General features: G+C 64.2%; 59 protein-coding genes and 4 tRNA genes (1 of these 63 running past the window's edge). 27 read left to right on the forward strand and 36 right to left on the reverse strand.

Annotation, left to right across the window (positions count from 1 at the left end):
- Positions 1–21 precede the first annotated feature (21 nt).
- From SPO_RS05630 to SPO_RS05660, 7 genes are all read left to right on the forward strand, one after another.
- The gene (locus tag SPO_RS05630) at positions 22–405 is read left to right on the forward strand and encodes a hypothetical protein (RefSeq protein ID WP_044027990.1); all 384 of its coding nucleotides are present in this window, start codon (positions 22–24) and stop codon (positions 403–405) included.
- Between the two features lie 102 nt (positions 406–507).
- Entirely contained in the window at positions 508–1,410 is a 903-nt protein-coding gene (locus SPO_RS05635; protein ID WP_011046857.1) for a LysR family transcriptional regulator, read from the forward strand.
- 77 nt (positions 1,411–1,487) lie between these two features.
- Entirely contained in the window at positions 1,488–2,315 is an 828-nt protein-coding gene (locus SPO_RS05640; RefSeq protein WP_011046858.1) for a putative hydro-lyase, read from the forward strand.
- 21 nt (positions 2,316–2,336) lie between these two features.
- Positions 2,337–3,374: a TRAP transporter substrate-binding protein gene (locus SPO_RS05645; protein ID WP_011046859.1), complete on the forward strand. Its 1,038-nt coding sequence runs from the start codon at positions 2,337–2,339 to the stop codon at positions 3,372–3,374.
- Between the two features lie 38 nt (positions 3,375–3,412).
- Entirely contained in the window at positions 3,413–3,946 is a 534-nt protein-coding gene (locus SPO_RS05650) for a TRAP transporter small permease subunit (RefSeq protein ID WP_011046860.1), read from the forward strand.
- Positions 3,943–5,229, forward strand: coding sequence for a TRAP transporter large permease (locus SPO_RS05655; protein ID WP_011046861.1), 1,287 nt, complete (start codon positions 3,943–3,945; stop codon positions 5,227–5,229). The genes SPO_RS05650 and SPO_RS05655 overlap by 4 nt, the downstream gene beginning before the upstream one ends.
- Before the next feature lie 3 nt (positions 5,230–5,232).
- Complete coding sequence (locus tag SPO_RS05660; RefSeq protein WP_011046862.1) at positions 5,233–5,886, forward strand: DUF2848 domain-containing protein; 654 nt, start codon at positions 5,233–5,235, stop codon at positions 5,884–5,886.
- Positions 5,887–6,043: 157 nt separating this feature from the next.
- Here SPO_RS05660 and SPO_RS05665 read toward each other — a convergent pair whose 3' ends face one another.
- From SPO_RS05665 to SPO_RS05680, 4 genes are all read right to left on the reverse strand, one after another.
- Positions 6,044–7,969, reverse strand: coding sequence for a peptidoglycan-binding domain-containing protein (locus SPO_RS05665; RefSeq protein ID WP_011046863.1), 1,926 nt, complete (start codon positions 7,967–7,969; stop codon positions 6,044–6,046).
- A gap of 560 nt (positions 7,970–8,529) precedes the next feature.
- Positions 8,530–10,074: a Ppx/GppA family phosphatase gene (locus tag SPO_RS05670; RefSeq protein ID WP_011046864.1), complete on the reverse strand. Its 1,545-nt coding sequence runs from the start codon at positions 10,072–10,074 to the stop codon at positions 8,530–8,532.
- Positions 10,075–10,135: 61 nt separating this feature from the next.
- Positions 10,136–10,813 carry a hypothetical protein gene (locus SPO_RS05675; RefSeq protein ID WP_011046865.1) on the reverse strand — a complete coding sequence of 226 codons (678 nt, stop codon included), beginning with the start codon at positions 10,811–10,813 and terminating at the stop codon, positions 10,136–10,138.
- Positions 10,814–11,881 carry an AI-2E family transporter gene (locus tag SPO_RS05680; RefSeq protein ID WP_011046866.1) on the reverse strand — a complete coding sequence of 356 codons (1,068 nt, stop codon included), beginning with the start codon at positions 11,879–11,881 and terminating at the stop codon, positions 10,814–10,816.
- 191 nt (positions 11,882–12,072) lie between these two features.
- Here SPO_RS05680 and SPO_RS05685 point away from each other — a divergent pair, with 191 nt between their 5' ends.
- Positions 12,073–12,876 carry a helix-turn-helix transcriptional regulator gene (locus SPO_RS05685; protein WP_051420322.1) on the forward strand — a complete coding sequence of 268 codons (804 nt, stop codon included), beginning with the start codon at positions 12,073–12,075 and terminating at the stop codon, positions 12,874–12,876.
- 316 nt (positions 12,877–13,192) lie between these two features.
- Complete coding sequence (proS, locus tag SPO_RS05690; protein WP_011046868.1) at positions 13,193–14,587, forward strand: proline--tRNA ligase; 1,395 nt, start codon at positions 13,193–13,195, stop codon at positions 14,585–14,587.
- Positions 14,588–14,591: 4 nt separating this feature from the next.
- Here the strand turns inward: proS and SPO_RS05695 are convergent, their stop codons facing one another.
- On the reverse strand, positions 14,592–14,933 hold the full coding sequence (locus tag SPO_RS05695) for a hypothetical protein (protein ID WP_044027992.1): 342 nt from the start codon (positions 14,931–14,933) through the stop codon (positions 14,592–14,594).
- A gap of 286 nt (positions 14,934–15,219) precedes the next feature.
- Between SPO_RS05695 and SPO_RS05700 the strand changes: the two genes are divergently transcribed.
- From SPO_RS05700 to SPO_RS05720, 5 genes are read left to right on the forward strand one after another with little or no spacing between them, the layout of a single operon-like run.
- Complete coding sequence (locus SPO_RS05700; RefSeq protein WP_044027993.1) at positions 15,220–16,506, forward strand: lipoprotein-releasing ABC transporter permease subunit; 1,287 nt, start codon at positions 15,220–15,222, stop codon at positions 16,504–16,506.
- Positions 16,499–17,185 (forward strand): ABC transporter ATP-binding protein, encoded by a 687-nt coding sequence (locus SPO_RS05705; protein ID WP_011046871.1) that lies wholly within the window; start codon positions 16,499–16,501, stop codon positions 17,183–17,185. The genes SPO_RS05700 and SPO_RS05705 overlap by 8 nt, the downstream gene beginning before the upstream one ends.
- Positions 17,186–17,211: 26 nt before the next feature.
- Positions 17,212–17,655: a c-type cytochrome gene (locus tag SPO_RS05710; protein WP_230981777.1), complete on the forward strand. Its 444-nt coding sequence runs from the start codon at positions 17,212–17,214 to the stop codon at positions 17,653–17,655.
- Positions 17,656–17,680: 25 nt separating this feature from the next.
- Positions 17,681–18,073, forward strand: coding sequence for a c-type cytochrome (locus SPO_RS05715; RefSeq protein ID WP_011046873.1), 393 nt, complete (start codon positions 17,681–17,683; stop codon positions 18,071–18,073).
- A 24-nt stretch (positions 18,074–18,097) separates the two neighbouring features.
- Entirely contained in the window at positions 18,098–18,496 is a 399-nt protein-coding gene (locus tag SPO_RS05720; RefSeq protein ID WP_051420424.1) for a c-type cytochrome, read from the forward strand.
- A gap of 67 nt (positions 18,497–18,563) precedes the next feature.
- On the opposite strand, the gene SPO_RS05725 is transcribed toward SPO_RS05720, so the two are convergent.
- The 3 genes from SPO_RS05725 to SPO_RS05735 all read right to left on the reverse strand — a co-directional run bounded on the left by SPO_RS05725 (position 18,564) and on the right by SPO_RS05735 (position 20,537).
- Complete coding sequence (locus tag SPO_RS05725; RefSeq protein ID WP_044027994.1) at positions 18,564–19,247, reverse strand: hypothetical protein; 684 nt, start codon at positions 19,245–19,247, stop codon at positions 18,564–18,566.
- A gap of 157 nt (positions 19,248–19,404) precedes the next feature.
- Positions 19,405–20,067 carry a DNA-3-methyladenine glycosylase I gene (locus SPO_RS05730; protein ID WP_011046876.1) on the reverse strand — a complete coding sequence of 221 codons (663 nt, stop codon included), beginning with the start codon at positions 20,065–20,067 and terminating at the stop codon, positions 19,405–19,407.
- Between the two features lie 62 nt (positions 20,068–20,129).
- Positions 20,130–20,537 carry a PaaI family thioesterase gene (locus SPO_RS05735; protein WP_011046877.1) on the reverse strand — a complete coding sequence of 136 codons (408 nt, stop codon included), beginning with the start codon at positions 20,535–20,537 and terminating at the stop codon, positions 20,130–20,132.
- A 255-nt stretch (positions 20,538–20,792) separates the two neighbouring features.
- On the opposite strand from SPO_RS05735, the gene SPO_RS05740 reads away from it, so the two are divergent.
- The 5 genes from SPO_RS05740 to SPO_RS05760 all read left to right on the forward strand — a co-directional run bounded on the left by SPO_RS05740 (position 20,793) and on the right by SPO_RS05760 (position 26,201).
- On the forward strand, positions 20,793–21,743 hold the full coding sequence (locus SPO_RS05740; RefSeq protein ID WP_044027995.1) for an ABC transporter substrate-binding protein: 951 nt from the start codon (positions 20,793–20,795) through the stop codon (positions 21,741–21,743).
- Between the two features lie 9 nt (positions 21,744–21,752).
- Positions 21,753–22,805, forward strand: a complete 1,053-nt coding sequence (locus SPO_RS05745) for a quaternary amine ABC transporter ATP-binding protein (protein WP_011046879.1) — start codon at positions 21,753–21,755, stop codon at positions 22,803–22,805.
- Entirely contained in the window at positions 22,802–24,865 is a 2,064-nt protein-coding gene (locus SPO_RS05750) for an ABC transporter permease (RefSeq protein ID WP_011046880.1), read from the forward strand. The genes SPO_RS05745 and SPO_RS05750 overlap by 4 nt, the downstream gene beginning before the upstream one ends.
- 87 nt (positions 24,866–24,952) lie before the next feature.
- Positions 24,953–25,618: an NnrU family protein gene (locus tag SPO_RS05755; RefSeq protein ID WP_044027997.1), complete on the forward strand. Its 666-nt coding sequence runs from the start codon at positions 24,953–24,955 to the stop codon at positions 25,616–25,618.
- A 61-nt stretch (positions 25,619–25,679) separates the two neighbouring features.
- Positions 25,680–26,201 (forward strand): DUF2478 domain-containing protein, encoded by a 522-nt coding sequence (locus tag SPO_RS05760; protein WP_044027998.1) that lies wholly within the window; start codon positions 25,680–25,682, stop codon positions 26,199–26,201.
- Between the two features lie 281 nt (positions 26,202–26,482).
- Here the strand turns inward: SPO_RS05760 and SPO_RS05765 are convergent, their stop codons facing one another.
- From SPO_RS05765 to SPO_RS23045, 14 genes are all read right to left on the reverse strand, one after another.
- Positions 26,483–27,856 carry an aspartate aminotransferase family protein gene (locus tag SPO_RS05765; protein WP_011046883.1) on the reverse strand — a complete coding sequence of 458 codons (1,374 nt, stop codon included), beginning with the start codon at positions 27,854–27,856 and terminating at the stop codon, positions 26,483–26,485.
- Positions 27,857–28,010: 154 nt separating this feature from the next.
- Positions 28,011–29,486 (reverse strand): NAD-dependent succinate-semialdehyde dehydrogenase, encoded by a 1,476-nt coding sequence (locus SPO_RS05770; protein ID WP_011046884.1) that lies wholly within the window; start codon positions 29,484–29,486, stop codon positions 28,011–28,013.
- Between the two features lie 127 nt (positions 29,487–29,613).
- Positions 29,614–30,093, reverse strand: a complete 480-nt coding sequence (locus tag SPO_RS05775) for an Lrp/AsnC family transcriptional regulator (RefSeq protein WP_011046885.1) — start codon at positions 30,091–30,093, stop codon at positions 29,614–29,616.
- Between the two features lie 11 nt (positions 30,094–30,104).
- Entirely contained in the window at positions 30,105–31,097 is a 993-nt protein-coding gene (gene doeB, locus SPO_RS05780; RefSeq protein WP_011046886.1) for a N(2)-acetyl-L-2,4-diaminobutanoate deacetylase DoeB, read from the reverse strand.
- A 3-nt stretch (positions 31,098–31,100) separates the two neighbouring features.
- Complete coding sequence (doeA, locus tag SPO_RS05785; RefSeq protein ID WP_011046887.1) at positions 31,101–32,288, reverse strand: ectoine hydrolase DoeA; 1,188 nt, start codon at positions 32,286–32,288, stop codon at positions 31,101–31,103.
- 19 nt (positions 32,289–32,307) lie between these two features.
- Positions 32,308–33,300, reverse strand: a complete 993-nt coding sequence (gene eutC, locus SPO_RS05790; RefSeq protein ID WP_044028000.1) for an ectoine utilization protein EutC — start codon at positions 33,298–33,300, stop codon at positions 32,308–32,310.
- Positions 33,293–34,300 carry a hydroxyectoine utilization dehydratase EutB gene (gene eutB / locus SPO_RS05795; RefSeq protein ID WP_011046889.1) on the reverse strand — a complete coding sequence of 336 codons (1,008 nt, stop codon included), beginning with the start codon at positions 34,298–34,300 and terminating at the stop codon, positions 33,293–33,295. The genes eutC and eutB overlap by 8 nt, the downstream gene beginning before the upstream one ends.
- 17 nt (positions 34,301–34,317) lie before the next feature.
- Complete coding sequence (eutA, locus tag SPO_RS05800; protein ID WP_011046890.1) at positions 34,318–35,082, reverse strand: ectoine utilization protein EutA; 765 nt, start codon at positions 35,080–35,082, stop codon at positions 34,318–34,320.
- An 8-nt stretch (positions 35,083–35,090) separates the two neighbouring features.
- A complete protein-coding gene (locus SPO_RS05805) occupies positions 35,091–35,528 on the reverse strand; it encodes a universal stress protein (protein WP_011046891.1) in 438 nt (145 codons plus the stop codon).
- A 12-nt stretch (positions 35,529–35,540) separates the two neighbouring features.
- Positions 35,541–36,827: a TRAP transporter large permease gene (locus SPO_RS05810; RefSeq protein ID WP_011046892.1), complete on the reverse strand. Its 1,287-nt coding sequence runs from the start codon at positions 36,825–36,827 to the stop codon at positions 35,541–35,543.
- A 10-nt stretch (positions 36,828–36,837) separates the two neighbouring features.
- A complete protein-coding gene (locus SPO_RS05815; protein ID WP_011046893.1) occupies positions 36,838–37,404 on the reverse strand; it encodes a TRAP transporter small permease in 567 nt (188 codons plus the stop codon).
- Positions 37,405–37,473: 69 nt separating this feature from the next.
- Entirely contained in the window at positions 37,474–38,493 is a 1,020-nt protein-coding gene (gene dctP / locus SPO_RS05820) for a TRAP transporter substrate-binding protein DctP (protein ID WP_011046894.1), read from the reverse strand.
- A gap of 97 nt (positions 38,494–38,590) precedes the next feature.
- Positions 38,591–39,985: a PLP-dependent aminotransferase family protein gene (locus tag SPO_RS05825; protein WP_011046895.1), complete on the reverse strand. Its 1,395-nt coding sequence runs from the start codon at positions 39,983–39,985 to the stop codon at positions 38,591–38,593.
- 891 nt (positions 39,986–40,876) lie between these two features.
- Positions 40,877–40,960: transfer RNA gene (locus SPO_RS23045), tRNA-Tyr, on the reverse strand.
- Between the two features lie 116 nt (positions 40,961–41,076).
- Between SPO_RS23045 and rlmB the strand changes: the two genes are divergently transcribed.
- From rlmB to SPO_RS05845, 4 genes are all read left to right on the forward strand, one after another.
- Positions 41,077–41,850, forward strand: a complete 774-nt coding sequence (gene rlmB / locus SPO_RS05830) for a 23S rRNA (guanosine(2251)-2'-O)-methyltransferase RlmB (protein ID WP_011046896.1) — start codon at positions 41,077–41,079, stop codon at positions 41,848–41,850.
- 14 nt (positions 41,851–41,864) lie between these two features.
- Positions 41,865–42,170 carry a hypothetical protein gene (locus tag SPO_RS05835; RefSeq protein WP_011046897.1) on the forward strand — a complete coding sequence of 102 codons (306 nt, stop codon included), beginning with the start codon at positions 41,865–41,867 and terminating at the stop codon, positions 42,168–42,170.
- Positions 42,171–42,266: 96 nt separating this feature from the next.
- On the forward strand, positions 42,267–42,719 hold the full coding sequence (locus tag SPO_RS05840) for a YHS domain-containing (seleno)protein (protein WP_044028001.1): 453 nt from the start codon (positions 42,267–42,269) through the stop codon (positions 42,717–42,719).
- Positions 42,720–42,920: 201 nt separating this feature from the next.
- Positions 42,921–43,391: a CoA-binding protein gene (locus tag SPO_RS05845; RefSeq protein WP_044028002.1), complete on the forward strand. Its 471-nt coding sequence runs from the start codon at positions 42,921–42,923 to the stop codon at positions 43,389–43,391.
- On the opposite strand, the gene SPO_RS05850 is transcribed toward SPO_RS05845, so the two are convergent.
- The 5 genes from SPO_RS05850 to hisA form a co-directional block, all read right to left on the reverse strand.
- Positions 43,388–43,948 (reverse strand): hypothetical protein, encoded by a 561-nt coding sequence (locus SPO_RS05850; protein ID WP_011046900.1) that lies wholly within the window; start codon positions 43,946–43,948, stop codon positions 43,388–43,390. The genes SPO_RS05845 and SPO_RS05850 overlap by 4 nt on opposite strands.
- Before the next feature lie 60 nt (positions 43,949–44,008).
- Positions 44,009–44,326 carry a phosphoribosyl-ATP diphosphatase gene (locus SPO_RS05855; protein WP_011046901.1) on the reverse strand — a complete coding sequence of 106 codons (318 nt, stop codon included), beginning with the start codon at positions 44,324–44,326 and terminating at the stop codon, positions 44,009–44,011.
- Positions 44,323–45,084 (reverse strand): imidazole glycerol phosphate synthase subunit HisF, encoded by a 762-nt coding sequence (gene hisF / locus SPO_RS05860; protein WP_011046902.1) that lies wholly within the window; start codon positions 45,082–45,084, stop codon positions 44,323–44,325. Before hisF ends, SPO_RS05855 begins: the two co-directional genes overlap by 4 nt.
- A gap of 33 nt (positions 45,085–45,117) precedes the next feature.
- Complete coding sequence (locus SPO_RS05865; protein ID WP_011046903.1) at positions 45,118–45,612, reverse strand: DUF2867 domain-containing protein; 495 nt, start codon at positions 45,610–45,612, stop codon at positions 45,118–45,120.
- Between the two features lie 76 nt (positions 45,613–45,688).
- Positions 45,689–46,411: a 1-(5-phosphoribosyl)-5-[(5-phosphoribosylamino)methylideneamino]imidazole-4-carboxamide isomerase gene (hisA, locus tag SPO_RS05870; protein ID WP_011046904.1), complete on the reverse strand. Its 723-nt coding sequence runs from the start codon at positions 46,409–46,411 to the stop codon at positions 45,689–45,691.
- Positions 46,412–46,543: 132 nt separating this feature from the next.
- Between hisA and SPO_RS05875 the strand changes: the two genes are divergently transcribed.
- A complete protein-coding gene (locus SPO_RS05875; RefSeq protein ID WP_011046905.1) occupies positions 46,544–46,942 on the forward strand; it encodes a DUF2147 domain-containing protein in 399 nt (132 codons plus the stop codon).
- 43 nt (positions 46,943–46,985) lie between these two features.
- Here the strand turns inward: SPO_RS05875 and SPO_RS05880 are convergent, their stop codons facing one another.
- Positions 46,986–47,522: a peroxiredoxin-like family protein gene (locus SPO_RS05880; protein ID WP_011046906.1), complete on the reverse strand. Its 537-nt coding sequence runs from the start codon at positions 47,520–47,522 to the stop codon at positions 46,986–46,988.
- 93 nt (positions 47,523–47,615) lie between these two features.
- Between SPO_RS05880 and SPO_RS05885 the strand changes: the two genes are divergently transcribed.
- The gene (locus SPO_RS05885) at positions 47,616–48,332 is read left to right on the forward strand and encodes a helix-turn-helix transcriptional regulator (RefSeq protein WP_044028003.1); all 717 of its coding nucleotides are present in this window, start codon (positions 47,616–47,618) and stop codon (positions 48,330–48,332) included.
- Positions 48,333–48,420: 88 nt separating this feature from the next.
- On the opposite strand, the gene hisH is transcribed toward SPO_RS05885, so the two are convergent.
- Together hisH and hisB are read right to left on the reverse strand one after the other, a co-directional pair.
- Complete coding sequence (hisH, locus tag SPO_RS05890) at positions 48,421–49,059, reverse strand: imidazole glycerol phosphate synthase subunit HisH (protein WP_011046908.1); 639 nt, start codon at positions 49,057–49,059, stop codon at positions 48,421–48,423.
- Positions 49,059–49,646 carry an imidazoleglycerol-phosphate dehydratase HisB gene (hisB, locus tag SPO_RS05895; protein WP_011046909.1) on the reverse strand — a complete coding sequence of 196 codons (588 nt, stop codon included), beginning with the start codon at positions 49,644–49,646 and terminating at the stop codon, positions 49,059–49,061. The genes hisH and hisB overlap by 1 nt, the downstream gene beginning before the upstream one ends.
- 160 nt (positions 49,647–49,806) lie before the next feature.
- Here hisB and SPO_RS05900 point away from each other — a divergent pair, with 160 nt between their 5' ends.
- Entirely contained in the window at positions 49,807–50,046 is a 240-nt protein-coding gene (locus SPO_RS05900; protein WP_044029069.1) for an Lrp/AsnC ligand binding domain-containing protein, read from the forward strand.
- On the opposite strand, the gene SPO_RS05905 is transcribed toward SPO_RS05900, so the two are convergent.
- The 3 genes from SPO_RS05905 to SPO_RS05915 all read right to left on the reverse strand — a co-directional run bounded on the left by SPO_RS05905 (position 50,033) and on the right by SPO_RS05915 (position 52,449).
- Complete coding sequence (locus SPO_RS05905) at positions 50,033–50,806, reverse strand: vWA domain-containing protein (RefSeq protein ID WP_011046911.1); 774 nt, start codon at positions 50,804–50,806, stop codon at positions 50,033–50,035. The two genes, SPO_RS05900 and SPO_RS05905, sit on opposite strands and share 14 nt — an antisense overlap.
- Positions 50,807–50,859: 53 nt before the next feature.
- Entirely contained in the window at positions 50,860–52,212 is a 1,353-nt protein-coding gene (locus SPO_RS05910) for an aminotransferase (protein ID WP_011046912.1), read from the reverse strand.
- Positions 52,213–52,374: 162 nt separating this feature from the next.
- Positions 52,375–52,449, reverse strand: a tRNA-Gly gene (locus tag SPO_RS05915).
- A 167-nt stretch (positions 52,450–52,616) separates the two neighbouring features.
- Here SPO_RS05915 and SPO_RS05920 point away from each other — a divergent pair.
- Positions 52,617–53,105, forward strand: coding sequence for a hypothetical protein (locus tag SPO_RS05920; RefSeq protein WP_044029073.1), 489 nt, complete (start codon positions 52,617–52,619; stop codon positions 53,103–53,105).
- A 61-nt stretch (positions 53,106–53,166) separates the two neighbouring features.
- Here SPO_RS05920 and SPO_RS05925 read toward each other — a convergent pair.
- From SPO_RS05925 to SPO_RS05935, 3 genes are all read right to left on the reverse strand, one after another.
- Positions 53,167–53,241: transfer RNA gene (locus SPO_RS05925), tRNA-Gly, on the reverse strand.
- Positions 53,242–53,274: 33 nt separating this feature from the next.
- A tRNA-Gly gene (locus SPO_RS05930) sits at positions 53,275–53,349 on the reverse strand.
- Positions 53,350–53,524: 175 nt separating this feature from the next.
- Positions 53,525–54,546, reverse strand: partial view of a pyruvate carboxylase gene (locus SPO_RS05935; protein ID WP_011046914.1) — the end only. Its footprint extends 2,416 nt past the window's final position; 1,022 of the gene's 3,438 nt are visible here — the last part of the coding sequence; the start codon falls outside the window, past its right edge; it ends in the stop codon at positions 53,525–53,527.

Raw genomic sequence — 54,546 nt, forward strand, 5'->3', positions numbered from 1 at the left:
CGGAATGCTTATCTGACGGGTATGAGACCGATCCTTGTCATCGCCCTTGGCCTGATGCTGACCGCCCCGCTTGCTGCCACCGCGCAAGAGGAGGAGGAACCGGGCCGCTCGTTGATGGAACGCGGCGCCGAACTGTTCCTCAAGGGGCTCAGCCAGGAGGTGGAACCGGCTCTTAGGGACCTGCGCGACATGGCGGGCAAAGTGGGGCCATCGGTGCTGAGCTTTCTGGAACAGATGGGCCCGGCGCTGGCCGATCTGGCCGACAAGGTCGAGGACTGGTCGGTCTATGAAATGCCCGAGATGCTGCCCAACGGCGACATCATCATCCGCCGCAAGACGCCGCTGCCCGACCCTGCGCCGGAACAGCCGGCAGACGAGGTGCCCAAGGGCCTGACCGACATCTAGACTGGCGTCACAACGGCCCGGACGGCCATAGCGCGCGGGCGCGCCCGGAATGCGCCTCGCTCCGGGCTGTGCAAACCGGGGGCGCCATGCAACCAATACACCATGGCCAGAATCAATCTCGAACAACTCAGCACATTCCTTGCGGTCGTCCGACTTGGCGGCGTGCGCAGGGCGGCAACCAGCCTGAACCTGACCCAACCCGCCGTCACGGCCAGGATCAAGAACCTGGAAGACAACCTGGATTGCGAGCTGTTCGACCGCACCCAAAGCGGCATGAAACTGACCAAGCGAGGCGAGTTGCTGCTGGGCCATGCCGAGAAATACGAACATCTCACCCAGCTGGTCGAGCGCGATCTGGTCGACCCCGCCGGAGTCGAGGGGCGCCTCAGGCTGGGCGCCTCGGAGACCATCGCGCAATGCTGGCTGCCCGATCTGGTGACGCGGCTGCACCAGCTGTTTCCCAAGCTCGAGATCGAGCTGGTCGTGGACATCTCGGCGAATTTGCGCGCGGGCCTGATGGACCGCGAACTTGACCTGGCAATCCTGCTGGGGCCGCTTTCGGAATTCTCGGTCAACAATGTCGAACTGCCCGATTTCGAACTGGCCTGGTACGCAGCGGCCGATACATCCAGCGAAGCGATCGCGGCCAGCTATCTGTCGCGCCCTGTGCTGACCTATCCGCGCAATACCCGGCCCTATCGCGAACTTAAGGAAAAGCTGTTTGAACAGGCGGGGCCGAATTTCTCGCTGTTTCCCTCTTCGTCGCTGTCGGCCTGTTTCCGTCTGGTCGAGGCCGATCTTGGCGTCGCGGTGCTGCCGCGGGCCCTGGGGCGCGAATATGTACTGGCCGGACGAATTCGCGAGTTCGACCCCGGCTGGGTTCCCGCCCCGCTGCGGTTCACCATCTGCTATATGGGAGAACCGAAAAGCCAATTGATTGAAACCGCGGCACATATGGCCCGTGAGGTGGCGGTGGATTACCACGGTGATAAAAATAATTTATAGCTCGAGGTAAATTTTTTCGATTTGATTTTATAATTCGGACCTGTGACGCTTTCCGTGACCTAAAAGGGGGGATCGGGGTGAGCGTGGGGTATGACAGATTAAAGACAAGTTCCCTTGCAGAGCTGCGCGCGGCAATCCGGTCGGGCGCCTACCGGTCGCATACCGCCGGGCTGGGCCAGGGGTATCTGCAGGCCAATCTGGCGATCCTGCCCGAAGCCTATGCGCTTGACTTCATGCGCTATTGCCAGCGCAATCCCAAGCCATGTCCGCTGATCGGCGTGTCCGACACGGGCAATCCGATGATGTTCACGCTGGGCCGCGATATCGACATTCGCACCGACGTGCCCGCCTATAACGTCTATCGCGACGGGCGGCTGGACAGCGTGTCCGCCGACATCACCGAGGATTGGCGCGACGATCTGGTGGTCTTTGCGCTGGGCTGCTCCTTCACCTTCGAACACGCGGTGATGCGCGCGGGTGTTGCGCTTTGGCATGTCGACAACGACAGGACGGTGCCGATGTTCCGCTCGAATATCGAGACCGTTCCCGCCGGCCCGTTTTCGGGCAAGATGGTGGTCTCGATGCGGGCGGTGCCCGAGGATCGGGTGGCCGAGGTCGCGGAAATCTCGCGCGCCTATCCGCTGGCCCATGGCGCGCCCGTCTATTGGGGCGATCCGGCGGGTCTGGGCATTGCCGACATCATGTCCCCCGATTGGGGCGACCCGGCCCCGCTCGGCCCCGGCGAGGTGCCGATGTTCTGGGCCTGTGGCGTGACCCCGCAAGTGGCGATCGAGGCCGCGCGCCTGCCGCTCTGCATCACGCACAAACCCGGGCACATGCTGATCACAGACGTGGCCGAGGACGCCGAAGTCCCGGTCGTCGAGACCGCACAAGACAAACGATAACAGTCAACAAGGAGAACCAAGATGAAACGAGTGATGTTCAGTCTGGCCGCAAGCACGGCACTTGCCGCGCCGGTCGCGGCCGAAGACCTGTCCGTGGTCGGCAGCTGGTCGAGCCTGCCCCTGCACAAGCAATACGAAGCGCCGTTCTGGAGCGAGACCCTGCCGGCGGCCTCGGGTGGCAAGATCAACGTGTCGCTGACCACCCATAATCAGATGAACCTTGGCGTGGGCGACGTGTTCCGCCTGCTGGGCGATGGGGTCTATGACGTGGCGATGACCGTGGCCGATTATGCCGTCGCCGATGCGCCCGAGCTCGAAGGGCTCGACGTGCCGCTGTTGGCGCTGACCGCGGATGAGGCGCGCGCCATGGTCGATGCCGCCCGGCCCATGGTCGAAGACATCTACAACGCGCGGTTCAACAGCCATGTCCTTGCCATTGCGCCCTATCCGCCGCAGGTGGTGTTCTGCAACGCCGAGATCGCGGGTCTGGACGACCTGAACGGGCTGAAGGTGCGCGCTTCGGGCCGCATGACCGCCAAGTTCCTCGAGGCGCTCGGGGCCGAAGGGGTCAATGTCAGCTTTGGCGAGGTGCCCGGCGCGCTGCAAAAGGGCACGGTGGATTGTGCCGTGACCGGGGCCGGTTCGGGCTATTCCGCCGGTTGGTGGGAGGTCTCGACCCATCTGCTGCCGATCCCGCTGGGGGGCTGGGACAGCGTTGTCACCGCGATCAACCTGGACAAGTGGAACAGCCTTGACGCCGAAACCCAGGCGCTGATCAGCACGCAGGTGACAACCGCGTTCGAGGCGCCCGCCTGGGCCAGCGCGCAGGATGCGCTGGTGAACGATATCGCCTGCCTTACCGGCAATGGGACCTGCCCGGCCGGGGATGCACGCGGCATGACCCTGGTCGAGGTTTCGGAAGCCGATTTCGCGCGGGCGCGCGACGTTCTGGTCAGCCAGGTTCTTCCCGATTGGGCCGAGCGGGCCGGTGGCGACTGGGCCGAGCGCTGGAACGCCTCGGTCGGGGCGACGGTCGGTGTTGCGATCGGCACGAACTGACGGCTGAACCCGGGAGGATCCTATGGAGCAGACCGTTCTTGACGGGGTTGCGCAAATGGAACCGGTGGATCGCGATCCTGACGGGCGCGATCCTGCTGGTTTGCGCGGGCATCGTTCTTCTTGACATTGTGCTGCGGCGCATGGGGTCCTCTTTGGGCGGCACCGACGAGATCTCGGGCTATGTCATGGCCATTGCCACCTCGTGGGGGATGGGGTTCACCTTGCTCGAGCTTGGGCATGTGCGGATCGACATCCTGCGCGGCCGCGCCGGACAGATCGGGCGCGCGGTTTTCGATCTGTTCGCGATGAGCGTTCTGGCGGGCACCGTGACGCTGATCGCGGTCAAATGCCTGCCGGTTCTCAGCCGGTCGCTGGCCAATTCGTCCCGGGCCAACACGCCTCTGGAAACGCCTCTGGCCTGGGTGCAGCTGCCCTGGCTGGCGGGCTGGATCTGGTTCGCCCTGGTCGCCTGGGCAACCCTTGTTGCGGCGCTGAAACTGGTCCTGAAGGGCCGGTTCCAGCACGCCGAGGCGGCCATCGGCGCCTTCGGCGAAGAGGAGACAAGGACGTGATCGGCTATGTCACCGTCGGCCTGCTGGGCCTGCTTGCAATGTCGATCCCGGTTGGCATCGTGCTGTTCCTGCTGGGCTTTGGGGTCGATGCGTTCTTTAGCCCGTTTCCCCTGATCCGCGGCCTGGGCAACCTGGTCTGGTCCACCTCGAACAATGCCACCCTGATCGCCATCCCCTTTTTCGTTCTTCTGGGCGAGATCCTGGTGCGGTCAGGCATTGCCACGCGCACCTATGCGGCGTTGGATCGCTGGGTCAGCTGGCTGCCCGGCGGGCTGGTGCATGCCAATATCGCCACCGCGACGATGTTCTCGGCGACCTCCGGTTCGTCGGTTGCGACTGCCGCCACCGTTGCCACCGTCGCCATGCCCCAGGCCGAGAAGCTGGGGTATGATCCCAAGCTGTTCTCGGGCGCCATCGCCGCGGGCGGTACCCTGGGCATCATGATCCCGCCGTCGATCAACCTGATCGTCTACGGGTTCCTGACCCAGACCTCGATCCCGCGCCTGTTCCTGGCCGGGCTGCTGCCGGGCCTGGCCCTTGCGCTGGGGTTCATGCTGATCACGGTGATCATCTGCCTGATCCGGCCGGCTCTGGGCGGCACGCGGCGGGTGTTCTCGGGGGGCGAGATGCTGCGCGCGCTGTTGCAGCTGGTCCCCATCGTTCTGCTGTTCACCATCATCATCGGCACCATCTACAAGGGCTGGGCCACACCGACCGAGGCCGCCGCCGTCGGCGTGGCCGGTGCCATTCTGATCGCTGGTTTCTTTGGCGGTATCAGCGTGCAGATGTTCATCGACAGCATCCTGGGAACGGTCAAGATCACCTCGATGATCATGCTGGTGGTGATCGGGGCCTCGTTCCTCAACTTCACCCTGGCCTCGGCCGGTCTCGGGCGCGAGCTGGAGAGCTTTCTGGGCGGTCTCGGCCTGTCGCCGCTGGGTACCATCCTGGTGGTGGTGGTGATCTATATCGTTCTGGGTTTCTTCATCGAAACCCTGTCGCTGATGGTGGTCACCATCCCGATCATCGTGCCGCTGGTGGTGGCGCAGGGCTATGATCCGATCTGGTTCGGTATCCTGATGATCGTCCTGATCGAGATGGCGCTGATCACCCCGCCGGTCGGACTGAACCTCTATGTCGTGCAAGGGGCGCGGCAATCCGGCAAGATGAGCGAGGTGATGCTGGGAACCATCCCCTATGTCATCGCCATGCTGGTGATGGTGGCGGCGCTGATCGCCTTTCCCGCCATCGCGCTGTTCCTGCCTTCGGCCCTGGGAGGGTAAGCGATGAAATTCACAGCCGCAGGAACACAGATCGACGTAGATATCGCGGATCTGGTCATCGCCGGCTGGACCGGCCGGAATGCGGACGCGGTCCAGCACCATATCGACGAGCTTGCCCGTCTCGGCGTTCAGCCGCCCTCGCAAGTGCCGCTGTTCTACCGCGTCTCCAGCACGCTTCTGGTGCAGGCGCCCGAGATCGAGGTTCTGGGCACCGCCACCTCGGGCGAAATCGAACCGCTGCTGATCAATCACGAGGGCACGGTGTGGCTGGGGCTCGGCTCGGACCACACCGACCGCGAGGCCGAGGCGCTTTCGGTTGCCGGGTCAAAACAGGCCTGCCCAAAGCCGGTCTCGGATATGCTCTGGCGATTTGACGAGGTCGCGGCGCGGCTGGATACGCTGATCCTGCGCTGCCATGTCGAGGAAGGCGGCGCCTGGGTTCTGTATCAGGAGGGGCCGCTGGCGCAGATCCGACCCTTGCCCGAGCTGGTCGCGCAATCGGGCCTGGGTGCGGGGGGCGCGATGCTGTGCGGCACGTTGCCCGCCATCGGAACGGTGCGACCGGCCACCGCCTATCGGATGGAGCTTGTGGACGCGGCCGCCAACCGCTCGCAGCGGCTGGAGTACCGGGTCAGAACCCTGCCGATCATAAAATAGGGCGGCGGCGTATCGTGCACCGGTTCGACGAGGCCGCCTGCTGGCAGATGGCGGGATCTATTGACGCCGCTTGAGCCTAATCAGGCGCTAGCCTTTGGAGCACCACCAGAAGATCCTATCGTGCTCGCGACGAAGGTGGATTGGGAGGCCCTTGCCTCTAATCCATGGAAAAGCTTGGGATGCTCACCGAAGGCACCGAAAAACTAGGGATGTCTATCGTCGGGGATTGGAATGAATTCATGAAATCTTGGTGACGCACGATCAGGTCGGACTGACCAAATCCTGAGTTCCCAAGCACCATATTGTTTTCATAGCTATAGGGTTCATAGCTATGTTCGATACTCCGTGTTCCGATGATATCCGACTGTTCGTAGGACCCAATAGTGCCGGTCATATCTGTGCAGTTGGTGCAATTCATTGTCGTCGTTGAGATCGACGACCAGTTGTTCGGCATCTGGATGCCGTTTTCATGGCTAGCAATCTGCGACGAATTCGTGCCACCAACTCTTGATTGCGTGGCGTAAGTGTCGCGGGCCGTCCCATATCCCGCATCGGCTCCCAACAAATCCGGCCTGGAGTGACGAGATACGCGCGAGTGATTGGCAGCAATAAATCCGTCAACCTGCCCGGCATCGATAGCGGGTATGCGGCCACGTAAATCGTGGATCACAAATTCAGTTGGGTACTTTGTGGTAGAAAGCCCTAACTCTGATTGAGCCTTATCCCAAGCAGCTTGAGTGTTTGGGCCCCAACGGCCATCTATGACCCCTGGATCATATCCCAGTGACTTCAGAACGAGTTGAGTCTCTGCAGTTAGCCGGGGATTGGCTTTAAAGTCCCAGTTCTTGTCCCAGGGCTGGGTCGGTTTGGGACTATCAACTCGGTCAATGAACCGCGCGGTATCGAAACTTGGGTCCGGAAACGTATCTGGCACCCACGGCTCAAGCCGTGTGGCCAACGCATCCTGATCGACACGCTCAAACGCGTACGAAATGGTCTGTTGGACATCCAGCCCGGCAAGGTCACTCGGCGACGGCGAGACTATCGAAGGTGCCTTGGGAACTTCGAAAACCGGAGGAGCCAGTTGTCCTTGCATCATGGCAAATGCGCCTTCTGGATTCGGCAATGGCGCCAGCTCGGGAATCGCTTTCGAAAACTCATCGGCGCGTGGCTCCAGACCGACCTTCTCAAACACATTCGAAATGATCTCTTCAACATCCGCATCGACAAACTCAGTTTGTACGCCCGAACCAATAGCGCTGGTGCTGGTAACAACGACCGAACGAGGCGACGACGGCGGCAGTGTCCATGTTCCGTTGGGCTGTATGTAGCTCTCCACCTCCGGAGACATAAGATGCGATGAACTTCCCCGGCTCTTGGGACCGTCTATAAATGCCTCAACAAAGGGTTTTTCGCGGGACGCCACCGAAGAATCTGGGGCGACCAGGTTCGGTGCAAGCGTTCCCACTTCCGGCGAGACCTCAAAGCTAAGCACACGCGCATCGCTTCTGAGTGCGCCACTCAGACTGGAGCTTAAAGCTGCAATGGATGTCTGGATATCAGCGGCGTTAAGATTGGCGAGTTCAAGCTCTGCACCCACTTCCGCGATGCTTTCAGTTAGCTCCGCCACACGCGCATTGTCGCCAGCCTCACTCGCCAAAGCCAACTGTTGAGCTAACTCGATCGTTCTCAAACTCAGCTGAGCGATTTGATCGTTGGATTGTTCTTGTTGCTTGATTACTGAAGCAAGTTGCCGCTCCAACTCGTCGAATCGCGTGTCTTGTTCTTTGTCTTTCGAGTCTACGAAGTCACCGGCAATCCGGGAGCGCGTTTGGGCGCAGTCAGCGGCGTCTCTAGAGAGAATTTTGCAATTGGCAAAATAGAGCGCAAACTTGCCTGGCGTCACATTCCAACGGTCCTGAACTGCGGCGTCTATCGACCCCCAGAACAGAAAAAGGACCAAGCCAAACAACGCCGCCGATGGCAATGCAATGATTCTTGCTTTGTTCGTTGCAAGGCTGGCCAGGATTGCGTGAAGGATCGTACCACCAAATACAGCGAGTTCGTGAGCCGAGCGGCTCAATTGCGTGCCGATGGACCGGATTATTGCCGCCAGGTACTGGATTTCAGATCTCCCATACTAGTATTAACATAGGGCGTCTGAAACCGCATACTAGCTGCTGCAGCTAAAAAGTCCTAACGCTAGAACGTGTCAACAATGAAGTGACCCTCCCAACTTCACTTTTCATTCCAGCTCATCGGCGAAAATTATCTTATAGTTTCATACATTGTTCGTCTGCATGCAATCCATCCTCTTGGAGGTCAATGCAAACGCGCGTCCGGCCGCTTCGTCCGCAGGCCATGGGTTCAAGCGGGGCAAGACTTCTGCAGCACAGCGAGTAACAGGTTCGACGGGCCGCACTGCAGCATCGCCGGAGGCCGCTGTTTGTCTGCTTTGGGTCGATCTCTCCAAGGCCAATGTCGGCTTTTGGTGCATCGCGGCAATTGGCGGAAGGTGCAGCAATTGTAAGGTTCGGGCTCGAAGCCTTCGTTCGCGGCAAGTCGGTGCAAGGTCGGTTGTAACGCAATCCGGCCGAGTGGTTCGCTGTCCTGGGCGCTTGGGCATTTCGGCCTAACGGCCCCTCACTCCTCGATGAAAATCTCGGATGTGGCGTCCAGCGCCCCGACCAGCGATTGGAACCGGGCCTCGGCCACTTCACTGAACAGGGGGGCGGCCTCTTGGGGCAGGTGCAGTTCCAGGCGGCGCTTCTTGGGGAACCAGGTCAGCCGCCCCATCCGCGCGTCGCGTTTCAGCCAGAGCATCGCGCCAAAGCGCATCGCCTTGCCCAGGATTTCGGCCTGGGTCTGGCTCTTCTCGTCCAGCAGGTCGTAGATCGGTTCGAACCGGTTGCCCTCGCGCTTGTTGCGATAGCGGTGTTGCAGGGCCAGGCCGATGAACACCCGTTCGGAGTGTTTCAGCCCGCCCAGGTTGGCCCGGGTCACGTTGTCGAAACAGACCTCGGCGCGGTAATCGGGATGGGCGCGCCAGCTGACATCATGCAGCAGGCAGGCGGCCTTGATCAGACGCACCCGCGCGCGGGGGGCGGATTTGAACAGCGGCATCACGAATTCGAACAGCTGCTTGCCGAAACCGGGCAGGCGGGCGTCCTTGGATTCGGCGAAATAGCAGGCCTCGATCAGCGGGTCGCGGTCGCGCAGCCGTTGCGGCATCTGTTCATACAGCAACCCTTCGCGGATCCCGTAGGAAGAGATGGCGATATCCTTGGGCTTGAACTCGCGGATCAGCCGGGCCAGCACGTCGATCGCAAAGGGCACCAGTGCCATGCGCGAGGCGGATACGCCGGCCTTTCCGCGCAGCTTGTCCAGATCGGTGCGCTCGATATAGCGGGCGGTCTCATGCACGTCGCGCACGGTCATGCGGTATTCGTGCAGCACCTTGAGCGGATAGTTCCGCCGCAGCATGTCGATCCGGGCGATAGCACGCCAGCTGCCGCCGACCAGGAACAGGCGGTCGCGCTGCGGGCCAAGCTGGGCGCGCAGTTCGCTCATCACCTGTTTGATATGCGCCTTGCGGCCGCGGCGGCCGCCCGGCACATCGCGCAGCTTCAACGGCCCCAGTGGCGAGGTCAGGCGGCGGCCGACCTGGCCGCTGCCGATCTCGGCCAGTTCCATCGAGGCGCCGCCGATATCGCAGATCAGCCCATAGGCGCCGGGCCAGCCCAGCAGCACGCCTTGCGCCGACAACCGCGCCTCTTCCTCGCCGTCGATCACCTGGATGGTCAGGCCGGTCTGGCGTTTCACCTCGGCGCAGAATTCGGCGCCATCCTCGGCCTCGCGCACGGCGGCGGTGGCCACCACCCGCAGCGGCGGCAGGTCGAGGTCGTCGGCCAGATGCTGGAACCGGCGCAGCGCGGCCAGCGCCCGCACCCGGCCTTCGGGGTTCAGCCGTCCGGTCTCGGAGAGGCCGGCACCCAGGGCGCACATGACCTTTTCGTTGTAGAAATAGGCGGGCGAGCGGGCCGCGCCGTCGAACACCACCATCCGGACCGAGTTCGAGCCCACATCGACCACCCCGATCCGCGACAGCGCCCGGGCGCCGGGATCGTCGAAAAGCGGTCTGCCGAAGGGCCCCCAATCCGGGACGGATGTTTCCGTTTGCAGGTTCATGCGGCCCCCTGTCTTGGCGTTTGCAGAATGCGGGATTGAGACACTGGGGTCAATTGCGCTGTCAGGCCGCACCGGCCTGCGTGCTCAACAGCCGCACCGCCAGGGCACGGGTAATGTCGCGCTTTTCGTCCAGCGCGATCCGGTCCAGCGCCGCGACGGTGCGGGCGGCGGCCTCGAAGCTGCGGTCCATGTGTTTCACCAGATACGAGATCACCTCGGGGCCCGGGCTGAGTTGGCGGTCGACGAACAGCTTGGCCAGCACCGCCCCCAGCAGCGCGTCGTCGGGCGGGTCGAGCGCCACATGCTGGGCGGCGTCGACCCGGCTTTGCAGGTCGGGCAGGGACAGGTCCCAGAAACCCGGAGCGGCGCGCCCGGTCAACAACAGCGGATGGCCATTTGCCAGGGTCAGGTTGTGCAGGTGAAAGAGCAGCGCCTGACGCGCATCGTCACCTGCCAGCAGGGGCACGTCCTCGACCGCGACGGGGCCGGCGGCCAGCTCGGGGATATCGGCCTCGACCAGCGCGGTGGCCTCGATGATGCGCGCGCCGGTCTCGGATGCCCAGACATGGGCCAGATGGGTCTTGCCCGCGCCCGCCGGGCCGGTCAGCACCAGCTTGCCTCCCGGCCAGATCCGGGCCGAGATCATCGCCACCGCCAGCGCATTGGCGGGCGAGACGAAAAAATCCTCGCGTCCCAGCGCGGTCATCGCGGGGAGATCGAAGCTGAGTTGTCGGGCCATTCAGTCGTCGTCCTGTACGGTGAGGCCCCGGTAGAGGCGGCTGCCCAGATACTGCCCCGTGCCGAAACGTGCAAGCACCCCCAGCGCCGCCGCGACCGGCACCGCGATCAGCATGCCGACAAAGCCGAACAGCGCGCCAAAGACCGACAGCGCCAGAAGCAGCCAGACCGGATGCAGCCCGACAGAGCTGCCCACCAGCTTCGGGGTCAGCAGGTTGCCCTCGACCACCTGACCCAGGGCAAAGATCGCCGCCACCAGCCCGATCGACAGCCAGTCGCCCCAGAACTGGAACAGGGCCAGCCCGATGGCCAGCGCACCGCCGATCAGCGCTCCCAGATAGGGGATGAAGGTGACCAGCCCGGCGATCAGCCCGACCACCAGCCCGAATTGCAGGCCCACGATCATCAGCGCCACCGCGTAATAGGTACCCAGGATCAGGCAGACCGTGCCCATGCCGCGCACGAACGAGGCCAGCACCGCGTCGATCTCGCCCGCCAGCCGACGGATCACCGGCGCATGATCCAGCGGCAGCAGCTGGTCGATGCGCGCAATCATCCGGTCCCAGTCGAGCAGCAGATAGACCGACACCACCGGCACGATCACCAGCAGCAGCACCACGTTGATTGCCGATCCGACCGAGCCAGCAAGGGTTTGCAGCAGGTCGCCCGAGCGCGATTTCAGCGTCTCGATCACCGAGGCGATCATCTGATGCGCGTTCGATTCGCGATCCAGAACCGAGGGGAAATGGGTGCTGACAAAGGTCCGCAGATCCTGGAACAGCTGTGGCAGCACATTGATCAGGTCGATCATCTGGGTGATCAGTGCCGGCACCACCATCAGCACCATCAGCACGAACAGCAGCACCGAGGCGATGGTGATCACCGCCGTCGCCGCCGCGCGCGACAGGCCCCAGCGTTCCAGCCGGTCGGCCACGGGATCGACGAAATAGGCAATGGCGCCGCCGATCACGAAGGGCAGCAGTACATCCCCCAGCAAATACAGCACCGCCACAAAGACCGCCGCGGCAAGCCCCCAGTAACGCAGTTGATCCTTTACGGGCAGAGCCATACGGCCTCCGGTGCGATGATTTCCCTCATGCTTCGGTTTTGGCTTATGGTGCCTGGGCTTGCAAGCGTTCCCTTGGCGCGTGGCCCCTTTGTCGGCCTGTCACGACCGGGATGAGGAATTCCGCACTTGCATCGCGCGCCGGCGGCCTTGCAACGAAGGGTGGGGCAACACCATAAAACAAAGGAGCAGACGTGGCCGAACAGCACAAGTCAGACAGTGACGGGCCAAGCGCGGCAGAGGTGCTCGATCTGCTGAACCGCATGGCCGAGGCAACCGAGACCGAAACGGTCTGGACCCTGCTGGTCGATGCGCTGGCGCCCTTCGGGTTCGAGCGGGTCAACTACGGGCTGACCCGGGGCCTTTCGGGGGCAAGCATCGGCGATCCCCATGACGTCTATATCCGCAGCACCCATTCGCCCGATCGGGTGCGGGCGCATCATGAAACGGGGCATTACCTGCGGACCGCCGAATACCGCTGGGTTCTGGAAAATGTCGGCGCCGTGTCCTGGGGCTGGGTGGCGCGCGAACGCGCCGCCGGGCGCCTGTCGGACAGCGAATGCGCCGCGATGGACGCCTTGCAGGCCCGGCGCCGGCGGGCGGGTATCTCGATCAGTTTCGCCGAGGGCGGGCGCCGCTACAAGGGCGCGATGGGGCTGGCGGCGCATACGCATGAAAGCCAGGAGGCACTGGATGCCCGCTGGCCCGAGATCTCGGCACGGGTGCTGGCGATCTGCAACATGGCGCATCTGAAATTCTCGCAATTGCCGCTGCCGGTGCGCAGCGCCTGTCTGAACCAGCGCCAGCGCGAATTGCTGGAATGGGTCGCCGACGGCAAGACCATGCAGGACATCCAGGTGCTGACCGGCCTGTCGGTCAGCGCCATCGAGAAACATCTGCGCAAGGCGCGCGACGCGCTGGGGGTGGAAACCAGCGCCCAGGCAGTGGCCAAGGCGGCCTTTCTCAACCTCATCTTCGTCGCTTCGGACGCCAGTTGAACCGGGATGAGGATTCCCGCACTCGCCATCGGGATGCGCTCTGTGCAGATTGTCACGGCTCCGTGAGTGAATCTTCGACGGTGGGGGTCGGCGCGGAAATTGAGCCGCGCCGACAATCTAAAACACCCGCCCTGGGGGCACCGGCCAATTTGCCGGTGGAGCGACTTGCACCGACCCTTCCCCAAAGGGTCGGTGCGCTACGTTCCGGGGCATTACGGGCCCGTCACACAAGCAAAACCGCGCCTGAGCGATTGCCTGTCGCACGGCGATGTCATAGACCGCTTGCAAACGCCAAACTCAGGAAAGACACAGCACGATGCGCCTGTCGCGATATTTTCTGCCCGTATTGAAAGAAAACCCCGCCGAGGCCCAGATCGTCAGCCATCGCCTGATGCTGCGCGCCGGCATGATCAAGCAGGCGCAGGCCGGCATCTATTCCTGGTTGCCGCTGGGGTTCAAGGTGCTGCGCAAGCTGGAAAACATCGTGCACGAGGAGCAGATCCGCGCCGGTCACATCCCGATGCTGATGCCGACCCTGCAATCGGCGGACCTGTGGCGCGAATCGGGCCGGTATGACGATTACGGCCAGGAGATGCTGCGCATCACCGACCGGCACGGGCGCGACATGCTGTTCGGCCCCACCAACGAAGAGCTGATCACCGACATCTTCCGCGGCCATGTCAGCAGCTACAAGGACCTGCCGCTGACGCTCTACCACATCCAGTGGAAATTCCGCGACGAGATCCGCCCGCGTTTCGGCGTCATGCGCGGCCGCGAATTCCTGATGAAGGACGGCTATAACTTCGACCTCACCAAAGAGGACGCGCTGCACGCCTATAACCGCCATCTGGTCAGCTATATCCGCACCTATGAACGCATGGGCCTGCAGGCGATCCCGATGCGCGCCGACTCTGGCCCGATCGGTGGCGACGACACCCATGAATTCCTGGTTTTGGCCGAGACCGGCGAGAGCGAGGTCTTCTATGACAGCAAGGTGACCGACATCCGCCTGGGCGAGCGCGAGATCGACTATGACAGCGTCGATCAGTGCCGCGCGGTGATGGAGGAGTTCACCTCGCTTTATGCCCGCACGGATGAGACCCATGACGAGGCGGTGTTCAACCAGATCCCCGAGGAACGCCGCCGCAGCGCGCGCGGCATCGAAGTGGGGCAGATCTTCTATTTCGGCACCAAGTATTCCGAGCCGATGGGCGCCACCGTTCAAGGACCCGATGGCAAGCCGGTGCCGGTGCATATGGGCAGCCACGGCATCGGTGTCAGCCGCCTGATCGGCGCCATCATCGAGGCCAGCCATGACGACAAGGGCATCATCTGGCCCGAGGGCGTGACGCCCTTCCATTGCGGCATCGTGAACCTGAAACAGGGTGACGGCGAGGCCGACGCCGCCTGTGATCAGCTTTATGCCGCGCTGAGTGCCATCGGACTGGAACCGCTCTATGACGACCGCAACGAACGGGCCGGGGGCAAGTTCGCCACCATGGACCTGATCGGCCTGCCGTGGCGCATCACCGTGGGCCCGCGCGGGCTGAAGAACGGGGTGGTGGAACTGACCAGCCGCAAGACCGGCGAAAGCGTCGAGCTGAGCCCCGAAGAGGCTGTGAAGAAGGTTGCGGACATCTATGCGCCGCATCACCCGCATCTGTCCCGCGAGGAACCGATGGCGGGCCGGTCCTTTCACACCTGGCTGTAAGGGCTCAGTGCACCGCTGAGCGGGTTGGCGGGTGGCTCAGCAGATCGCCATCCGCCCAGGTGCCGGGACGGGCCAGAACGCAGGGCCGTCCCATCCGGGTCACCAGGTCCTCCATCGCCAGCCCGAGAAAGCGCAGCCCGCACAGGCGCTGGCCGCCGGCGCGCTCGATGACGCAGAAGGCGCCGTCGCGAAAGGCCAGACCATAGCCGCGCCGTTGCATGGCCTCGATCAGCTCGGCCCAGGTTTGGGCGCCGTGGAACAGGGGCAGCATCACCGCCCGCAAAAGGGCCGCTGTCTCGCAATCGAAGCTTGCCGGTTGCGGCGCGGTCTTGGTGGACGGTGACATCGGTCTTGTCATGGTCATGATCACCTCAGCTCAAATGCCCCAGTATCGGGATGCTGGCAGACGTTGGTTGATGAGACAAAACTTGACGGAGCCTTGTGTTAATTTTGGTTAAAACTTTGGGTATTTCGGTGGCGAAACGGCGCGAAACCGCCTTATTGTTTCCGCCTTCGAAACGACGCCCAAGCTGGGCGGCGCTCTGCCGCGTGGCGCACACGCCCGCCGCCAGAGGTTGACCCCGCCGCGCGGGCAACGCACTCTCCGCGCCAAACCCGAGCAGGAGCCACAAATGGCCAGACAACCGGCCCCCTTTGCCCCCTTTGAATGGAAGATCGCCTGGCGATACCTGCGCGCGCGCCGGGCCGAGGGCGGGGTCAGCGTGATGACCTGGATCAGCCTGATCGGCATCACGCTGGCGGTGTTCGCGCTGATCGCGACGCTGGCGGTGCGCTCGGGCTTTCGGTCCGATTTCGTGGGCACCATCCTGGGCGCCAACGCCCATGTGACCGTCTATAATCCCGGCGAGTATCGCGAGAACGGTCAGATTGACCGGACCATTCCGAATTATGCCGAGATGGCCGCCCGGGTGGCCGAAGTCGCCGGCGTCACCCGCGCTGCGCCACTGGTCAAGGGACAGGTGATGGCCGCCGCCCAGAACCGCAATGCCGGGGTCGAGGTGTTCGGCATCGCCACCGGTGATCTGGCCGCGCTGCCCGGCATCACAAATTCCGACCGCTCTTATGGCGATCTGTCCCGCTTCGATCAGGGCATCGCCCTGGGCTCGGGCGTGGCGCGCGAGCTGGGGGTCACCGTCGGCGACCGGATCAAGCTGATCTCGCCCAATGGTGCCCGCACGCCGATGGGCACCTCGCCACGGGTGAACGCCTATGAGGTGGTCTATGTGTTCTCGGCCGGGCGCTATGACATCGACCGCACCCGCGTCTACATGCCCTTTGGCGAGGCGCAGGCCTACTTCAACCGCGAGGGCGTCGCCGACGAGATCGAGGTGATGGTGAGCGAGCCCGAGCGGCTGGACCGGGTGTTGATCCCGATCCTAAGTGCCGCCGGCGATGGCGCCCAGGTCTGGACCTGGCAGGACGCCTCGGGCGGGTTCCTGCGCGCGCTCGAGGTCGAGGACAACGTGATGTTCATCATCCTGTCGATCCTGGTGCTGATCGCCACCATGAACATCGTTTCGGGCCTGATCATGCTGGTCAAGAACAAGGGCCGCGATATCGGCATCCTGCGCACTATCGGCCTGAGCGAGGGGTCGATCCTGCGCGTGTTCTTCATCTGCGGCGCCTTTACCGGCATCCTGGGCACGCTGATGGGGGTGGCTCTGGGCTGTCTCTTTGCCATCTATATCGACCCGATCTTTTCGTTTGTGAATTTCGTCATGGGCGGCGGGGTCTGGGACCCGGCCATTCGCGGCATCTATGCGTTGCCGGCGGAACTGCGGCTGGGCGATGTGCTCAAGGCTGCGGGCCTGTCGCTGGGCCTCTCCTGTATCGTGACCTATTTCCCGGCGCGACGCGCGGCGCGGCTGAACCCGGTGGAGGCGCTGCGCTATGAGTGAGCCGACCCTGCGCCTGAGCGGCATCGAAAAGACCTATCTGAGCGGGACCCCCGGCGAGGTGCGGGTGCTGCGCGGTGTCGATCTGAGCGTTGAACCGGGCGAGATGGTGGCGCTGGTGGCCCCTTCTGGCGCCGGCAAGTCGACGCTTCTGCATATCTCGGGCCTTCTGGATGTGCCCGACGCGGGCCGGGTCGAGATCGCCGGGCAGGACATGACCGGGCGCGGCGATCGCGCCCGCACCGGGGTGCGGCGGCGGGATGTGGGCTTTGTCTATCAGTTCCACCACCTGCTGCCCGAATTCACCGCGCTGGAAAACGTGGTACTGCCGCAGCTGGCCAATGGTATCGGAGAGGGCGAGGCCAGGGCGCGCGCGCGCGCGCTTCTGTCCCGTGTCGGGGTGGAGGGGCGCGCGGGCCATCGCCCGGCGGCTTTGTCGGGAGGAGAGCAGCAGCGGGTCGCCTTTTGCCGGGCGCTGGCCAATGCGCCGCGCCTGTTGCTGGCGGATGAGCCGACCGGCAATCTCGACCCCGCGACCTCGGATCAGGTGTTCGACGCGCTGGTCGAGCTGGTGCGCGGCACCGGCCTGTCGGCGCTGATCGCCACGCACAACCTCGAGCTTGCCGCCCGCATGGACCGGGTGGTGCGCCTGAGCGATGGGCGGTTGTCGGCCGAAAGCTGACGCCGCGCGGCGCGTTGATTTGGATCATGGCGGGTGTTGACGGGGTCGGGCAGGCTGGCTGCGAGGATCACAACCGCGAAATAGTCATGTATCGTCTGGTTCCGGCCCTGTTGCTGCTTGCCGCCTGCGCCCCTGCGGCGCCGGACGGTGCGCAGCTTTATGCCCGCCATTGCGCCGCCTGCCATGGCGCGACCGGGGCCGGAGACGGACCCGAGGCAGCGCGCCTGCCGGTGCCGCCCGCCGATCTGCGCAATCTGGCGGCGTCAAATGGGGGCCAGTTCCCCACGGGTGCGGTCATGGCCACGATCCATGGCTACCCGGGCAAGAGCCATCTGGGCGCGATGCCGGAATTTAGCGCCCTGTTGGGTGGCGAAACCGTTGCTGTGACCACCACCGATGGCCGCGTCATTGCAGCCCCCCGTGCCCTGGTAGAACTGGCCGTCCATGTCGAGACGCTGCAAACGCCCTGAGGCGTGCAAACCGGAGGAGACGACAATGAAACCGATCATACCCGCCCTGCTGGCCCTTGGGCTGGCCACGCCCGCCCCGGCGCAGGATGCAGCCGAGGGAGAACAGCTCTACCGTCACCATTGCGCCACCTGCCACGGGATCGAGGCCACCGGCCACGGGCCCATGGCCGGTGTGCTGGTGATCAGCCCGGCGGACCTGACGACCCTGTCGGAGGGCGGAGAGCTGCCCATCGCCCGGATCGTGCAGCGTATCGACGGCCGTGACCCCTTGGTCAGTCATGGCAGCCCGATGCCGATCTACGGCCCCTATTTCGAGGGGCGCGACGTGGCGATCAAGGCCGAAACCGGTCAGCCAATCTTGACCAGTCAGCCGATTGTCGATCTGCTGGCCTATATCGCGACCCTGCAAAAGAACTGAAAAGGGAGAGCGCCCATGCGCGCCATGTCCGCAACCGTCCTGATACTGGGCCTGATCGCGGCCTGTACCCGGACCGATATCATGCCGGGCCCGGCAGAGGGCGAACAGGTCTTTGCCGCCAATTGTGTCGCCTGTCACGACTATCGCGGGCAGGGGGCGGACCTGTCCGGTGGCGGCGAGGCGCCGGACCTGACCCGGATCGCGGCCCGGCGGGATGGCGCATTCCCCCGGGCCGAGATCCTGACCAAGATCGACGGCTATGGGCGGGGCAAGGTCTCGGCCGAGATCATGCCGGCCTTTGGTGCCCTGCTCGAAGGCGAGCTGGTTCCGGTCGAGATCGACGGGGTGATGACGCCGACACCGCGGCCGCTGGCGGCGCTGTTGAGCTATCTCGAAAGCATCCAGGTGGCAGAGGCGGGGTGATCCGCGCGTCCGGGGCGGTGGCGAAGAAAATTCGACGAATTTTCTTCTCTTTCGCTGCGCCGCGAGATCAGTCGCAGATTCCCGTCAGCTCTGCATCGCGCCAGGGCAGCAGCACGTCGCTTTCGCGCCGTGACTGGGGCAGGGCGGTGACCGGCATCACCGCCGCCAGCATGTCATGCAGGCGGCGGGTGCGCGGTGCCTCGGGCGCCAATGCGCGGCAGCAGACATATTCCTCGACGATGGCGCCCTGCTGTTCGTAGCCGTAGCTGAGGAAATCGGGTGCTTCGCGCAGGTCGAACAGATAGGGATCGTCGCTGGCCCCATGTTCCGCCGCCGCCCGCAGGGGATGATAGCCGGTGACGCGCCGGTTCTGCCATTGCCAGACATGGGTCAGCTCATGTGCCAGCAGCATCGCGGCAATCAGGTTCACCCGGTCGGGATAGTCCGGCATGTAATCGTCCAGATACCAGTCGCGCGCGAAATAGACCTTGTGAAACAGTGTCACCGCAGCGGGTTTGACCGTGACGATCTCTTCTTTCTGCGGCGGCAGGATCCTCTCGCGGCAGGTTACGCGCGGACGCGGCTTGCGGTGAAAGGTTACCGCGCCCACCGGCGCGCCCTCGACCAGGCGCACCCGCGAGATATCGAGCGCGTCGCCGTGCAGGCGGGTGGCAAAGGCGCGCTCGGCCTCGGTCAGCGGACGGCCGCAGGCGGCAACCAGCAGCAGCAGGCAGAACAGGCGGAGGATCATGCGCGCGGGCCTCTTGCGGTTCGGGAAAGAACTGGAGCGCCCCTGCACGGTCCCGCCGCGCGCAGGGGTGAGCGGGCAGCGGCCACGCCACCCGTCCCTGTCCCGGACGCTAGCCAAGCGCCGGCAGGTCGGGCAAGGGAAATGTCTCGCGTCTCCCTCAAAGGCTCATCGCCAGTACCCGGCTGATTTCGCTCAGCGAGCGGCCGGATTGTTCCATCCAGGTGTTGAAGGCCGCCTGAACCTGCGCCATCGCCTTTTTCGAGGCGGGTGCCTTGTCCACCACCCCTTCGGCGATCAGCCGGGCGATCACATCGCGCGACAGGATGAAACTGTCGCGCCCGGCAAAGCGCATCGCGTATTGCGCGGTGGTGCCGCCCAACCGGCTGCCGCGACGTTTAAGCAGGTCGAGAAGGCCCACATAGTCACTTGACGGCCAGCCACCCAGCACCTGACCGGCGCCGCCTTCGTCCCGCAATTCCAGCAGAAAGGCGGCATTGTCTCGTACGGTGGCAATCTTGGTGCCGTTGCGCACGATACGCGCGTCCTGCAACAGGGCGTCGAATTTCTCGTCATCCATCAGGGCGCAGCGACCGATGTCGAACCCGTCAAAGGCGGCCTCGAATCCGTCCCATTTCGCCTCGATCACCTTCCAGTTGAAACCGGCCTGAAACACGCATTTGGTGATCACCGACAGCCAGCGGTCTTCGGGCATGGCGGTCAGTTCGGCTGGGGATTTGGGCCGGGTCAGTTTGGCCTCCAGCGCTGCCTCGCCGCCATGACGGGCGGCGGCAAGGCCGAGGATCTCGTCGAAATGGTGCATGTCTCACCTCCCTGATCGGGGGGATGGTGCCATTCTGCCCAAGGCTGGGCAAGGTGCCCGTGTCACGGCGCGTAGAAGGTCGCGGTGGCGGTTGCGACCAGCTTGCCGCTGTCTTCTTCGTGCATGTCGGCGCGGGTAAAGACCAGCGCCTTGCCCGCGCGCACGACCTGAGCCCGGCACAGGATCGCCCGGCCAACGCCGGGGCGCAGGAACTGGGTGTGCAGGTCGGTGGTGGCAAACAGGCGCAACGCGTCCTCTTGCGCGATCGCGGCCAGCACCATGCTGGTATCGGCCAGCGCCGCCAGCGCCTGACCAGAGACGATGCCGCCTGTGCGCGCCAGATGCGGCCCCAGCGGCATCCGCACCAGCGCATGTTCGCGGTCGATGGCCAGCACCTCGGGCGCAAGGGCCTGAACCCATTCGGCGAAATGTTCGCTGAGCAGGGTCTGGGCGGTGTCCGGGGTCAACATGGGGCGCGTCTCCTTTGGGGCGGGCCGGGGCCTGCAGATCGGGCGAGGATAGGCAGACAGAGCGCCCACCGCCAAGGGCCTTGTACCGCGTCCCGATCCGGCCCACTGCCCGCGCGGCGAAAAAAATGCTCGACAAGACGGGGGGAGGTGATGATTATTGACTGACCAATCAATAAACCGCCATGCGAGGGGCTGGTGACAGTTCTCCGGAATCGGCGGATAGTGCACCCAATCGGATCAACAGGGAGAACTGAGATGAAACGGGTAGGACTTGGACTTGCGCTTGTCGCGCTGGCAGGGGGCGTGAACGCCGCCGAAATGGGCGCATCGGATGAACCGATCAAGCTGGCGATCAACGAATGGACCGGGCAGCACGTGACCACGCATGTGGCCGGCGAGATGCTCAGGGCCGCGGGCTACAAGGTGGAATATGTCACCGCCGGCATGATGAACCAGTTCCAGGCGCTGGCCGATGGCGATATCCACGCCACGCTGGAAATCTGGTCATCGAACGTATCGGACGAATATGCCAAGAAGGTTGCCGAGGGCACGGTGACCGAGATTGGCGACCTGGGCCTGAACGCGCGCGAGGGCATCGCCTATCCCGCGCATGTGGCCGATCTGTGCCCGGGCCTGCCGGCCTGGGAGGCGCTGAAGGATTGCGCGCAGGTTTTCGCTTCCGCCGAGACCCTGCCGATGGGCCGGCTGGTCGACTATCCCGCCGACTGGGGCACGCCGGGCGCTGACCGCATGACCGGTCTGGACCTGCCGATCAAGGCAGTGCCCGCGGGCTCTGAAGGGGCGCTGATCGCGGAACTGCGCGCCTCGACCGAGCGCAAGTCGCCGCTGCTCATCACCTTCTGGCAGCCCCATTGGGCGATGTCGGCCTATGACGTGAAGTTCATCGACCTGCCGCCGGGCGAAGAGGCCTGTTTCAACGATGCCTCGTGGGGGCCGAACCCCAATGCGGTCAACGATTGCGATTTCTCGCCCAGCCGCATCTTCAAGGCGTCCTGGTCGGGCTTTGCCGAGAAATGGCCCGCCGCCCATGAGATCCTTTCGAACTATCAGCTGAGCGTCGAGGCGCAGCAGCCGATGATGGGCGCGATCGACGTCGATGGCGGCAAGGTCGAAGAGGTGGTTGCCGCCTGGATGACCGAGAACGAGGGCAGCTGGCGCCCGGTCGTCGACGCCGCCACCAAGTGAGCCCCGGACGTGACTGAGGCGACAACGCCGGCCATCACCTGCCAGAATCTCTGGCAGGTGTTTGGGCCCGGTGCAAACGACGCCCTTGCCGAGGCATTGGCCCGGTCGGGCGGCGATGCCGAGGCCGCGGCGGCAGAGCTGCGCGACAAGGGTCTGATCCCCGCCGTGCAGGATGCCAGTTTCGAGGTGCGCGAGGGCGAGCTGTTCGTGATCATGGGCCTGTCCGGGTCGGGCAAGTCCACCCTGATCCGCTGCATCTCGCAACTTCTGCCGGGCACCGGTGGCGAGATCCGGATCGAGGGCGACAATGTTGTCGGCGCGTCGAAAAAGCGCCTGACCGAGCTGCGCCGGCGCAAGCTGGGCATGGTGTTCCAGCATTTCGGACTTTTCCCACACATGACGGTGGCCGAGAACGTGGCCTATCCGCTCAAGGTGCAGGGGGTGGGGCGCAAGGAACGCCGGGCCCGGGCGCAAGAGGTGATCTCGCTGGTCGGGCTCGAAGGGCGCGAGGACAGTTTCCCGCGCCAGCTGTCCGGTGGCCAGCGCCAGCGCGTCGGCATCGCCCGCAGCCTGGCGGTGAACCCCGATATCTGGTTCCTGGACGAGCCGTTCTCGGCGCTTGATCCGCTGATCCGGCGCCAGTTGCAGGACGAGTTCCTGCGCATTCAGGCGACGCTGAAGAAATCCATCGTCTTCATCACCCATGACATTGCCGAGGCACTGAAACTGGCCGATCGCATCGCCATCATGCGTGACGGCAAGATCGTGCAGATCGGCACACCGACCGAGATCGTGCTGAACCCGGTCGACGACTATGTGCGCGAGTTTTCCAAGGATGTGGCCAAGGGCCGCCATGCCAAGGTGGCCTCGGTCATGCGGGCAGGGGTCGAGGAACAGGGGCCGGACGATCCGGGCCTGACCGCGGGCATGACGCTGGACACCGCGCTGGCGCGCTGCATGCAGCTGTATCAACCGGTGCCGGTGCGCGATGCCAGCGGCGCCATCGTGGGCACGGTACAACCCTCTGATCTGGCTGCCGCCCTGCAGGTGGACGACACATGAGCGCGGCGGATATCTCCGTTCCGCGCGTGGCGCGGTTGACGGTGGGGACCTGGGCGGCGCTGATCACGGCGCTGGTCGGCGCGCTCTGCCTGGCGCTGGAGCCGGTGGCGCCCTGGCTGGGCGCCTGGCCCAAGGCCTGGGTGCTGCCCGCCACCGATTGGGTCGGAACGGTGATGACCGCCTTTCTGGCCTGGTTCAAACCGGTGGCGCGGCTCTTTTCGGCGGTGATGGTCTATCCGATGGATGCTGCCAACTGGGTGTTGAACGCGACCCCCTGGCCGCTGGTGATCGGTATCGTCACCGCGCTGGGCTGGTATCTGGGCGGCGCGGCGATGGCGGCGCTGGGCCTGGGCGGGCTGGGCTTCGTTCTGGCCTCGGGCTATTGGCACGAGGGCATGAACACGCTGGCGCTGGTGGCGGTTTCGGTGCCGCTGGCGCTGCTGGTGGGCGGGGCGATCGGCATCCTCGCCAACGAGGTGCCGCGCATCCGGGGCGCGGTGCAGGCGGTGCTGGATATCATGCAGACGGTGCCGACATTTGCCTATCTCACGCCCTTGCTGGCGCTGTTCGGTTTTGGCCCGGTGGTGGGGCTGATCGCCTCGGCGATCTATGCCGCGCCGCCGATGGCGCGCAACGTGATGCTGGGGCTGGAGCGGGTGGAGGCCGAGGTAAAGGAAGCCGCGATCATGTCCGGCGGCACCCGCATGCAGCAGCTGTTCCAGGTCGAGATCCCCTCGGCCTCGCGCCAGATCATGGTGGGGTTCAACCAGTGCCTGATGGCGGCGCTGAGCATGGTGATCATCGCCGCCGTCATCGGCGGGTTCAACGATATCGGCTGGGAAGTGCTGTTGACCATGCGCAAGGCGCAGTTCGGCGCGGCCTTGCTGGCGGGGATGGTGATCGTGGCCTTTGCGGTCATCATCGACCGGATGAGCGCGGTGCTGGCGACCGAGCGCAAGCGCCATGACATCCGCGTGGTCTGGGCGCTGCTGGGGTTGGCCTTGGCCTTTACGCTGGTGTTCTGGACCCGGCTGCCGGCGGCCTCGGATCTGACCCTGCTCGACCCGGTGGCGGTTTCGCTGGATCAGGGGCTGACCCGGTTCACCCAGGCCAATGGCGCGGCGCTGGATGCGCTGAAGAACAATACGCTCTACTACGTGCTGCTGCCGCTCAGGATCGGGCTGGATCAGGCGGTTCTGCCCTTTACCTGGGGCTTTTCCTGGACCCCGCAGATGAGCAGCGCGCTGTTTGCGCTGGGCGCGGTGCTGGCGCTGGGCATGGCCTGGGCGGGGCGCGCAAGCGCCGGGCTGATGATCCTGATCGGGTTCGGCATGATCGAGACCGGCATCACCAATCTGCCCTGGCCATTTGTGCTGACCGGGGCGGCGGCGCTGGGCTATGTGGCGGGGGGGCGGCGGCTGGCGCTGATGGTGGTGATCCTGCTGGGCACCATCCTGGTGTCGGGCCTGTGGGACCGGGCGCTGTTGTCGCTCTATCTCTGCGGTGCCTCGGTCTTTGCCTGCGCGGTGCTGGGTGGCGCCATCGGCGTGGCCAGCGCGGTCTGGACCCCGGTCTGGCGCGTGGTGCGCCCGATCTGCGACATGTTGCAGACCATCCCGCTGTTCGTCTTCCTGATCCCGGTGCTGATGGTGTTCCAGATCGGCGAATTCTCGGCCTTTCTGGCGATCTGCGCCTATGCGATCGTGCCGATGATCCGCTACACCCGCCACGGGCTGGTGGACACGCCGGACGAGATGATGGAGGCCGCGATTTCCAGCGGCGCCACCGACTGGCAGATCCTGCGTGATGTGCGCGCGCCCTATGCGGCGCCGACCATCCTCTTGGGGCTGAACCAGACCATCCTCTATGCCTTTTCGATGCTGGTCATCGCGGCGCTGATCGGGACCACCGGTCTGGGCCAGTCGATCTATCTGGCGCTGGGACAGGCGGATGTAGGGCTGGGCATTTCGGCAGGCGCGGCGATGGCCATTCTGGCGCTGATCGCCGACCGGCTGGTGCAGGGCTTTGCCGAGGAGCGGCGCAAGGCGCTGGGCCTGTGAACCTGCGCGGGCCCGGCTTGACTTCGGTTAAGGCCGGGCCTTTGCTGCCGCCCTAGACCGGGGCGGCGGAACAAGCGGGGGGCAGTGATGGGCGGATGGGCGGAATTTGTGGCGGCGCTGGCGGTGTTCCTGCTCAGCCATGTGATCCCGGTGCGCCCGCCGGTGCGGCCCTGGCTGGTGGCGCGGTTGGGCGCGCGCGGCTTTGGCATCGCCTATTCCCTGTTCTCCATCGCAGTGCTGGGCTGGCTGATCCTGGCCGCAGCCCGCGCACCTTATGTCGAGGTGATCCCGCCCTTGCCCGCGCTGCGCTGGGTGCCGATCTTGATCATGCTGCCGGTCTGCCTGCTGGCGGTGGCGGGGCTGCGCGCGGTCAATCCGCTGTCCTTTGGCGGGCTGGGGCGGGGGGTGTTCGATCCGACCCGGCCCGGCATCCTGGCCCTGTCGCGCCATCCGCTGCTGCTGGCGCTGGCGCTCTGGTCGGGGGCGCATCTGCTGGCCAACGGGTCGCTGGCGCATGTGATCCTGTTCGGGCTGTTTGCCGGGTTCGCCGTGATGGGCATGGCCCTGATCGACCGGCGCAAACGGCGCGAACTGGGCGCCGACTGGGCGCGGCTGGCGGCGGGTACGGCGCGGCTGTCGCCGAGGGGGCTGCCTGCACTGCTGGCGCCGCGCGTCTTGTGGCCCGCCGCGCTGCTTTATCTGGCCCTCCTGCTGGCACATGCGCCGGTGATCGGGGTCTCGCCGCTGCCATGATCTGGTCGAAGCGGGATCGGCGTGCTAGATCATGACCGACCGAGAGAGAAGGACGCAACCGATGCATCTCGCCTATGTCACCACCACCGCGCGCGGCGCCACCGACCGGCTGCTCAGCGAGGTGGCCACGCGGCTGGATGCCAAGGGCGTGCGCCTGGCCGGGGTGGTGCAGACCAACACGGAGTGCGCCGACAACGCGCGCTGCGACATGGACCTGCGGGTGATGCCGGGGCCGGAGGTCATCCGCATCTCGCAGACACTGGGCACCGGGTCGCGCGGCTGCCGGCTGGATCCCGGAGAGCTGGAGCGCGCGGTGGGTCTGGTCTCGGCCGCGCTGGCCGAGGACCCCGAGTTGCTGATCGTCAACAAGTTCGGCAAGCACGAGGCCGACGGGCGCGGCTTTCGCCCGCTGATCGCCGAGGCGCTGGCGCGCGATATTCCGGTTCTTCTGGGGGTGAACGGCCTGAACGAAGAGCGGTTCCTTGCCTTTACCGAGGGCGCCGCCGTAAAACTCAGCCCGGAACCGGATGCGCTGGTCGATTGGGTCGAGAAGGTCCGCGCGTCACGTATTCAGGCGGCCTGACCCTATTTCGGTTACCTGATTGGCCTGTCTGATGTTGACACGCAGGCCCTTGGCCGATCGCGCGGAACCTTCAAGACGGCAGATACCCGGAACGCGCAACACGGCGTCAATCGGACCGGTTTGGTTTCAACGGCTGATTTCGACGCCTTGCGCGCGCAGCCTGCCTGACGGGTGACATGCGGGCAATCGGCCTGACGCACCCGGTTCGTGCCTCCAACGGGTTTGGGAGAAACGAAAAAAGGGCCGGCGTGCGCCGGCCCTTTCCATGCAGGATGCGCCTGTCAGCCAAGCACCGTCCTGACGGCGCGCAATGTGGCGTCGACCACCTGATCCGCTTCGGCGCGGCTGAGACAGAAGGGCGGGGCAAAGCCCAGGATGTCGCCCTGCGGCATGGCCCGGGCAATCACCTTGTCCTGTTCCAGCAGCTTGGCCGAGATCTGCGGGCCGATCTTGTCCGCCGCGTCAAAGAAGAGGCGGCTGTCCTTGTCCTTTACGAACTCGACCGCGCAGAGCATCCCCGCGCCGCGCACCTCGCCGACATTGGGATGGCCAGCCAGCGCCTCTGTCATGGTGGCGTTCAGGTAGGCGCCGGTTTCCCCGGCGTTTTGCACAAGGTTCAACCTGTCGATGAGCTTGAGGTTCGCCACACCCGCCGCCGCCCCGATCGGGTGCGCCGAATAGGTCCAGCCGTGTCCGATCGGGCCGTTCTCGTCGGTGCCCTGTTCCAGCACTTTCCAGACCTTGTCCGATATGATCGAGCCCGACAGCGGCGCGTAGGCCGATGTGAGGCCCTTGGCGATGGTGATGATATCGGCCTCGATCCCATAGTGATCCGAACCGAACATGGTGCCGAGGCGGCCAAAGCCGGTGACCACCTCGTCGGCGATCAGCAGGATGTCATGCTTTCTCAGCACGGCCTGAATGGCCTCCCAGTATCCGGCCGGGGGCGGCACGATGCCGCCGGTGCCCAGCACCGGCTCGCCGATGAAGGCGGCGATGGTGTCGGCCCCTTCGCGCTCGATCAGCGCCTCCAGTTCGGCGGCGCAATGGGCCACGAACTGTGCCTCGCTCTGGTCCGGATCGGCGCGGCGGAAGTAATAGGGGGCCTCGGTGTGAATGACTTGGTTGACCGGCAGATCGAATTTCTTGTGGAACAGCTCCAACCCCGTCAGCGAGCCGGTCACCAGCCCGGACCCGTGATAGCCACGCCAGCGCGAGATGATCTTTTTCTTTTCCGGCCGTCCCAGGATGTTGTTGTAGTACCAGATCAGCTTGACGTTGGTTTCATTGGCATCCGAGCCGCCGAGGCCGAAATAGACCTTGGACATGTTGGCGGGTGCCCGGTCCAGAATCATCTTGGCCAGGGTGATCGACGCCTCGGTGCCATGGCCGACATAGGAGTGGTAATAGGCCAGCTCGCGCGCCTGATCGGCGATGGCATCGGCGATCTCCTGACGGCCATAGCCCACGTTCACGCAGTAAAGCCCGGCAAAGGCGTCCAGCAGCTTGTTGCCATCGCGGTCCTCTATGAAGACGCCAGAGGCGGTCTTGATGACCCGGTTCGCGCTGTCGCCACGGGCGTGCTGGGCCAGATGCGTCGAGGGGTGAAAGAAGTTCTCGCGGTCCCACTGGTCAAGCTGGTCGTTCTTCAGCATTGTCGTTTTCCTTCTCAAGTTCTGCGGCAAACCGGAATTCTGCGAGAATTCCGGCCCGGATTCCGGCGCGGAATCCGGGATGTCCCGCTGGTGTCTGTCACCCCGGATTTGCCGCGCAAATCCGGGCCGGACTCCGTGCCGGAGTCCGGTTTCCTCACGCCCAGTCGCGGCAGATGTATTTGACCTCGGTAAAGGCCTCCATGCCCAGCCGGGCGCCTTCGCGGCCCAGGCCGGATTGCTTGGTGCCCCCGAAAGGGATCGGCGCGCCTGTCACCTTGGTGCGATTGACCGCCACCATACCGTATTGCAGCGCCCGGCTCAGCCGGTAGATGCGCCGCGGATCATTGCTGTGCACATAGGCCACCAGCCCGTATTCGCTGTCATTCGCGCGCGCCACGGCCTCCTCTTCGGTGTCAAAAGGCGCGATCGCGGCGACCGGGCCAAAGGTTTCCTGGCTCATGATCAACGCATCGGGCGGCACGTCGACCAGCACGGTCGGTTCATAAAAGAGCGGGCCGCGGGGATGCCGCCTGCCGCCGCAGGCCAGTCTTGCGCCCCTGGCCAGCGCGTCCGCCACATGGTCTTCCTGCTTTTGCACCGCCTGTTCGTTCATCAGCGGACCGAGGTCGCAATCCGCCATCCCCGGCCCGAGGGTCAGCGCCTGCGCGGCCAATGTGAATCTGGCGCAGAAGTCGGCATAGACGGGCCGCTCTACCAGGATACGGTTGGCGCCCAGGCAATCCTGACCCGAGGTGGCGAACTTCGCCTTGATGGTTTCGCTGACGGCCTTGTCCAGATCGCAGTCCTTGAAGACGATCACCGGGGCGTGGCCGCCCAGTTCCATCACCAGGCGTTTCACGGTGTCGGCCGACTGGCGGTACAGCAGCTTGCCGATCTCGGTTGAACCGGTGAAGGACAGCGCCCGGACGCGGGTATCGCGGGTCCAGGGTTCCACCACCGTGGCGGCAGTGCCGGTCACCACGTTGAACACGCCCGGCGGGACGCCTGCACGCTCGGCCAGTTCAGCCAGCGCCAGCGCGCTGAACGGGGTTTCCCGCGAGGGATGTGCCACCACGGTGCACCCCGCCGCCAGCGCCGCCGCCGCCTTGCGCGTCAGCATGGCCGAGGGGAAGTTCCACGGCGTGATCAGCGCCGCCACCCCGACCGGCTCGCGCCACAGCTCCACCTCGGCATCGGGCAGGTGGCTAGTGACGCCCTCGATATTGGGGCGCTTGGCTTCTTCGGCATAGAATTCGACAAAGGCCGCGCCATAGTCGATTTCGCCGCGCGCTTCTGACAGCGGCTTGCCCTGTTCCAGCACCATGATGCGGGCGAGGTCTTCCTTGTGTTCCAGCAACAGTTCATACCAGCGGCGCAGGAGTGCCGCGCGCTCTTGTGGCAACCTTCCCGCCCAAGCCGGGAAGGCCGCCTGTGCCGCGTCCACCGCCGCAGAGGATTCTTCTGCCGAAAGGCTGGCGGCATGGCCCAGCTCGGTCCCGTCCGCCGGGTCGGTGACCGCGAAGGTCTCGCCATTGGCGGCGGCGCACCACTTGCCGTTTATGTAGGAAAAAGAACGCACAAGCGCCTTGTCGGCGATGTCCGCACGGGCAGAGAGAGCGGTCTCTGTCATGTTGTCCTCCTCGGGTCTTGCAGAGGAGTGTGCCTGTTTGGAGCAGAGAAAGTGACTGAAGTTCGGTCGAAAAACAGAAGAAACAGCTGCCTTCCAGCCGGTGGCGGGCAAAAGACAGCTGGCGCCGTCACTCCAGACCCAGCAGAATTTTCAAGGGCGGCGCGCCGGTGCCCTTGACCGGTTTGGTCACAACATAGGTGAAGTAGCGGGACAGGCCGATGCGGTCGTCCAGCATCTCGTCGATCAGCCGCTGATAGGCGTCTATGTCACGGGTGACGATCTGTAGAAGGTAGTCGAACCCGCCGCCCAGGGCCCAGCAGGCGGTGACCTCTTCATAGCGCTGCATCGCCGCTTCAAAGGCGCGAAAGCTGGCGGCGGTGTGGTCGGCGATCTCTGCCGCCACAAAGACCGTCACATGCGGCGCCAGCTTCTTCAGGTTGATGCGGGCGCCATAACCTTCGATCAGCCCGGCCTGCTCCAGCTTTTTCAGCCGGTCCCAGCAAGGGGTCGGCGACAGGCCGATCCGGTCGGCCAGCGCGGCCTTGGTGATGCGGCCCTCGGTCGAGAGCACGCGCAGGATATCGAGGTCGCGCTGGTCCAGTTGCATGGGTCCGCCTCTCAGGCGCCGGTGACGCCGACAACCGCAACGCAGTCGCCGGATTTGATCAGCCCGGGAAAATGGCGGCTGATCACCAGCCCGGCCCGGCGGGCGCGATATTCGACCGGCGGCTGCCCGGTGCGGTCCAGCGGCCAGACCCGCGCCAGCAGGTCACCCTTGGCCACAGGCGCGCCCAGATCGATCATCATCTCGAACAGGCCGTCGCCTTCGCTGAACACAAAGCAGTCGTCATCCGGCATCGTCAGGTTCACGGTCTCATCCAGCTGCATCTCTCCCTTCAGAATGCCCGCATGGATCAGGACGTTGCGCAGCCCCTTCTTGGCAATGGCATTGCTGCGCGCGCTCGAGGACCCGCCGCCGCCCAGTTCTGTCGTGACCAGAACCTTGCCCATTTCCTCGACCGCGGTGTCATACATGCCGGCGCTGTCGATTTCCAACAGCTCGACCGAATAGGGCGCGTTGAACGCCTTCATCGCCGCGAAACAGGCCGCCTGGGTCGCCTTGTCCTCGAGAATATGTGCGGCGGCGAAGGGCACGAAATCCAGCGTCTTGCCGCCGGAATGGAAATCCACCGCCAGATCCGCCATCGGCAGGAGCGTGCGCTGGAAGTAATCGGCGATTTTCTCGGTGACGGTGCCATCAGGGCGGCCCGGGAAGGACCGGTTCAGATTGCCCCTGTCGATGGGCGAGGTCCGGCTGCCGGCCCGGAACGCCGGATAGTTGAAGGCCGGCACGATGATCAGGCGGCCGGTCACGTCCTCGGCAGAGGTGGTGGCGGCAAGCTCGTGCAGCGCAACCGGGCCTTCGTATTCGTCACCGTGATTGGCGCCGGTCAGCAGCGCGGTCGGACCGGCGCCATTCTTGATCACCGTCAGCGGGATCATCACCGACCCCCAGGCTGAATCGTCGCGGCTGTGGGGAAGTTTCAGAAAGCCGTGAAACACCCCGTCCCGGTCAAGCGGGATGGTCGGGGAAATCGGGTTCTTCTGCATCGCTCAGTCCTTCACGAACATCTTGCGCGGCACATTGGACAGACACTCGGGCCCGTCCGCCCCGATGCGGATGCTTTCCGTGATCTCAAAGCCCCAATCCTCCATCCACAGGCCGGTCATGAAGTGGAAGGTCATGTTTTCCTGCAGGACGGTGGTGTCGCCGGGCCGCAGCGACATGGTGCGCTCGCCCCAGTCCGGCGGATAGCTGACGCCGATCGGATAGCCGGTACGGCTGTCCTTCTCGATGCCGTATGACTTCAACACCTTGAAGAATGCCTTGGCGATATCCTCGCAGGTGTTGCCAGCCCTGGCCATTTCAAGGCCCGCCTCCATGCCCTCGAGCACCGCCTTTTCGGCATCCAGGAAGGTCTGGGTCGGCTTGCCCAGGAATACGGTGCGCGACAGCGGGCAATGATAGCGGTGCATGACGCCCGCGATTTCAAAGAACGTGCCTTCGCCGGATTTCATCGGCAGATCGTCCCAGGTCAGATGCGGCGCCGCGGCGTCCGAGCCCGAGGGCAACAGCGGTACGATCGCCGGGTAATCGCCGCCAAAGCCAAGCCCGGCGTCATAGCGCAGGCCCGCATCATAGATATCGGCCACCAGGTCGCATTTGCGCATCCCCGGCTCGACGCGCTCGAAGATCCGCTGATGCATACGCTCAACAATCTTGCCGGCCTGGCGCATATAGGTGAGTTCCGCTTCGGACTTTACCGCACGCTGCCAGTTGACCAGGGCAGTGGCGTCGGTAAATCGCGCATTTGGCAGGTGCTTTTGCAGTGACATGAAGGCGGCAGCGGTGAACCAGTAATTGTCCATCTCGACGCCAATGACACCGCCATCCAACCCGCGATCCTTCAGCCGTGCCGACAAATAGTCCATCGGGTGACGCTCGGTCGATTGTACGTAGTGGTCGGGGTAGCCGATGATGTTGACGGGATCCATAAAGCAGGTGCGCAGCGCGCCATTGGCATCCTGGCCGCGCCCGTACCACAGCGGCTCTCCCTCCAGTGTCAGCACAACGCATTGATGCACATAGAAGGACCAGCCGTCATATCCGGTCAGCCAGTTCATGTTCGACGGGTCTGTGACGATCAGAAGATCCAGCCCGCGGCGGGCCATCTCGGCCCGTGTCTTGTCGAGGCGCGCCTGAAATTCCGCGCGGGTGAAAAACAGCTTGGGGTCTGCCATGTGCTCGGTTCCTGATTGATCAACTGGTGAAAGTGGCGCCAGCCCCCGTCGCGTCAGCGCGGTTGCCTGCAAGGGTTGCGATGGCGGTGTCCTGCACGCCGGTGCCGGTCAGATCGGCAATGATCAGTTCCCTGTCCGACCGGCGTCCGGGGGTCTGACCGGAGGTGACCTGACCCAGCTCGGCAAAGCTTTGGCCCGCAGCGATCAGCCCGGCCTCGATCGCACTGCGCAGCTCGCCCTTGAGGGCGCATTGCGCCTGACTGTCGGGCACATAGAGATCCGCTTTGGTCAGGCAGGCCGGTTCCAGTTCGCCTTTGTGTTCCTGATCCGAGCCCATGGCGATGACCAGCTGACCCGGTTGCAGCCATTCCGCCCGGATCACAGGGCTGCTGGCGGGTGTTGTGGTGATCACGATATCGGCCGGGGAGACCGCTTGGGCGATATCCGTGCCGACAGTCACGTCGATCCCCAGGTCCTGGCGCAGGCTGGCGGCGGCGGCTTCGGCCTTGGCGACATCGCGCGCCCAGATCGCCGCGCTTTCGATATCGCGCACCAGGGTCATCGCCTGCAACTGCATCCGGGCCTGCACGCCTGCGCCGATGATGCAGACATGCGACGCCTCGGCCCGCGCAAGGTGGCGCGCCGCCACCGCCCCGGCCGCCGCCGTGCGCACATCGGTCAGATAGCCATTGTCCAGAAGAAGTGCCTCAAGAATGCCGGTCCTGCTGGAAAACACCACCATCAACCCGGTGGTGCTGGGCAGGCCGATCTTGGGATTGTCGAAGAAGCCGGGGCTCATCTTCATGGCAAAGCTGTCGATCCCCGGTACATAGGCGGTTTTCACGCAAACCTCGCCGTTGTGGTCGGGCACCCCCAGCGTCATGATCGGCGGCATCACCACCTTGCCGCCTGCCAAAGTGGTAAAGCCCTGTTCGACGCAATCAACGGCATCGAGGTCCAGCGGCACCAGATCGCGAAGCTCCGCTTCGGTCAGGATCCTGATGTCAGGCATCTGCGCCTCCTTTGATGTCGGCTTCCACATCCACGTCTTCACCGTCGATGATGCGTTTGTGCAGGTCCATAGCGATGTTCTGACCGCTCACCAGCGACACACAACGGCCGGGATTGCCGATCTTGCCGGCCAGCAGCGCCGCGATGCCGACGCTGCCGGACCCTTCGATCACCTCGCGTTCCTCGAAATAGGCATGGCGGATGGCGGCGGCGATTTCAGCCTCGGACACCAGCACCACCTCATCGACAAACGCCTTGGTCATTTCGAATGTATAGGCATTGTCCAGCCCGATCCCCCCGCCCAGAGAGTCGGCCAATGTGGGCAGTTCCGCAACCTGAACGGGCCTGCCCGCCTGCAGGCATTCATACATCGCGGCGCCGCGTTCCATGCTGACGCCGATCACCCGGATATCCGGGTTCGCCGCTTTCAGAACCATGCCGACACCGGAAATCAGCCCGCCACCCGACAGGGGAACCAACACGGTTTCAAGGTCTGGCGCCTGATCCAGCATTTCCAGCGCGACGGTGCCCTGGCCGGCAATGATATCCGGATGGTCAAAGGGGGGCAGCATGGTCATGCCATCTCTGACCAGCCGGTCGACTTCCTGCTGCGCATCGTCCTGAGACCGGCCCAGGATACGCACCTCGGCGCCATGGGATCTGATGCCGTCAACCTTGTTCTGCGGCACCAGTTCCGACATGCAGATGATGCAACGCACCTCGGCCTCTGCCGCCGCATAGGCCAGTCCGCGCCCGTGGTTGCCGGTAGATACCCCAACCACGCCCGCCGCGCGCTGCGTATCCGTCAGCGACAAGACCGCATTGGTGGCGCCGCGCAGCTTGAAGCTGCCGGTGATCTGCCTGCTTTCCAGCTTTAGCAGGACTTGCCTGCCGCTCAGACTGCTGAGAGAGGGCGATTCCACCAAAGGGGTTTCGCGGATACGCCCGGCAATCCGCGCCCGCGCCCTGATGCTGTCCTGAAGAGTGATTTTCGTCGTCATTTTATCTGTTCAGCCTGTCAGAGGTGAAAGAGCCGGCCATAGCCCGGCACCATGTCGGGGATTCCGGCCAGGCGCAGGCAGCGCCAGATCATTGCCTGGTTCGAGGTGACAACCGGCTTGCCCAGCCGGTCCTCGATCCGCTGGGCGCAGGTGGCCGCCCGCAGGGCGGTGCAGGAAAGGAACAGCGCCTCGGCATCCTTGTCAAAGGCCGCAAGCGCCGCCTCGATGATGCAATCTTCGGAAATCCGTGCCATTTCGCGGTCGTCGGTCAGGCCGAAACAGGCGGCATTGACCACTTCGGGCCCATGCACCGCAAAATACTGCGCCATCTCGTCGGTGACGTCAGGGCTGTAGGGGGTCAGCAACGAGACCCGCCGGACACCCAAGGCCGCAAACGCGTCAAAGGCGGCAGAGCTGGGCGTGACGCAGGGCGTGCCCGGTTTGGCCGCGTTCAGATGGCGGGTCACCGTATCATTGCCCAGAACGATGGATGCGGCCGTGCAGCAATAGGCGACCACATCCACCTCTTCGCCGGGCAGAATCCGCGCGGCCGCTTCGGTCAGGCGCGGACCGGTCTTGAGCAGGGTTTCCTTGTTGGTCGGGTTCTCGAAAGCGATCCGGTTCGTATAGACGCCGACCTGATCGGGATCGCAGATACGGGCAAAGTCGCGCTCGGACGTGTGATCGGTCGCAAGCGCCACCAGGGCAATCCGTTTCCTGACGGGGCGGTCGTCCAGCCGGGCAGGCACACGCGATGGCGCGGAATGGGTATCAAGAGCCATTTGGTTTCCTAAACAACAAGTACAGGCGTTTCAGACAGGCTTGTCACCTTGTGAGAGACGCTGCCCAGCAGCGCCCTTTCGAAAGAGCCAAGGCCACGGCTGCCGATCACGGTCAGGTCGTGACCATGTTCCTTGGCAAAGCCCGCGATCGTGCGCGCGACCGGCCCGCCTTTGACAAAGGCGCGGGGCGCGGGAACTCCGTATGCGGCGGCCCGTGCCTTGCCGTGCTCGGCGACCTCTCTGGCATGGGTGCGCATGATGTCATCCAGATCGGCAGGCTCGTCCGGGCGCACCACATGCATGGAGGCCTCGAGCGGCGAGTGATGGCGATAGACGGTCAGCAGGGTCAGTTCCGCGCCGCAAAGACAGGCGAGCGCGGCGGCCTTGGCCAGTGCGGCCTCTGCCCCGTGCGAGCCGTCGAAGGGCACCAGGATGGATGCGAACATCGCTCTGCCTCCTTACTTGGAAAAGGCCAGATCGCGCAGGAACAGCGCAATCTGCGGGAAGAAGATCAGTGCCACCGACACCCCCAGCAGCATCAGGATGAACGGGGGTGTTCCGCGCACCACCTCGGCATAGGGGCGTTTGAAGACGGCGATTGCGGTAAAGATATCGCAGCCAAAAGGCGGTGTGGCCGATCCGATGGCAACCTGCAGGGTGATGATGGTGCCGACCAGCACCGGGTCCAGCCCCACCGATTTCACCACGGGCGCAAAGACCGGCACCAGCACCAGGATCACCACGATGGGATCGACAAACATGCAGCCGATGAAAAACGCGATGGAGATCACGAACAGCACCCCGATGGGGCCCATCTCGGCAATGCCGATGGCCCCCAGGATCTGCTGGGGTACCTGCGCAAACGAGATCACCCAGGAAAACGCCGCACCGGCCCCCACCAGGATGAAGACGATCGCGGTGATCAGCCCGGTGGACTTGGCCGTGTCATAGACATCGGCCAGCGACATCGAGCGGAACACAAGGACCTCCAGCACCAGCGCGTACAGGACACAGGCCGCCGCCGCCTCGGTCGGGCTGAAGACGCCACCATAGATGCCACCGATGATGATCACCGGAAACCCCATCGGCCACAGCGCCTGCCGCATGGTTCTTGCACGCTCGGCCCAGCTTGCCCTGGGTTCCGTCGGCACGTCGTTGCGCACCGCATAGATATAGGCATAGGCCGAAAACAGCACCAGGATCAGCAGGCCGGGGCCGATCCCCGCGATGAACAGCTCGGCAATCGAGGTGCTCGAGACCACCCCGTAGATGATCATGCCGATCGAGGGCGGGATCAGAAAGGCGATGTCGCTGGCATTGACGATCAGGGCCAGCACAAAGCTGTCCTTGTAGCCTGCCTTCAGCATACGCGGCCGCAGGGGCGAGCCGATGGCCACGACCGTGGCCTGAGTCGAGCCCGAGACCGCCCCGAACATGGTGCAGGCCGCCGCCGTCGAAATCGCAAGCCCGCCGCGGATATGGCCGACATAGGCCATCACCACATTGATCAGCCGCCCGGCCGACTGGCCGCGGGTCATGATGTCTGCGGCAAAGATGAACATCGGCACCGCGATCAACGAGGCGGGCCGGATCCCCGCCAGCATCTGCTGTACCATGGTCTCGGTCCTTGCCAGATCGCCGAACAGCATCAGAAAGCCGATGAACGCGCCCGCAATCAGCGGGATCATCATCGGAAAGCCCAGCAGAAGCAGGACAATCATGGTCAGGAAAATGGTTGCAGCCATGGGTCCGTCCTCAGATTTCGATTTCTTCCGCGTCCTCGTACCCTTCCTGCACATGGGTCGAGAGGTAGATGCCGGAAGAGGTCAGATTGCGCACCGCGGTCAGCAGGTACTGGGCTCCGGTCATGAAAAAGCCCGCCGGCACCCAGATCAGGATCACCCAGACCGGAATCTGCAGCGCTGGCAGCACACGCCCGCGCGAAGCCTGAGAACCGATGTATTTCGCGGCGTAGTAGCACAGCAGGAACATGAACGCGGCGGTGACCACGGAAATCACCACCATCATCCCCTTGCGCAGGCGCGCAGGCAGCAGATCATAGACCGCCGACATCCGGATGTGCCGGGCGTTGCGCGCGGCATAGCTGATGCCGGCAAAGGTGATCAGAATGATCAGGATCCGGTTGAGCTCTTCTGAGAAGAAGATGGAGTTGCCCAGAACGAACCGTCCCACCACATTGGCGACGGTATTGGCGGCCATCAGCAGCACGCCCATTGCCAGCAGGAACGACTCGATGCGGCTGATGGCGCTGTCGAGCATGCCCAGAAAGCCGGGCAGCGCGGATTCATGTGTCTGCTGCATTCCGTCCTCCCAAGGTCTGCAGATCGCTGAGCGGGCGGCACCCGCTCAGCACTGAGTTCAGGGCAGGGCTCAGTTGGCGGTGGCCGCCAGATCGGCCTTCATCTGTTTCAGGATCGCAGCGCCGCTGTCGCCGGTCATTTCGATGAACTTGGCCTCGACCTCGGCCGCGGCCTCCTTGAAGCAGCTGCGCTGTTCGTCGGTCAGCACCGTCACCTGCATCTCGGGCTTGGCCTCCATGATCTTAGCCAGTTCGGTGTCCGCCGCCTGTTGTTGATAGACCACCGTGTGGTCATAGGCCGCCAGCGCCGCATTTTGCACCAGTTGCTGATCCTCGGCGCTCAGCCCGTCATAGAAGTCCTTGTTGGCCATCACCGCTGTGGTGAAATTGTTGTGGCCGGCATAGGTGATATAGTCGGTGACCTCATAGATCTTGGTCGAATAGAGGAAGAAGGTCGGGTTCTCCTGTCCCTGGATCACATTGGTCTGCAACCCGCCATAAACCTCGCCCCAGGGCAGCGGCGTCGGTGTCGCACCAAAGGCCTTGTAGCTTTCCACCAGCAGCGGATTGGTCATCACCCGGAACTTGACCTCGTCCAGATCCGAACAGGTGGTGACCGGAGTCTTGGTGGTCATTGCCACTTCGCCTTCGGGGAACATGTTCAGCAGCTCCAGCCCCTGATCGGCATAGAGCGGCTTGAACATGTCGTTGATGGCCTTGCTCTCCTTGAAAAAGCGCGCCAGGTGATCCTGATCGGTGGGCAGCAGGTATGGGACAAAGAACACCTGCGCCTCGGGAATCAGCGAGCCGGTAAAGCCCGGCGACTGGTCGACGAACTGCAAAATGCCGTCCTGCGTCTGCTCCATGATATCGGCGGATTCGCCCAGGGTGCCATAGGGGAACAGCTGGATTTCGTGATCCGAATTGGCCTCGATTTCCTCTTTGAATTTCTGGGCATAGACGCCCTGCACGTCGGTCATCGCCTCTTCGAAAGCATACCGCCAAGTGTCCGCCTGGGCCGCCGTTCCGGCAGCCAGTGCTATCCCCGCGGCAGCGACGGCCCCAAAGGTGAAAGTGATGGATTGAGCCATGGTTTCCTCCCAAATGTCATGGGTGCCTGCGCACCGCCGGGCCAGACTTGTTGGGAATTGTACTGCATGTCAATTTTTTTATTGTCGCGCGACAATGTTAGAAGGCGAGGGGGGCAACTCCCTCTGGCGGACGGCTCAGCATGCCGCCGACCAGTTCCATCGCCTGTTTGAAACGGCTCAGATCCTGAACGCTGCCCAGCGAGATGCGGACAGCATTCGGCGGCGGTGTCTTGGGGGTCAGAAAGGGGGCGTCTGGTGCAACCGCGACTTTCAACTGACGGGCATAGGCCACGAAACTGGACGTGGTCCAGCCGGACTCGAGCGGCAACCAGAGGTGCAGCGCCGACGGGTGCCCCCGCCATTGGTGGCCTTGCAGGGCTTGCGACGCGATTTCGTATCGCTCCGCCAAGGCGCGCCGCTGCCAGAGCGCCAGTTCCAGCGCGGTGCCGTCCAGCACCCAGCGGGTGGCAATTTCACACATCAGCGGTGTCGCCATCCAGCCGAAGACGACAATCCGCCCCGTCAGCGCCGGCAGCAGATGTTCCGGGGCCGCCATATAACCCGCCCGCAAACCGGAAACGGTGCATTTTGTAAAAGTCGTGAGGTAAATCGTCCGCTCTGGCGCCAGGGCCGCAACCGGAACGGGCCGGTCTTCTGCGACCGGGCCGAACGCGTCGTTTTCGATAATGTACAGGTTGTGCTTGCGGGCGACCTGCACCAGTGCCTGGCGGCGCTCCTCCGGTATCATCTCGACCGTTGTATTGGCCAAAGAAGGCAGCAGGAACAGGACCTTGGCGTTGTTCTCGGAACAGTGCCTGTCCAGGGCATCCGGCAGCATCCCGTCCTGGTCGAAGTCAATTCCGACAAGATTGAGCCCCAGATAGGAACAGCCGGAAACCAGAAGATGATGTGTAATCCGGCTCGACACGACCGTGTCGCCGGGCCGCGCAAGCGCCGACAGTGCGGCGGACATGCCGTGGCTGACGCCATTGGTCATGATGATGCGTTCGGACGGGACATCCAGCCCGCAAATGCGCAGCCATGTCTCGCCGGCTGCCCGGTGGGCGTCATGCCCCACATTCGGGCGGCAAGCCAGATAATAGCTGGGGTCCAGCCCCTGGGGCAGGTCCGCCAGGACCTGTTGAAACAGTTCCGCATGACGCTGCGAGAAGGCTGGCCGTGAAATCGACAGATCGAAATTGCGCCCGCGTTCAGAGCTGAGCTGAAACGGCTGGTCATCCGGAGTGTTCAGGTCCAGGACATAGCTGCCGCGTCCAACCTGGCCGTCGATCAATCGCTGTCGCCGCAGGCTTTCATAAGCCTTGCTGACCGTGTGAACGCTCAACCCCAGTTCCTCGGCGAGTTTGCGGTGGGTCGGCAACTGCGTGCCCTTCGGCAGTTTTCCTTCCGAGATTGCCTTTGCAATGGCAAGGGCAAGGCTGGAATGCAAAGGAGAGGCGAGAGCGGAGGGATCGGGCAGCCAATTTGTCATGCAATACATGTACAATTGAGTGACACACATTCGCAATGTGTTTGCCATCTTGTGGAAACGTTCCGGGACGAATGCCGCGTCATGGGGAGCGGGGTCCTGATGCTGTCCGGTGCGCGCGGTATTTGATGTCGGGCTTGTCCAATGAGGATCGCGTTCGAAAGCGGGGGTGAGTGATCCCGAGAGAGGCCAAGCGACGGATTCGTTTGAACACGCGGAAAACACGCGAGAAACGGTTCTGCTTGGATCAGGCCACCCGAGGGTTTTGCCTGCCGCGGCATGGTCCCGGACCGTTTCCGCGGCTCTCCTTTGGTTTCGCTTGGCCAGCCGGCTGGCGTGTCCTTGATTGGGGCGTGATCGTCGGATCGGCATCCAGCGGAAACGGCACCCAGCCACGTCGCCTGACCAGGGCGCGGAAAACCCATCGCAAGACAGTAAAATTCAATGCGGCCCGGCTGCTTTCGGGCCAAGCCAGGGCCGACAATGCCGTCCGATACCCTAGCGTAAAGTGAGCAGAGGCGGTGAGTTTAGCAAAACAAACGGGGTTTCGGGTCTCGCTCAAAGCGGCACGACAGCTCTCCGACAGCGCGTGGAAAGTCTGCGCCTCCCCACGTCCGACTGAACAAGCTGAACATCGTCCTTGGCCTGCAATAGCCATTTCAGATCAAACGCAGCCCGGACCCGTCGAAACCCAGGAACCGGGCATTCCATGGAGCGGCCTTGGCTTTGCATCGCGACCACTCTGGGGCGCCGGTTTCAGACCAAATCTTCTGAAAAGCGGCCATTCAGGATCGAACGTGCAAAAGGCTGCGTCTGCCCGCGCAACTGACCTTCAGCTCAGAGATGCATGACCTCAAGCGCAGGGCGGTAACCACTTGTTTTCAGAGAAAGAAGTGGTGGGCGACCCTGGAATCGAACCAGGCGTGCGTCTCCGCGAGGGAGTTACAGTCCCCTGCCACACCTTGCGGCCTGTCGCCCACTGTCAGGCGTTGCGCCTGACGTGGAGGCGTGATTACTAGCGTCCCAATGGAGCGTCAACAGGAAAAATCCGCTTTGGCGCAGGAAACTTTTACCGGGCCCGGAGGGCGCTGAACATGAAGAAACCGAAATGGGTGGTCGAGAAGGAACAGGCCAAAAAAGCGTCCGCTGCCGAGACGGTCTGGCTGTTTGGCCTGCACGCCGTACGCGATGCGCTGATGAACCCGAAACGCGAGAAATTGCGCCTGATCGTGACCCTGAACGCGCGGGAAAAGCTGGCCGAAGCCATCGACGCGGCGGGGATCGAGCCGGAACTGGCCGACGCCCGCCGCTTCAGCGCGCCGATCGACCCCGGCTCGGTCCATCAGGGCGCGGCGCTTGAGGTCAAGCCGCTCAACTGGGGCAGTCTGGCCGAGGTTGCGATCGGCGCGGAAAATCCGCGGGTGATTCTGCTCGACCGGGTGACCGACCCGCATAATGTCGGGGCCATCCTGCGCTCGGCCGAGGTGCTGGGCGCCAGCGCGGTGATTGGCACCCGCCACCATTCGGCGCCCGAGACCGGTGCCCTGGCCAAGACCGCCAGCGGCGCGCTGGAACGCCAGCCCTATCTGCGGATGCGCAACCTGGCCGATGCCATCACCGAGTTGCAGGGCATGGGCTATCTGGTGCTGGGGCTGGATGGCGAGGCCAGCGAGACCATCGAGGCCGCGCTGGCCGGGCAAACCGACCGTCCGGTGGCGCTGGTGCTGGGGGCCGAGGGGCCGGGGCTGCGCCAAAAGACCAAGGAAACGGTGGACAAATTGGTCAAGATCGACGCAGCCGGCGGTTTCGGCTCGCTCAACGTCTCGAATGCGGCGGCAATCGCCCTATATGCATCCAAGGCGCATTAACCGGACCTGAACCCATGCCCAGACTTGTCACCTGCTGTTACTGCGGTGCCCGCGCGACGCTGGCGGCGGATCGCTCGGGCATGCTGGCCTGCGAGGCCTGCGGCGCGCCCATTCAGCAGGTCGACTCCGCCGCACAGGCGCCCCGTCCCACAGCGGTGCCCGAGCCCGCAGCAGCTGCGGTTGCAGCTGCTGCTGAGCGGCCCGCGCCAAGGCAGGCGGAAAAGCCCGAGAAGAAGCCCAAGAAGCGGAAGAAGCGCAAAGGTCTGTTTTCGCGCGCCCTGGAAGAGGTCTGGGACAAGGTCGAGGATATCTTTGACTGATCCGGGCACACGGGGCGATCACATAAGCGTCAGGTCTCTTTCGTTATCGTCCTGAGAGGGGCATTTTAGGTCGTGACCTAACCTGACCGCGTGACGATGCTGAACAGACGTACCCTTCTTTCCGGCCTGGCCGGTGCCCTGACCGCCAGTGCTTTGCCACTTTGGGCCGAAACCCCCGTGTTCTATGCCGATGACGGGGCCGCCATTCGCGGCTATGACACGGTGGCCTATTTCACCCAAGGTGCCCCGGTTCAGGGCGCGCCCGCAATCGCGGTGATGTGGAAAGGGGCGGTCTGGCATTTCGCCAGCCACGAGAATCGTGCCGCGTTCGAGGCCAATCCGCGCGCCTTTGCGCCGCAATTCGGCGGCTATTGCGCCTATGCGGTTGCGCGCGGCTATACCACCGATACCGACCCGACCGCCTGGCGGATCGTCGATGGAGAGCTGTTTCTCATTCATTCGCCCGAGGTTGCCCGGCTCTGGGCCGAGGACATCGCCGGCAATATCGCCGGGGCGCGCCGCAACTGGCCCTCGGTGCTGGACCGGTAGCGGGTTCGCCCAGGGCATGCGAAATCCTGTCATCACAAATTCGCCAGCGCCCTCTTTTTTTCTGAATATGAGTGCCTAAATGTCACAATGACCGCGGACTGGAACTGCCGTGCGTCATTTCACTGTCCCTCGTTCCGTACCTGGCGCCCAAGCATGACTTGGGCGCTTTTTTCTTGTCCCGGGGTGGTTTAGGGTTTGGCCATGTTTGACTATTCCGACGATCATCTGAAACGGATTCTAAAGCGCACCAAGGTGATCGCCGTGGTTGGCGTGTCGATGAACCCGGTGCGCCCCAGCTATTACGTGGCCCGTTATCTGGCGCTGAAAGGGTACCGGGTGATTCCGGTCAATCCGGGCCATGCCGGCCAGCGCCTGTTTGGCGAAACGGTGCGCGCGGGCCTGTCCGAGATCAGCGAACCGGTCGATATGGTCGATATCTTCCGCCGCTCCGAAGCGGTGCCGCCCATTGTCGAGGAAGCGCTGGAGGCTTTTCCCGGCCTCAAGACGATCTGGATGCAGATCGGGATCGAACATGCCGAGGCGGCAGCGCGGGCCGAGGCACGCGGGGTGGACGTGATCCAGAACCGCTGCCCCAAGATCGAATATCAGCGGCTGTTTGGCGAATTGCGCATGGGCGGTTTCGCCACCGGCATCATCTCGTCCAAGCTTTAAGAGGGCTGGCGCGCCAGTTTCTCGGCGGCCTTCTTCTCCAGCACCTCGCGCTGCGGGCGCCAGTTATAGCGCGTATCCTCGCGGGTGAGGGACCAGAACAGCTCTCCTCCATAGCGCCACGGATCCAGGACGACCCCGTCGAACATGTCATCGCCCCGGCGGCTGAGAATGGCGGTGCTGTGGTCGATCCGCCAGATGCTGTCGGGCTCGGCAATGGCGCGATGCACAACCAGGGTGCGGAAATTCTCTTGATTGAGGCGTTTCTGCATGTCCTGGGCATAGTGCACGCACAGTCCACGTTCGCGGAACCCGTTGAGAACCTTGGCGTTATGCACGATAGGGCTGCTGGTGACGTTATAGTCGCGCGCCAGTTGCCGACCGTAGCTGTAGGAGATTTCGGCGGCGCGCTGCGCCTCGGCGGGGTCGACATCAGGACCCAACGCGCGCAATTGCTGCGCCAGTGCGTTCACGTCCTTCTGGCTGACAGACTGCGTATCCGTGCAGGCCGTGATGAGCAGCACCGCCAATATGGCGAGCAGGGCCCGGAATGTGGTCATGGGATGCCTCGGTTGGTCGTCGGTTCGGTTGCCTGGATCGTACCGCTCAGCGCCGGGGGGTCAACCTTTGGGCCGCGCGGCCTTTTCGGCGATGCCGCTCTGGCCCTGGCGGTGGGCCAGTTCGGCCAGCACATCGTCCAGCGCCACATCACGGGCGGCCAGCATGACGAGGAAGTGATAGAGCACATCCGCCCCTTCGGACACGAGCTTGGCCCTGTCGCCCTTCACCGCTTCGATGATCGCCTCGATCGCCTCTTCGCCGAATTTCTCGGCGCATTTCTCGGGGCCCTTGGCCAGCAGCTTGGCGGTCCAGCTGCTGTCGGGATCGGCGCCCTTGCGGGCCTCGATGGTGGCGGCAAGGTCGTGCAGGATGCTCATGTCAGCCTCATCGGGATGCCGGCGGCGGCCATGTGTTCCTTGGCCTCGCGGATGGTGTATTCACCGAAGTGAAAGATCGAGGCGGCGAGTACCGCGCTGGCATGCCCCTCGGTCACGCCCTCGACCAGATGGTCGAGCGTGCCGACGCCGCCCGAGGCGATCACCGGCACGTCGACCGCATCGGCGATGGCGCGGGTCAGCGGCAGGTTGAAACCGGATTTGGTGCCGTCGCGATCCATCGAGGTCAGCAGGATCTCACCGGCGCCCTTGGCGGTGACCAGGCGGGCGAACTCTACCGCGTCGATCCCGGTCGGCTTGCGCCCGCCATGGGTGAAGATCTCCCAGCGGCCGGGCTCCACCGTTTTGGCGTCGATGGCGCAGACGATGCATTGGCTGCCGAACCGGTCGGCGGCCTCGGCGATGACATCCGGATTGGCCACTGCGGCCGAGTTGAAACTGACCTTGTCGGCGCCTGCCAGCAGCAGGGCGCGCACATCGGCATGCGTGCGCACGCCGCCCCCCACGGTGAGCGGCACGAAACACTGCTCAGCGGTGCGGCTGACCACGTCGAACATGGTGCCCCGGTTTTCATGGGTGGCGTGGATGTCGAGGAAACAGATCTCGTCCGCGCCCGCCGCGTCATAGGCGCGGGCGGCATCCACCGGGTCGCCCGCATCGCGCAGGCCAACGAAATTCACGCCCTTGACCACGCGGCCATCAGCAACGTCGAGACAGGGGATGATGCGGGTCTTCAGCATGGCGGCCTCGCGGGTTGCCGGGGTCGCCCGTCTTTACTGTGCCCCCGGCGCGGATGCAATCGCGCCGCCGTGCCGGGCGATGCGGCGCATGGCCCCGCGCACGATCAGGATGTGGAACGGCATCACCACCGCCAGATAGACCCGCCCTAGCAGGTTGTTGCGGTGCACCCAGGTCGCCATGTGCAGCCGCCCGGCCTGTTGCACCAGCGAGATGCGAAAGTTCAGGTGGCTGTCATCGGCGCCCAGGATCAGCTCGTCGGCACCCTCGTAAGTCACAGGAAAGATCGCCTTGTCGCCGCTGTCGGAAACATCTGTCTTGAGGCCGAGGGGCCGCACGATCCAGTTGCGCAGACGCAGGAGAGCATTGGCCCAGCCGGGCAGGGACAGCCCGATCTCGGCCGCCGCGCGGGGTGATATCTGGCTTGCTACTGCATAGCCGTCGATGAAATCACCGGGCTGCACTGCCTGCCACAGCTGCGCGGTCGCAGGCAACGGGGTCTTTTCGACAATAGGGTAGGTGCGGATCATGGGCGGTACCCTTGCGGTCTGCCCGGATCACATAGCAAAGCGCCCGGCATCGGAACCGGGCGCGGTGTCGCAGTCCTCAGCCCTTGAGCGCGGCTAGTGCCTGTTTCAGGTCCAGCGCCCCGTCATACAGCGCCCGACCCGAGATCGCTCCGTTCAGCGAAGCTCCGCAGTCGCGCAGCGCGATCAGATCCTCCAGCGAGGAGACCCCGCCCGAGGCGATGACCGGGATCGACACGGCACGGGCCAGATCGGCGGTCGCCTTGATATTGGGCCCCTTCATGGCGCCGTCGCGCAGAATGTCGGTATAGATGATCGCCGCCACCCCCGCATCCTCGAAGGATTTGGCCAGATCGGTGACCATCACATCTGTCTCTTCGGCCCAGCCCTTGGTGGCGACGCGGCCATTGCGGGCGTCGATGCCCACCGCGACCTTGCCGGGAAAGGCGCGCGCCGCCTCGCGCACCAGATCGGGGTTCTCGACCGCCACGGTGCCCAGGATGACCCGGGCCAGCCCCTTGTCCAGCCAGCGCTCGATCGTGGCCATGTCGCGGATGCCACCGCCCAGCTGCGCGGGCACCTTGCATTGCTCCAGGATCGCCTCGACCGGGGCAGCATTGACCGGCTCTCCGGCAAAGGCGCCGTTCAGGTCCACCAGATGCAGCCACTCGCAACCCGCCGCGACAAACTCCAGCGCCTGCGCGGCGGGGTTGTCGTTGAACACGGTGGCCTGGTCCATCTCGCCATGGACAAGACGCACGGCCTGGCCGTCCTTGAGGTCGATTGCGGGGTAGAGGATCATGTTGGGCGGCTTTCTGCTGACAGTCGGGCGCGATATCGCATGTTGCGCCCTGCTGCGCAACGCGACCCAAGGTCAGGCTTGCCCAAAATGCGCGGCCCGCGTCACAGTGGCGCAAAACTGGGAGGATATCGAATGAAGAGATTGATTCTGGCCGCAGGTGCGACCCTGGCTCTGGCCGGCATGGCGATGGCCGATCCCGCCGCGGGCACCTGGCAGACCGAGCCGGGCGATACCGGCGGTTACCTGCATGTGGCCATCGCACCCTGCGGGGCACAGGTCTGCGGCACCATCAAGGCCGCCTATGACAAGAACGGTGCCAAGCAGAACGACTATGAACACGCCGGCAAGCGCATGTTGTGGGACATGCAGCCCGGTGGCGACGGTTCCTATTCCGGGGGCCAGATCTGGGCCCCGGATTCGGGCAAGACCTATGGCTCGAAAATGTCGCTGGCCGGCAACACGCTGACGGTCAAGGGTTGTGTCGCCGGTGGCCTGATCTGCCGCGGCCAGGCCTGGAAGCGCGTCAACTGACCCAGATGGGGCAGGGGCGCTGGCCCCTGCCGCCGGTTTGCGCTCAGACCGCGCCGGTATATTCGCCGCGCGCGGGATAGTTGTTGGGGATGGCAAAATCCAGCGCCGCCACCAGTTCCGAGAAATGCGGACGCACAAAGGGCATGGTCTGCACCGCGCCGTAATAGAGCGTCCGTTCGGGCGTGACCAGGAACAGGCCCGGTTCCGAAAACAGCGCCGGCTCCTCGATCCCGATCGAGGTCTTGCCACGCGAGGTCGAGATATAAAGCCCCCAGTCGCGTGCCTCGGCCAGGGGCAGGTCATAGGCAAAGCGCAAGGTGCCGCCCCCGACCTTCTCCGCCATCGCCTGCGCCCGCTCTTCGCTGTCCGAGCTGACGGCCACGCAGGCCACGCCGCGTTCGGCGAAATCCGCCACCCGCTTTTCCAGCTCTTTCAGATAGGTGGCGCAGATCGGGCAATGCAGGCCGCGATAGAAACAGATCAGCGTCCAGCGTGTCGAGGTTTCGGCGGATAGATCGAACCTGCCACCGCCCACCAGCGGCAGCGACAGGGGCGGGGTGGTCTGGCGGGGCATCAGCATCGAAGATCTCCTTGGGATGTGAGTTGCTCCGCCTTGTCGCAGGGTTTAGTGTTCGGGAAATCCGAATTTCCTGATAGAGGCTCCGATACTCGTATGGACAGGCTGACAGCATTGATGGAGCGGTTCCAGCTGAGGGTCGAGGCTGCCGCGCCCGAGGACGCCAATCTGTTGGCCCTGGCTGGTGCGGACGGGACGCCGGGTGAATTGCTGTTCTATCCTGCGGGCACGGGGCGGGCGGGCGATCCGCTGTTTGCGGCGCGGGTCAGCTGGTCGGGAGAGAGCAACCCGTTTCTGGCCGCGCTGCCCGAAGTGGTGCGCTTCGATCTGAGCGCGGATCCCGAGGCGCGCGCGGTGGTCGAGCTGATCCGGGTCGAGGTGGCGGCACGGCGCTGCGGCGCGCAATCGGTGGTCAACCGGCTGGGCGAGGTGCTGATGGTGCGTCTGTTGCGGGACCAGATCGCGCAGGGGGCGACCCGCCCGGGCCTGTTGGCCGGGCTCGCCGATCCACGTCTCAGCCGGGCAATCGTGGCGATCCATGACCATCCGGGCCGGGTCTGGAGCAATGGTGATCTGGCGGCCGAGGCGGGGCTGTCGCTGTCGCGCTTTGCCGAGCTTTTCGCCGCGCAGGTGGGCGAGACGCCGATGGGCTATCTCAGGCGCTGGCGGCTGATCCTTGCCGCGCAGGATCTCGGTCGCGGCGACCGGGTCGACCGGGTGGCGCGGCGCTATGCCTATGGCTCGCCCGAGGCCTTTGCCCGCGCCTTCCGCCGCGCCCATGGGGTGGCGCCGATGTCGTTGCGCGCCGGGTGAGGCCGGGACGCCGGAGTTCTGCAAGAACTCCGGCCCGGAAAACATCTGTTTTCCGACCCGTTTTCCGTGCCGGAAAACGGCCCCCCTTTTAGGGGGTCCAGGTCAGGAAATTGCCGATCATGCGCAGGCCGATGGCCTGGCTTTTCTCGGGGTGGAACTGCAGTCCAACCATGGTGTCGCGCCCGACCACCGCAGTGACCGGCCCGCCATAGTCCACATGGGCCAGCCGCTCAGTGGGGTTTGTCACCCGGAAGTGATAGGAATGCACGAAATAGACGTGATCGCCCCCGGCGATCCCGTCAAAGATCGGATGCGCCGCCTCGATCACCAGATCGTTCCAGCCCATATGCGGCACTTTCAGCGCCGCGTTCTCAGGCGTGATCCGAACCACGTCGCCTGCGACCCAGCCCAGACCGGGGGTCTCTTCATACTCGTGACCGGTGGTGGCCATGAGTTGCATGCCGACGCAGATGCCCAGAAAAGGGCGACCCTTCTGCTCCACCGCCTCGACCATCGCGTCATATAGGCCCTTGTGCCCACGCAACTCGGCGGCGCAGGCGGGAAAGGCGCCGTCACCCGGCAGCACCAGCCGGTCGGCCCGGGCCACCAGATCGGCATCCGAGGTCACCACCACCTCGCCCGCGCCGGTCTCGCGCGCCATGCGCTGAAACGCCTTTTCGGCCGAGTGCAGGTTGCCCGATTCGTAATCGATGATGGCGGTGAGCATCAGAGCGTGCCCTTGGTCGAGGGGATGGCGTCGCCCTTGCGCGGGTCGGATTCGACCGCCTGACGCAGGGCACGGGCCACCGCCTTGAACGCGGCCTCGGCGATGTGGTGGCTGTTCAGCCCGTGCAGTTGGTCGACATGCAGGGTGATGCCGCCATGGGTGCTGAAGGCCTGAAAGAACTCGCGCACCAGCTCGGTGTCGAACGTGCCGATCTTGGCTGTCGGCAGGTCCACGTTCCACACCAGGAAGGGCCGCCCCGACAGGTCGAGCGCGCAGCGCACCTGCGCGTCATCCATCGGCAGGTGGCATTCGCCATAGCGGCGGATGCCCCGCTTGTCGCCGAGCGCGGCGCTCAGCGCCTGGCCCAGCGCGATGCCGGTATCCTCGACCGTGTGGTGATCGTCGATGTGATAGTCGCCCTTGGCGCTGATCGTCATGTCGATCAGCGAATGGCGCGCCAGCTGGTCCAGCATATGGTCGAAGAAGCCGACACCGGTCTGGTTGTCATAGGCTCCGGTCCCGTCGAGATTGATATCGACCGAGATCTCGGTCTCGGCGGTCTGGCGGCTGATGCTGGCACGGCGCATGGGCGGGTTCCTTCTGATCTCGGCTGGCTTTTGGCACGAGGCGCGCGCAAATGCCAGAGTGCCGCGACACGGGCGCCGCGATCTGTTGCGCGAAAACAGGGGATTGCACCCGGTGGCGGCGCGTGTCAGCCTTTGGCCGAACCAGCATCAGAGAGGCGGCATGACCACCTGCGTATTCATCCAGATCCGCTGCAAGCCCGGCAGCACCTACAAGGTGGCCGAGGATATCGCGCTGCGCGAGATTCATTCCGAGCTCTATTCCACCAGCGGCGAATACGACCTGTTGATGAAGCTCTACATCCCGGCGGGCGCGGATGTGGGCAAATATATCAACGACCACCTGCTGGTGATCCCCAATATCGAACGCTCGCTGACCACGATGACCTTCAAGGCGTTCTGAGCGGCGCCAGCGCGCCGTACAGCGGACAGCCCAGCGTCTGGTTCAGGGCGCGGATCAACTCTTCGACAGTTTCGGTCGAGACATACTCGCCGCCAGTGGCCTGGGCCAGGCATTCGGCCGGGCTGATTGTTTCGGGCACGGTGGGGTTGCCATCGCCCCCCTCCCAGCCAAAGAACTGCGAGCGCACGCGAAAGCCGATCACATGCACGGTCAGGCCCGGCGTGTCGCGGGCCAGATCGGCGGCCAGCGCGCAAGGCGCGCCGCCGCAGGTCTCGTCGCCATCGGTGACCAGCACGATGACGCCGGGGCGGGGGGGCTGGTCAAACACGCGGGCGGCAAGGTTGACGGCATCGGTCAGCGCGGTGTTGCCATCGGGTTCGATCGCGTCGATCAGGTTCAGGATTTGACCGGCCGCGTTGGGGCTGGGTGTGAATGGCATCGAGACGCGCTTGCACAGATCGCCGTCCGCGTCCCCGTCCATGGCGGCACCATAGGTGACCAGACCCAGTCGGCGCAGCGCGGCTATCCGGGGCAGGGCGTCATGCAGCGCCTCGCGCGCGTCCAGGATGCGCGGCCGGTCGAGGCCGTTATACCCCATCTCGGCCATCGAGCCGGAGGCATCGAACACGATCATCGCGTCTTGGGTGCAATCGGCCTCGCCGAGTGCGGGCACCGGCAAAAGGCCCGCACAAAGAAGCGCCGCCGCAAGGGCGGCGCGTCCGGGATACCCGGGTGCCGGGTGGTCAGATCCGCGCGCCATGCCTCAGCTTGGCCCGGCACGCGCGGTCTGTCCATGCGCCAATGGTCGAAGGGTCAGGCGGCCAGCAGCCCCTTGTCCTTCAATTCGGCATAGGCGCCATCAACGGCGGTCTTGAGGCGGCGCAGCATCTCGTCGACCTCTTCCTTGGTGATGATCAGCGGCGGGCAGAGCGCGGCCGAATTGCCGGCAACCGCACGGATCAGAAGACCGTTCTCCTGTGCCAGCCGCTGCACGGTGGCGCCGCCTGCACCTTTTTCGATGGTCGCACCGGTGGTCTTGTTCGACACCAGCTCCAGCGCCGCGATCAGTCCTTTGCCGCGCACTTCGCCCACCAGCGGGTGATCGGTGAAGATGGCGCGCAGCTGTTCCTGCATATGGGCGCCCACCTCGGCGGCATGGCCGAACAGGTCGTCACGCTCGTAGATTTCCAGCGTTTTCAGCGCCGCGGCACAGGCCACCGGATGCCCGGAATAGGTATAGCCATGGCCGAACACGCCGACCGCCGCCGAAGGCGCGATCATCTTTTCATACATCCAGCCCGGGATGACCGAGGCCGAGATCGGGAAATAGGCCGAGCTGAGCTGCTTGGCAAAGGTCATCAGGTCGGGCTTGATCCCCATCGTGGTGCACCCGAAATCGGCGCCGGTGCGGCCAAAGCCACAGATCACCTCGTCCGCCCAGACCAGGATGTCATGCTTGCGCAGCAGCGTCTGGAGCTTTTCGTAATAGCCCTCGGGCGGCACGATCACGCCCGAGGCGCCGGTGATCGGCTCGACGATCATCGCCGCGATGGTATCGGCGCCCTCGGCCAGGATTTGCTGTTCCAGATTGTCGAGGATGCGGTCGACGAACTGCGCCTCGGTCTCGTTGCCCTGCCGCCCGGTATAGTAATGCGGCGCGTCCGAGCGCAGGATGTGCAGCGCCTCGACCGGCGCATCGAAATGGGCCAGGTTCGCGGGCAGCGAGGTCAGAGAGCCTGCGGCCACGGTCACCCCGTGATAGCCACGCTCGCGGGTGATGATCTTGCGCTTTTCCGGCTTGCCGATGGCGTTGAAGTAATAGCGCAGCATCTTGTAATGAGTGTCGTTGGCATCCGAGCCCGAGTTGCCGAAGAAGAAATAGGCATCTTCGACCGGCACCATCGCCTTGAGCTTTTCGGCAAGCTTCATGATCGGCTCATGGGTCTTGCCGCCAAAGGTATGGGTAAAGGGCAGGCGGTTCAGCTGGTCGGTGATCGCGCCGATCACCTCGGCATTGTCATAGCCCAGCGAGGTGCACCACAGGCCCGCCAGACCTTCGATGTATTCGTTGCCGTCGGTGTCATAGACATAGATACCCTTGCCGCGATCCAGCACCAGCTGTTCGGTGGCGGTAAGGTTGGTGGTGGGATAGATCACAGGGGCCATGGCCAGATACCTCCGGTTTGCCGCATGGGGCGGCGAGTCAGTTGCGCCAAGCATTGCCGCAGATCGCGGTCCGCGTCAAAATTTTTTGATCAAAATAAGGGTGCGACGCAAAGGTCCGCCGGAACGCGAAAGGCCGCCCATGGGGCGGCCTGTCCGAGTATCTGGAGCGGGCGATGAGATTCGAACTCACGACCCTTACCTTGGCAAGGTAATGCTCTACCCCTGAGCTACGCCCGCACTCCGTATCGCGCTCAATAGTCAGACCCGGCTCGCCCTGCAAGGGAAATCGTGCACGGGTTTGGGGCAGCGATATCGGTGTTTGCAGCCATGGCGTTGAAAAACATTGAAAACAGTCGGAAGGGCAGCCCATGCTGGAACCGGATAACAGGGGGAAGGTCCAGATCATGAAACTTGCCGCAATCGCGTTGGCCCTGGGGGCGACACTCGCCGGGCCGGTTCTGAGCCAGTCGCTAGAACCTTGGGGGTCCTCGGATTACTGGGACGTGCTGATCGACCCGACGCTGGGTAACGGTTGCCTGATCCAGTCCACATTCACCGACGGCTCGGTCGTGCGCATCGGGTTCGACCGGGTGGAGGGGGCGGGATATGTGACCGCCTTCAACGAGGCCTGGGGCGATATCGTCGAGGGGGAATGGTATCCGGTCCTGTTCGCGCTTGATGGTGCGGAATACGAGGCCGAGGCGCGGGGGATGTATCTCGAAGGTGTGCCGGGGGCCGATATCCTCTTTGACAATCCCGACTTCCTCTATGACATCGCGGCCAAGTACACGATGACGCTGTACAACGAAAGCGGCGAGGTGATGTCGATCGACCTGACCGGCAGCATGGCCGCGCTTGAGGCCGCGATCGAGTGTCAGGAAGAAATGGGCTGATCCGGCCCGACCTTCTCGCCGGGGACCGCTCCGAAAAGCAAAAGACCGATCTGGAGAATTCTGGAGCGGGCGATGAGATTCGAACTCACGACCCTTACCTTGGCAAGGTAATGCTCTACCCCTGAGCTACGCCCGCATCCGTTTGGCCATCCGGCCTGAGGTCTCAATCTGGAGCGGGCGATGAGATTCGAACTCACGACCCTTACCTTGGCAAGGTAATGCTCTACCCCTGAGCTACGCCCGCCCCGTTTGAGTGAGGAGGGAGATATAAACTACTGCCGGGGCCTGCAAGAGGAAAATGAGGGCCGGGCGGAAAATTCTTCACCCGGTTTTCGGGGGGCCTCGTCGGATCGTGCGGACATGAAAAAAGCCGCGCCCCGGGTGGGGCGCGGCCTGTCTCTGATGGTCGGTTTTTTTGCTTATTCCAGCTCGACCAGCAGGTCCTTGGCGTCGATCTGGCCGCCGGGCTGGACATGCACCGATTTGACGGTGGCGCCCCGCTCGGCGTGGATGCCGGTTTCCATCTTCATCGCCTCGATGGTCAGCAGCAGATCGCCCGCCTTGACCTGTTGCCCGGCCTGTACCGCGACCGTGGCCACCACGCCGGGCATCGGCGCGCCCAGGTGGTTGGCATTGCCCGGCTCGGCCTTGGGGCGCTGCATGGTGGTGGACTTCACCAGCCGGTTCGGCACCCGGATCACCCGGGGCTGACCGTTGAGTTCAAAGAACACCTTGACCTCGCCATTTTCGTCGGTCTCGCCGATGGCCTGGCAGCGGATTTCCAGCGTCTTGCCGGGGTCGATCTCGGCGGTGATCTCTTCGCCCGGTTCCATCCCGTAAAAGAAGGTGCGGGTGGGCAGGGTGCGGACGGGTCCGTACTGACGGTGCCGGCCCATGTAATCCATGAACACCTTGGGATACATCAGGTATCCGTTCAGGTCCTCGTCATCGACCTCCTTGCCCTCCAGCTCGGCCGAGACTTTGGACCGCACCTCTTCCAGATCGACGGGCGGCAGATGCGCGCCGGGGCGCTCGGTATTGGGCGCCTCGCCCTTCAGCACCTTGGACAGGATCACGGTGGGGAAGCCGCCCGGCGGCTGGCCCAGGTTGCCGCGCATCATGTCGACGACCGAGTCGGGGAAGGCCACGTCACTCTTCGGGTCCTCGACCTGGGCGCGGGTCAGGCCCTGGCTGACCATCATCAGCGCCATGTCGCCCACCACCTTGGAGCTGGGGGTCACCTTGACGATATCGCCGAACATCTGGTTCACGTCGGCATACATCTGCGCCACTTCGTGCCAGCGGTCCTCCAACCCCATCGAGCGCGCCTGCGCCTTGAGGTTGGTGAACTGGCCGCCGGGCATCTCGTGCAGATAGACCTCGGAGGCCGGAGCCTGAAGCCCGCTTTCAAAGGCCGCGTATTGCGCGCGCACCGCTTCGA

This window comes from Ruegeria pomeroyi DSS-3 (assembly GCF_000011965.2).
GTDB lineage: Bacteria > Pseudomonadota > Alphaproteobacteria > Rhodobacterales > Rhodobacteraceae > Ruegeria_B > Ruegeria_B pomeroyi.

What these genes read in the sequence shown, in the direction of transcription:
- SPO_RS05815 (WP_011046893.1), bottom strand. Translation starts at nt 37,404, where the DNA reads ATGCAGCAGACACATGAATCCGCGCTGCCCGGCTTTCTGGGCATGCTC.
- hisH (WP_011046908.1), bottom strand. Translation starts at nt 49,059, where the DNA reads ATGCTCACCGCCATCATCGATTACGAATCGGGCAACCTGCACTCGGCC.
- SPO_RS05675 (WP_011046865.1), bottom strand. Translation starts at nt 10,813, where the DNA reads ATGGCCCGACAACTCAGCTTCGATCTCCCCGCGATGACCGCGCTGGGA.
- eutA (WP_011046890.1), bottom strand. Translation starts at nt 35,082, where the DNA reads ATGGCTCTTGATACCCATTCCGCGCCATCGCGTGTGCCTGCCCGGCTG.
- SPO_RS05730 (WP_011046876.1), bottom strand. Translation starts at nt 20,067, where the DNA reads ATGCACCATTTCGACGAGATCCTCGGCCTTGCCGCCGCCCGTCATGGC.
- SPO_RS05705 (WP_011046871.1), top strand. Translation starts at nt 16,499, where the DNA reads ATGAGTGAGCCGACCCTGCGCCTGAGCGGCATCGAAAAGACCTATCTG.
- SPO_RS05710 (WP_230981777.1), top strand. Translation starts at nt 17,212, where the DNA reads ATGGCGGGTGTTGACGGGGTCGGGCAGGCTGGCTGCGAGGATCACAAC.
- SPO_RS05810 (WP_011046892.1), bottom strand. Translation starts at nt 36,827, where the DNA reads ATGGCTGCAACCATTTTCCTGACCATGATTGTCCTGCTTCTGCTGGGC.
- SPO_RS05735 (WP_011046877.1), bottom strand. Translation starts at nt 20,537, where the DNA reads ATGTTGACCCCGGACACCGCCCAGACCCTGCTCAGCGAACATTTCGCC.
- SPO_RS05645 (WP_011046859.1), top strand. Translation starts at nt 2,337, where the DNA reads ATGAAACGAGTGATGTTCAGTCTGGCCGCAAGCACGGCACTTGCCGCG.
- proS (WP_011046868.1), top strand. Translation starts at nt 13,193, where the DNA reads ATGCGCCTGTCGCGATATTTTCTGCCCGTATTGAAAGAAAACCCCGCC.
- hisA (WP_011046904.1), bottom strand. Translation starts at nt 46,411, where the DNA reads ATGATCCTCTACCCCGCAATCGACCTCAAGGACGGCCAGGCCGTGCGT.
- SPO_RS05840 (WP_044028001.1), top strand. Translation starts at nt 42,267, where the DNA reads ATGCTGAACAGACGTACCCTTCTTTCCGGCCTGGCCGGTGCCCTGACC.
- SPO_RS05865 (WP_011046903.1), bottom strand. Translation starts at nt 45,612, where the DNA reads ATGATCCGCACCTACCCTATTGTCGAAAAGACCCCGTTGCCTGCGACC.
- SPO_RS05855 (WP_011046901.1), bottom strand. Translation starts at nt 44,326, where the DNA reads ATGAGCATCCTGCACGACCTTGCCGCCACCATCGAGGCCCGCAAGGGC.
- SPO_RS05835 (WP_011046897.1), top strand. Translation starts at nt 41,865, where the DNA reads ATGCCCAGACTTGTCACCTGCTGTTACTGCGGTGCCCGCGCGACGCTG.
- SPO_RS05720 (WP_051420424.1), top strand. Translation starts at nt 18,098, where the DNA reads ATGTCCGCAACCGTCCTGATACTGGGCCTGATCGCGGCCTGTACCCGG.
- eutB (WP_011046889.1), bottom strand. Translation starts at nt 34,300, where the DNA reads ATGACGACGAAAATCACTCTTCAGGACAGCATCAGGGCGCGGGCGCGG.
- SPO_RS05850 (WP_011046900.1), bottom strand. Translation starts at nt 43,948, where the DNA reads ATGACCACATTCCGGGCCCTGCTCGCCATATTGGCGGTGCTGCTCATC.
- SPO_RS05755 (WP_044027997.1), top strand. Translation starts at nt 24,953, where the DNA reads ATGGGCGGATGGGCGGAATTTGTGGCGGCGCTGGCGGTGTTCCTGCTC.
- SPO_RS05660 (WP_011046862.1), top strand. Translation starts at nt 5,233, where the DNA reads ATGAAATTCACAGCCGCAGGAACACAGATCGACGTAGATATCGCGGAT.
- SPO_RS05700 (WP_044027993.1), top strand. Translation starts at nt 15,220, where the DNA reads ATGGCCAGACAACCGGCCCCCTTTGCCCCCTTTGAATGGAAGATCGCC.
- dctP (WP_011046894.1), bottom strand. Translation starts at nt 38,493, where the DNA reads ATGGCTCAATCCATCACTTTCACCTTTGGGGCCGTCGCTGCCGCGGGG.
- SPO_RS05630 (WP_044027990.1), top strand. Translation starts at nt 22, where the DNA reads ATGAGACCGATCCTTGTCATCGCCCTTGGCCTGATGCTGACCGCCCCG.
- SPO_RS05880 (WP_011046906.1), bottom strand. Translation starts at nt 47,522, where the DNA reads ATGCTGATGCCCCGCCAGACCACCCCGCCCCTGTCGCTGCCGCTGGTG.
- SPO_RS05760 (WP_044027998.1), top strand. Translation starts at nt 25,680, where the DNA reads ATGCATCTCGCCTATGTCACCACCACCGCGCGCGGCGCCACCGACCGG.
- SPO_RS05680 (WP_011046866.1), bottom strand. Translation starts at nt 11,881, where the DNA reads ATGGCTCTGCCCGTAAAGGATCAACTGCGTTACTGGGGGCTTGCCGCG.
- SPO_RS05905 (WP_011046911.1), bottom strand. Translation starts at nt 50,806, where the DNA reads ATGGCGCGCGGATCTGACCACCCGGCACCCGGGTATCCCGGACGCGCC.
- SPO_RS05715 (WP_011046873.1), top strand. Translation starts at nt 17,681, where the DNA reads ATGAAACCGATCATACCCGCCCTGCTGGCCCTTGGGCTGGCCACGCCC.
- doeA (WP_011046887.1), bottom strand. Translation starts at nt 32,288, where the DNA reads ATGGCAGACCCCAAGCTGTTTTTCACCCGCGCGGAATTTCAGGCGCGC.
- SPO_RS05740 (WP_044027995.1), top strand. Translation starts at nt 20,793, where the DNA reads ATGAAACGGGTAGGACTTGGACTTGCGCTTGTCGCGCTGGCAGGGGGC.
- SPO_RS05670 (WP_011046864.1), bottom strand. Translation starts at nt 10,074, where the DNA reads ATGAACCTGCAAACGGAAACATCCGTCCCGGATTGGGGGCCCTTCGGC.
- SPO_RS05750 (WP_011046880.1), top strand. Translation starts at nt 22,802, where the DNA reads ATGAGCGCGGCGGATATCTCCGTTCCGCGCGTGGCGCGGTTGACGGTG.
- SPO_RS05875 (WP_011046905.1), top strand. Translation starts at nt 46,544, where the DNA reads ATGAAGAGATTGATTCTGGCCGCAGGTGCGACCCTGGCTCTGGCCGGC.
- SPO_RS05725 (WP_044027994.1), bottom strand. Translation starts at nt 19,247, where the DNA reads ATGATCCTCCGCCTGTTCTGCCTGCTGCTGCTGGTTGCCGCCTGCGGC.
- SPO_RS05765 (WP_011046883.1), bottom strand. Translation starts at nt 27,856, where the DNA reads ATGCTGAAGAACGACCAGCTTGACCAGTGGGACCGCGAGAACTTCTTT.
- SPO_RS05695 (WP_044027992.1), bottom strand. Translation starts at nt 14,933, where the DNA reads ATGTCACCGTCCACCAAGACCGCGCCGCAACCGGCAAGCTTCGATTGC.
- SPO_RS05920 (WP_044029073.1), top strand. Translation starts at nt 52,617, where the DNA reads ATGAAACTTGCCGCAATCGCGTTGGCCCTGGGGGCGACACTCGCCGGG.
- SPO_RS05910 (WP_011046912.1), bottom strand. Translation starts at nt 52,212, where the DNA reads ATGGCCCCTGTGATCTATCCCACCACCAACCTTACCGCCACCGAACAG.
- hisF (WP_011046902.1), bottom strand. Translation starts at nt 45,084, where the DNA reads ATGCTGAAGACCCGCATCATCCCCTGTCTCGACGTTGCTGATGGCCGC.
- SPO_RS05900 (WP_044029069.1), top strand. Translation starts at nt 49,807, where the DNA reads ATGACCACCTGCGTATTCATCCAGATCCGCTGCAAGCCCGGCAGCACC.
- rlmB (WP_011046896.1), top strand. Translation starts at nt 41,077, where the DNA reads ATGAAGAAACCGAAATGGGTGGTCGAGAAGGAACAGGCCAAAAAAGCG.
- SPO_RS05770 (WP_011046884.1), bottom strand. Translation starts at nt 29,486, where the DNA reads ATGACAGAGACCGCTCTCTCTGCCCGTGCGGACATCGCCGACAAGGCG.
- SPO_RS05885 (WP_044028003.1), top strand. Translation starts at nt 47,616, where the DNA reads ATGGACAGGCTGACAGCATTGATGGAGCGGTTCCAGCTGAGGGTCGAG.
- hisB (WP_011046909.1), bottom strand. Translation starts at nt 49,646, where the DNA reads ATGCGCCGTGCCAGCATCAGCCGCCAGACCGCCGAGACCGAGATCTCG.
- SPO_RS05635 (WP_011046857.1), top strand. Translation starts at nt 508, where the DNA reads ATGGCCAGAATCAATCTCGAACAACTCAGCACATTCCTTGCGGTCGTC.
- SPO_RS05775 (WP_011046885.1), bottom strand. Translation starts at nt 30,093, where the DNA reads ATGCAACTGGACCAGCGCGACCTCGATATCCTGCGCGTGCTCTCGACC.
- SPO_RS05825 (WP_011046895.1), bottom strand. Translation starts at nt 39,985, where the DNA reads ATGACAAATTGGCTGCCCGATCCCTCCGCTCTCGCCTCTCCTTTGCAT.
- SPO_RS05845 (WP_044028002.1), top strand. Translation starts at nt 42,921, where the DNA reads ATGTTTGACTATTCCGACGATCATCTGAAACGGATTCTAAAGCGCACC.
- eutC (WP_044028000.1), bottom strand. Translation starts at nt 33,300, where the DNA reads ATGCCTGACATCAGGATCCTGACCGAAGCGGAGCTTCGCGATCTGGTG.
- SPO_RS05805 (WP_011046891.1), bottom strand. Translation starts at nt 35,528, where the DNA reads ATGTTCGCATCCATCCTGGTGCCCTTCGACGGCTCGCACGGGGCAGAG.
- doeB (WP_011046886.1), bottom strand. Translation starts at nt 31,097, where the DNA reads ATGCAGAAGAACCCGATTTCCCCGACCATCCCGCTTGACCGGGACGGG.